This window comes from Streptomyces sulphureus DSM 40104 (genome assembly GCF_000381025.1).
GTDB classification, from domain to species: Bacteria; Actinomycetota; Actinomycetes; order Streptomycetales; family Streptomycetaceae; genus Streptomyces; species Streptomyces sulphureus.
Map to the genome: position 1 here is coordinate 284070 of NZ_KB905815.1, position 56890 is coordinate 340959.

Here is a 56890-nt window from a genome sequence, read left to right on the forward strand (position 1 = left end):
CGCTCTCGCGGTACCGCGTGTCCCAGACTTCCTCTGCGGTCTCGGGCCCTGTCGTCTCGTCCGTCATCGCTGCCTCCCAAGCGTCGGGTCCCGGCGGCGCCGTACCGCTCGGGTCAGGTGTGCGCCATCGTCGGACCGGTCTCCGGCGTTTGACAAACCTTCTTGCCGAAGCGGCAATTGGACCCATGAGCGACGACGAACTCACCGGCTTCCTCGCCGGTGTCGGCCCCCGCCTGCGCGAGGTCCGCAAGGCGCAACGGACGACGCTGTCCCAGCTCAGCGAGGCCACGGGGATCTCGCAGAGCACGCTGTCGCGCCTGGAGGCGGGGAAGCGGAAGCCCACCCTCGAACTGCTGCTGCCTCTCGCGCGGGCGCACGGCGTCCCCCTCGACGAACTCGTCGGCGCCCCGGAGACGGGGGACCCCCGCATCCGCCCCCGTCCCTTCACCCGCGACGGCCGCACGTACATCCCGCTCACCCGGCACCTCGGCGGGCTCCACGCCTACAAGCAGATCCTTCCGCCCGAGGAGCCGCACCGCCGCCAACTGCCGCTGGAGCAGCGCACGCACGAAGGGTACGAGTGGCTCTACGTCCTCTCCGGGCGCCTCCGCCTCGCGCTGGGCGAGCACGACCTCGTCCTCGGCCCCGGCGAGGCGGCCGAGTTCGACACCCGCACCCCGCACGGCTTCGGCAACGGCGGCAGCCGGCCGACGGAGTTCCTTGCGCTCTTCGGCCCGCAGGGCGAGCGCATCCACGTACGTGCGCGGCCTGCGAAGTCCTGAGGGCTCCGGCGCTGCCCGTCAGGAGTCGCCGTCGAGCGCGTCCGCGAAGACCGGCACCACCTCGTCGAGGGCGTAGACGACCGAGAGCACCGAGTCGGTGGCGAACGCCTTGCCGAGCATGTCACCGTCCTTGAACACCACCGAGCGCCCGTCCTTCACGGAGGGCACGGCGCGGTAGAGCGGATCGTCGCTGATCTTCTTCGGGGGTATCCCGATCGGCGCCATCACCGTGAGGTCGGCGTCGAGGAGGTCGAGGTTCTCCCGGGACACGGTGATCGAGAAGTCCTTGCCCGCCTTCTTCTCCACCGCGGGGCTGTTCTTGAAGCCGAGCCGCTCGACGAAGTCGACGCGTCCCGCGCCCCTGACGTAGGCGCCGTACCCCTCGCTGGTGCGGGAGCCCACGGTGATGGTCTTGTCCTTGAACTCGGGGTGCTTCTTCGCGGCGGCGTCGAACTTCTTCTCGGTGTCGGCGACGAGCTCGGCGCCCTTCTCCTTCACACCGAGCGCCTTCGCGATCATCTCGGTCTGCTTCTCCCACGGGGTGAGGTACTGGTCGCTCCCCTTGGGGACGCCGACGGTCGGCGCGATCTTGCTGAGCGTGTCGTACCGCTTGCGGTCGCCGCTCGACTTGGTGTCGAGGATCACGTCCGGCTGGAGCTCGGCGATCTTTTCGTACTCCGGCTCCAACGTCCCGATGAGCTGCGGGCTCTTGTCGTACTCGCCCTTCGCCCACGGCCCGACGCCGTCGCCGCCGAACTCCAGCCAGTCGCTGGCGCCGACGGGCTGGACGCCGAGGGCGAGCGCCGTCTCGGCGTCGCCCCACCCGAGCGCCACCACACGCTTCGGCTTCTTCTCGACGGTGACCTCGCCGAACTTGGTGGCGACCTTCGCGGGGAAGGCACCCCCCGATTCGCCGCCCCCGCCGGAGCCGGCGTCTGCGTCCTCGCCCGCGCAGGCGGTGAGCCCGGCGAGGAGGGCGGCGGAGACGGCGACCGCCGAGCCGGTGCGGAGGCCGCGGATGCGGCGGTTGGTGTGGCGTGTGTTCATGACCTTGCCTTGTCTGAAGAGTTGCGTGGAAGGGAAGCCGCCGCCTCGACGACCGGTGCGCACCGGTGCCTGCCGATCGGCACGATCATCGGGGTGCCGGAGGCCGGATCGTCAACGACGGTGCACCGCATCGCGAAGACCTCGCTGACGAGCTCCCCCGTCACCACCTCGGTCGGGCTCCCCTCCGTGACGATCCGCCCGTCGCGCATCGCCACCAGGTGGTCGGCGTACCGGCAGGCGAGGTTGAGGTCGTGGAGCACCGCCACCACGGTCGTGCCGCGGTCCCGGTTGAGGTCGGTGAGCAGGTCGAGGACGTCGAGCTGGTGGCTGACGTCGAGGTAGGTCGTCGGCTCGTCGAGGAGGAGGACGTCGGTGCGCTGCGCGAGCGCCATCGCGATCCAGACGCGCTGCCGCTGCCCTCCGGAGAGGGAGTCGACGGGCCGGTCGGCGAGCTCCAGCACGTCGGTCGCGGTGAGCGCCTCGGCGACGGCGCGGTCGTCCTCCGGCGTCCAGCGGCGGAACCAGCCCTGGTGCGGGTAACGGCCGCGCCCCACGAGGTCGTTGACGGTGATGCCGTCTGGCGCAGCCGGGCTCTGCGGCAGCAGACCGAGGAGCGAGGCGACCCGCCGCGTGGGCAGCGCGTGGATGCTCTCCCCGTCGAGGAGGACGGAGCCGGACGCGGGGGTGAGCAGCCGTGCCATGGTGTGCAGCAGCGTCGACTTCCCGCAGGCGTTGGGGCCGACGATCATCGTCACGCGGCCCGGCGGCACCGCGAGGTCGAGGCCCTTGACGACGTCGTGCCCGTCGTAGCCGACCCGTACGTCTTTCGCCGTGAGCGAGTGTTCGGCGCTCATCCGCGTACCTTTCCGTTCCGCAGGGGGCAGGCACCCCGGTTCTGCTCCGTCATCCGCCGTGCCCCGTCCTGTTCGCGCGGGCGAGCAGTATCAGCAGGTACGGCGCCCCGATGAGGCTGGTGACGACGCCGGCGGGGAACTGGTCGGACCACAGCAGGTGTTGGGCGACGAAGTCCGCGACGAGCACCAGCACTCCCCCGACGAGCGCCGACGGCACCAGCGCGGCGCCCTGCCCGGGGGTGAGCCGCCTGGCCACGGGCCCCGAGACGAAAGCGACGAACCCGAGCGGCCCGGACGCGGCCGTCGCGACGCCCGCGAGCCCGACGGCGCAGCCGAGCAGCATGAGGCGGCTCCGCTCGACGCGGGCACCGAGGCCGGCCGCCGACTCGTCGCCGAGCTGCAGCGGCCCCATCGCCCGCGCCGCCGCCGCGGTGAGCGGCAGCAGCACCGCCAACGCGGCGACGAGCGGCCACAGTTGCGCGTCCGAGCTGCCGTTGAGGCTGCCGGTGAGCCACACCAGGGCCTCCTGCGCCTCGGTCACCCGGGAGCTGGTCATCAGGTAGGAGGTGATGCTGGAGAGCCCCGCGCCGAGCCCGATCCCGATGAGTGCGAACCGGTAGCCGGAGACCCCGCGCCGCCACGCGAGGGCGTAGATGGCGACGGCGGCGACAACGGCGCCGCCGAGCGCGGCGAGCGACAGCCCGAGTCCGCTCACCGCGAAGCCGATCGAGGCGAGCACCGCGGCCGCGCTGGCGCCCTGGCTGACGCCGATGACGTCGGGGCTCGCGAGCGGATTCCGCAACAGCGCCTGGAAGACGGCGCCCGCGAGCCCGAAGGCGACACCGACGAGCAGCCCCACGAGGGCCCGTGGCAGTCGCAGTTCGACGACGATGAAGTGCGCTCCCCCCGCGTCGGCGCCGAAGAGGGCACCCACCACGTCGGCGAGCGGCACCACGGCGTCCCCGTACGCGAGCGCGGCGCAGAAGGCGGCGACGGCGGCGGCCCCCAGAGTGAGGGAGACGCCGGCCCAGCGCGCCCTGCCCGCACGCCTCACCGAGGCGACGCGGCGCACCGCCTCCGCCGTCGGAGCGCGCTCGGGCGCGCGGACGCCGCTCACAGCTCCGCCAGCCTGCGGCGCCGCACGAGCACCACGAACGGGATCGCACCGACGGCCGCCGTCACGACGCCCACCTGCACCTCGCCGGCGCCGGAGACGAGCCGCCCCACGATGTCGGAACCGAGCACGAGGAGGGGCGCGAGCAGCGCGCTGTACGGCAGCACCCACCGGTAGTCGGGCCCGGTGAGCAGCCGCGCCGCGTGCGGAACGACGAGGCCGACGAAGCTGATGGGCCCGGCGACGACGGTCGCGGAGCCGCAGAGCAGCACGACCGCCGCGGCCGCCCCCGAGCGGGCGAGCCCGACCCGCTGGCCGAGGCCGCGGGCGAGGTTGTCGCCGAGCGCGAGGGCGTTGAGCTGCGGGCCGAGCCCGAACGCGAGGAGAGTGCCGAGCACGATGAACGGCAGCGCCTGCCACAGGACTTCGGGGTCCCTGCTGGTGAGCGATCCCACCTGCCAGAAGCGGTACTGGTCGAAGGTGCGGCTGTCGGTGAGGAGCAGCGCGGTGGTGAGCGAGCCGAGCGCCGCCGTGGTCGCCGCACCGGCGAGCGCCAGCTTCAGCGGCGTCGCACCGTCCCTGCCGAGCGAGCCGATGCCGTAGACGAGGACGGAGGCGAGGAGCGCCCCGAGGAAGCCGAACCAGATGTACTGCGAGGAGCCGCCGAGGCCGAGCACCCCGAGCGCGAAGACCACGGCGAGCGAGGCGCCGGCGTTGACACCGAGGATGCCGGGATCGGCGAGCGGGTTGCGGGCGACGCCCTGCATGACGGCCCCGGCGAGACCGAGCGCGACGCCGGCGAGGAGTCCGGCCACGGTCCGCGGTATCCGCACCTCGTGCACGACGAGTTGGGCGCGGTCGGCCGCGTCGGGCGAGAAGAAGGTGCGGAACACGTCGTCCATGCCCGCCTGGCCTGAACCGATCGCCAGGCTGAGCGACACCATCACGACGAGCGCTGCCACGAGGAGCGGGAGACCGGCAAACCGGGCCGACCGCCCCGGGCCGCGCGGACCGGCGGCGAGGCCACCGGAGGAGGCGGCGGAGTCCAACGTCTCGCCCTGTGCGGGTATTTCGGAACGGGCGGCGGAGACGGAACGGGACTCAAGCGGCAACTCGACCACCACCGTCCCCATCTCCGCACGGCGATGCCGTCCGGAAGCTGCTTCATCCCGACAAGTAAGGTGAGCCTAACATCAGTACCGGGTAGGGCGGCTTCAGGCCATCGCTCGTCGCCCCTTCCCCGCCGACCCACGGAGCGCCCATGCCCCACGCCCCGACGACCGCCCCCGCGACGCACCTCGGCGAGGGATACGCGGAGCTCCGCTCCGAGGAGGAGTTGACCGAGCTGCTCGGCACCCCGCACCCCATCGTCATCGAGAAGGTGCAGCCCCGTCTCGGCACCGCAGACACGGAGTTCCTCGGGCGCTCCCCGTTCTGCCTGCTCTCCACCGCCGACGCCGCCGGCAACTGCGACGCGTCGCCCCGCGGCGGCGACCCCGGCTTCGTCCACGTCCTCGACCCCGCGACGCTCGCCCTGCCGGACCGCCCGGGCAACCGCAGGGGCGACAGCTTCCGCAACATCCTGGAGAACCCGCACGTGGGCCTTCTCCATCTGGTGCCGGGCGAGAAGGAGATCCTGCGGGTCAACGGCCGGGCACGCCTCCTCACGGACGCGCCGTTCTTCGAGGCCATGGCCGTCCGCGGGACGCGCCCGAAGCTGGCGCTGCTCGTCGAGATCGAGGAGGCGTACCGGCACTGCCCGCAGTCGCTGAACCGCGCGGGCCTCTGGTAAAGGGACGGACTCAGCGCACCGTGTGGCCGGACTCCCGCAGGGTGCGCTTCACCTCGCAGAGCCGCAGGTCCCCGAAGTGGAAGACGGAGGCGGCGAGTACGGCGTCGGCGCCCGCGTCGATCGCCTCGGGGAAGTCGGCGAGGCGTCCGGCGCCGCCCGAGGCGATCACCGGGATCGCGACCCGGGCGCGGACGGCTTCGATCATCGGCCCGTCGTAGCCGTCCTTGGTGCCGTCCGCGTCCATCGAGTTGAGCAGGATCTCCCCGGCGCCCAACTCGGCGGCCCGCGCGGCCCATTCGACGGCGTCGAGGCCGGTGCCGCGGCGGCCGCCGTGCGTGGTGACCTCGAAGCCCGAGGGCGTCTGCGCGCCCTCCCGCGTGCGGCGCGCGTCGGCGGAGAGGACGAGCACCTGGCGGCCGAACCGCTCGGCGATCTCCCTGATCAGCTCGGGACGCGCCAGCGCAGCCGTGTTCACCCCGACCTTGTCGGCACCGGCGCGCAGCAGCCGGTCCACGTCCTCGGGCGTGCGCACCCCGCCTCCGACGGTGAGGGGGATGAAGACCTGCTCGGCGGTGCGGCGGACGACGTCGTACGTGGTCTCGCGGTCGCCGGAGGAGGCGGTGATGTCGAGGAACGTCAACTCGTCGGCGCCTTCGGCGTCGTAGACCTTCGCCATCTCCACCGGGTCGCCGGCGTCGCGCAGGTTCTTGAAGTTGACGCCCTTGACGACCCGACCGCCGTCGACGTCGAGGCAGGGGATGACGCGGACCGCCAGGGACATGAGGTACAGGCTCCTTGCAGGTTCTCGGAGTTGGGACGGGACAGGTGCTCAGCTTCCGCGGTACGCCTCCAGCTCGACCTCGACGAGCGCCCGAGTGTCCGCGAGCCCGGCGACCACCAGCGCCGTCGCTGCGGGACGTACGCCCGCGAAGAGCTCGCGGTGCGCCCGCGCGGCCTCGTCGAGGTCGCGCTCGTGGACGAGGTGGATGCGGGTGCGCACGACCGCATCGGTGCCGAGGCCGTACGCGCGGAGCGCCGAGAGCGCCTGCGCGAAGGCCGCCCTGGTCTGCTCGTACGGATCGCCCTCGCCGAGGAGGACGCCCTCCTCGACCGGCAGCGTCCCGCCGACGAGGACCCGGTCCCCGGCCGCGACGGCGCGCGCGGCGCCGAACCGCTCCGCGAAGGAGTCGGCGGGGGAGGTCATCCGGCCTCAGCGACGGCGGCCAGTGCCTCCTCCAGCGTGAACGCCCCGGCATAGAGCGCCTTTCCGACGATCGCGCCCTCGACGCCCTCGGGGACGAGCGAGGCGATCGCCCGCAGGTCGTCGAGGGAGGAGACGCCGCCCGAGGCGACGACCGGGCGGTCGGTTGCGGCGCAGACGTTGCGGAGCAGCTCCAGGTTGGGGCCTTTGAGGGTGCCGTCCTTGGCAATGTCGGTGACGACGTACCGTGCGCAGCCCTCGGAGTCGAGGCGCGCCAGCGTCTCGTAGAGGTCGCCGCCGTCCCGCGTCCAGCCGCGTCCGCGGAGCGTCGTTCCGCGGACGTCGAGGCCGACCGCGATCCGGTCGCCGTGCTCGGCGATCACCTTCGCGACCCATTCGGGCGACTCCAGCGCCGCCGTCCCGAGGTTGACCCGGCGGCAGCCGGTGGCGAGCGCGGCGGCGAGCGAATCGTCGTCGCGGATGCCGCCCGAGAGCTCCACCTTGATCTCCATCGCATGCGCCACCTCGGAGATCGCGGCGCGGTTGTCGCCCGTGCCGAACGCGGCGTCGAGGTCGACGAGATGGAGCCACTCGGCACCCGAGCGCTGCCAGGCGAGCGCGGCAGAGAGCGGGTCGCCGTAGGAGGTCTCGGAGCCGGACTCGCCGTGGACGAGACGGACGGCCTGGCCTTCCCTGACGTCGACGGCGGGGAGGAGTTCGAGCTTGCTCATCGGGGGCTGGTCCTCACGGTGCTGATCGGTTCGGAATGGCGGCTCAGAGAGTGGCGACCCAGTTCGCCAGCAGCCGGGCGCCCGCGTCGCCGGACTTCTCCGGGTGGAACTGGGTCGCCCACAGCGGGCCGTTCTCGACGGCGGAGACGAAGGGCGCGCCGTGCGTCGTCCAACTGACCTTGGGTGCGGCCAGCGCCGGGTTCGCCGTCTCCAACTCCCACTCGTGGACGGCGTAGGAGTGGACGAAGTAGTACCGCTCGTCGGCGGGAAGCCCGGCGAAGAGGCGCGAGTCCTCGGGCACGGTGACGGTGTTCCACCCCATGTGCGGCACCGTCTCCGCTTTCAGCGGGCCCACGGTGCCCGGCCATTCGTCGAGCCCCTCGGCCTCCTCGCCGTGCTCGATCCCGCGCGAGAAGAGCACCTGCATCCCCACGCAGATCCCGAGGACGGGCCGGCCGCCCGCGAGCCGCCGCCCGACGACCCAGTCGCCCCTCGCGGCACGCAGCCCGGCGATGCAGGAGGCGAAGGCGCCGACGCCGGGGACGAGGAGGCCGTCGGCCGCCATCGCCGCGTCGTACTCCTTGGTGATCTCGACCTCGGCGCCCGTCCGCGCCACGGCACGCTCGGCCGAACGCACGTTGCCGAAGCCGTAGTCGAAGACGACCACACGCTTGCCGTTGCTCATTCCCACACGTCCAACCGCAGCACACCGGCGAGGAGCGCCATCGCCGAGCAGATGCCGAGCAGCACCACCACGCCGGTGGGCAGCTTCTGCTTCCAGAAGGAGACCGCACCGCCGGCGAGGAAGAGGCCGACGAAGATCAGCAGGGTGGAGAGGCCGTTCACCGCCCCACCGGCTTCCGTATCGCGCACGCCACGGCTACAGCGCCCCCTTCGTCGAGGGGATGACCCCTGGCTGCCTCGTGTCGAGTTCACTGGCGTACCGCAGGGCGCGGGCCAGCGCCTTGAACTGGCACTCCACGATGTGGTGCGCGTTGCGCCCGTACGGGACCTCCACGTGGAGCGCGACCTGCGCCTGGGCCACGAAGGACTCCAGGATGTGCCGCGTCATCGTCGTGTCGTAGGAGCCGATCATGGGCGCCATGCCCTCCGGCTCGACGTGGACGAGGTACGGGCGGCCCGAGAGGTCGACCGTCACGCGGGCGAGCGACTCGTCGAGCGGCACCGCCGAGTTGGCGAAGCGCACGATGCCGCGCTTGTCGCCGAGCGCCTCCTTGAAGGCGGCGCCGAGCGCCAGCGAGGTGTCCTCGATGGTGTGGTGGGTGTCGATGTGCAGGTCGCCGTCGGTCTTGACCGTGAGGTCGAAGAGGCCGTGCCTGGCGAGCTGGTCGAGCATGTGGTCGTAGAAGCCCACGCCCGTCGATATATCGGCCTGCCCGGTCCCGTCGAGGTCGATCTCGACGAGGACCGAGGTCTCCTTGGTGTTGCGCTGCACGCGTCCCGTGCGGCTCATTGTGCGTTCTCCTTCATCACTGCGCGCACCGCATCGAGGAACGCGTCGTTCTCCTCCGGGGTCCCTGCGGTGACCCTCAGCCGGCCCGGGACGCCGTTGTCCCTGACGAGGACGCCGTGCGCGAGGAGCGCCTCCCAGACGGCGTGTGCGCCGCCGGGCCCGTCGAACCTGCCGAACTGGACGAAGTTGGCGTCCGAGGCGGTCACCTCGCAGCCGGCGTCGCGGAGTTCGGCGACGATGCGGTCCCGTTCGCTCTTGAGCTGCTCGACGTATCCGAGCAGGGTATCGGTGTGCTCCAGCGCGGCGAGCGCGGTGGCCTGGGTGACGGCCGAGAGGTGGTACGGCAGCCGCACCAGTTGCACCGCTTCCACGACGGCGGGGTCGGCGGCGAGGTAGCCGAGCCGCAGCCCCGCGGCGCCGAACGCCTTCGACATCGTCCGCGAGACCACCAGCGTCGGCCGGCCCTCCAGCAGCGGCAGCAGCGAAGGCCGGTGTGAGAACTCGCCGTACGCCTCGTCGACGACGACGAGCGCGCCGTGTTCGGGCCGCGCGCGCTGCGCCGCCTCGTGGAGCGCGACGACCGTCTCCTCCTCCACCGCCGTCCCCGTCGGGTTGTTCGGCGAGCAGACGAAGACGACGTCCGGGCGGTGGGCCTCGATCGTCCGCACGGCCGCTGCGACGTCGATGGTGAAGTCGTCGTTGCGCGGCCCGGAGAGCCAGCCGGTGCCGGTGCCGCGGGCGAGGAGCCCGTGCATCGAGTACGAGGGCTCGAAGCCGAGCGCGGTACGGCCGGGGCCGCCGAAGGTCTGGAGGAGCTGCTGGAGCACCTCGTTGGAGCCGTTCGCGGCCCAGACGTTCGCCTCGGTGACGGCGTGGCCCGTCATCCGCCGCAGGTAGCAGGCGAGTTCGGTGCGCAGCTCCACCGCGTCCCGGTCCGGATAGCGGTTGAGGGTGCGCGCCGCCTCGGTGACGCGCTCGCCGATCCGCTGCACCAGCGGCTCGGGGAGCGGGTAGGGGTTCTCGTTGGTGTTGAGCCGGACGGGGACGTCCAACTGCGGGGCCCCGTAAGGGGACTTGCCGCGGAGTTCGTCCCTGATCGGCAGTTCTTCTGTGGCTGTCACGTGCTCTCGGGTGCCTTTCCGACGGCGCCCTCAGGCGCCCTGCTGCTCGGGGAAGCGCGCGGTGACCGCGCTGCCGTGCGCCGGCAGGTCCTCTGCCTCGGCGAGCGCCACCACATGGTGGGCGACGTCGGCGAGGGCCTCGCGGGTGTAGTCGACGACGTGGATGCCGCGCAGGAAGGACTGGACCGACAGGCCCGAGGAATGGCAGGCGCAACCGCCGGTCGGCAGCACGTGGTTGGAGCCCGCGCAGTAGTCGCCGAGCGAGACGGGAGCCCAGGGCCCGACGAAGACGGCGCCGGCGTTGCGGACCCGCGACGCCCAGTGCGCCGCGTCCTCCGTCTGGATCTCCAGGTGCTCGGCCGCGTAGCCGTCGACCACGGCGAGGCCGTCCTCCAGCGAGTCGACGAGGACGATGCCGGACTGCCGGCCGCCGAGCGCCTCGGTGATCCGCTCCCGGTGCTTCGCCGCGGAGGTCTGCACCTTCAACTCGGCCTCCACCGCGTCGGCGAGCCGCTCGGAGGGGACGACGAGGACCGCGGCGGCGACCGGGTCGTGCTCGGCCTGGCTGATGAGGTCGGCGGCGAGGTGCGCCGGTTCCGCCGTCTCGTCGGCGAGGATCGCGATCTCGGTCGGGCCCGCCTCCGAGTCGATGCCGATACGGCCCTTGAGGAGCCGCTTGGCGGCGGCGACGTAGATGTTGCCGGGGCCCGTGACGAGCTGCGCGGGCCTGCACTCCTCGGTGCCGTAGGCGAACATGGCGACGGCCTGGGCGCCGCCGGCCGCGTGGACCTCGTCGACGCCGAGGAGGGCGCAGGCGGCGAGGGTCGTCGGGTGCGGGAGGCCGCCGAACTCGGCCTGCGGCGGCGAGCTGACGGCGAGCGACTCGACCCCCGCCTCCTGCGCGGGGACGACGTTCATGACGACGGAGCTCGGATAGACGGCCCGACCGCCCGGGACGTACAGGCCGACGCGCTCGACGGGCACCCACCGCTCGGTGACGGTGCCGCCGGGGACGACCCGGACCGTGGAGTCGGTGCGCCGCTGGTCGCGGTGGACGGTGCGGGCCCGCTCGATCGACTCCTCCAGGGCTGCGCGGACCCTCGGGTCGAGCTGCTCCAGCGCCTCGTCGAGAGCGGCCTGCGGCACGCGGACGCTGCTCTGCGTGACGCCGTCGAACCGCTGCGCGTACTCGCGGAGCGCCGCGGTGCCGCGATGGCGCACGTCGTCGCAGATCGGCCGCACCTTCTCCAGGGCGGCCTCGACGTCGAGTTCGGCACGGGGCAGCAGCTCGCGCGCGCGGGCGTCGGAGCCCGGCGCGGAGCCGCGCAGATCGATTCGGGAGATCACGACTCCAGTCTCTCAGACACCGCGCGAGTCCCGGACATCGTTCCATCCTTCGGTACACCTTCGTGTACACCCCGTGCACAGGCGGGCGCCGACCGCTGCGCGAGGCGTCCCGCGGACCCCCACCGTTCCCGCCGTTCACGCCAACCGGTCGCCGGCGCAGGCCACTTGGGGACACGGGGCGGCTAACGTAGCGCAACGAACCGTCCGTCACCGGGTGCTGCGGTGTGTAGCCGGGAGTGGCGGGCGGAATCACCAGAGGAGAGCGGGGTCACTCGGAGCGACCCCGGCAGAGGCTAAGGGGTTGCGCTACGTGACCGATCCGCAGAGTGCAGGGGACCCGCCCGCGGGGCTGTCGCTCTCGACGGCCGAGTGGGCGCTGTGGCAGGCGTTCCGCAACGGCAGCACGCTCGACCTCCGCAGCGGACGCGCGGAGCACGACGATCCCAACGGCGACGCCGAGTGGGGCCCGGAGCGCACCGTGCGCGCCCGCGTCGTCGCGCTGCTCCTGCTCCACGGCCCCGCCGCGCTGCTGGGCCGTGTGACCTCGCTCCACCTCGTCGGCGCCCAGGTCAGCGGGTGCCTCGACCTCTCGGGCGGCAGCGTCGACCCGTTCTTCGAGTTCCGCCACTGCCGCTTCCAGGACGAGGTGCGGATGCCCGAAGCGCACGTGCGCACCGGCAGGTTCGTCGACTGCTACCTGCCGAGGCTGGAGGCCGCCCGCCTCACCACCGAGGGCGACCTCCACCTGCCGCGGTGCAGCATCCCCTCCGGTATCCGCCTCACCGACGCGGTGATCGGCACCGATCTGCTCCTCAACCAGGCCACGATCGGCAGCGCTCCGAGGGACGGCGCCCTCCCCGCCCCCTCCCCCGCCGACGCCGTGCACCGGCCGACGCGGCTGCCGGCCCGCGCCCGGGCCATCGCTGCCGACGGCATCAGCGTGGGCCAGGAGCTCCAGGCGAGCCTGTTACGCACCGACGGCGAGGTGAGCCTCCGCGGCGCGACGATCGGCTCCTCGCTGGAGATGCTCGGCACGGTGCTGCGCAACCGGCACGGCCGACACGCGCTCTACGCACCGCAGTTGACGGTCGAGCAGACGGCGAGCTTCGCCGACGCGCACCGCAGCCAGGCCGCGCACCTCCAGGGCACACCGACGAGCGCCATGCCGGTTGCGACCGGCGGGCGCGTCGTGCCGCGGGACGCGCGCTGGCGCACCAAGCGGTTCGAGTGCACGGGCGGGATGGTCCTCGACGACGGCAGGTTCGGCTCCGCGCTGATGATCGAGAACGCCCGCTTCGTCCTCCAGCGCGACCAGGAGCTCTCGCTGCGTCGCATCACGGCGCCCGAACTCGCGTTCACCCCGCAGCCTCCGGAGCGCGGCCTCGTCGTCCTCTCCGGCGCCACCGTCGAGAAGCTGCTGGACCGGGTGGGCAGTTGGCCGGACGGGCAGCGGCTGTGGATGGCCGGCTTCAGCTACCGGCACGCGATACCGAAGGAGGGGCACTTCAACGTCCGGGAGCGCCTCGCCTGGGTCGCCTCCGCCACCCCCGAGTACAGCCCGGAGCCGTACGAGCAACTCGCCACCGTCTACCGGCAGAGCGGCGAGGACACCAACGCGCGCACCGTCCTCCTCGCAAAGCAGCGGCGCAGGCGCGAGACGCTGCCGCTCGTCGGCAAGGTCTGGGGCTACCTCCAGGACTGGACGGTCGCCTACGGCTACCGTCCTGCGCAGGCCGCCGTGTGGATGGCGGTGCTGTGGGCGTCGGGGGCCCTCTACTTCGCCGGCCATCCGCCCACCGAGGTCGTACCCGAGGAGTCTCCGCAGTGGAACGCACCGCTCTACGCGCTCGACCTGCTGCTGCCCGTGATCAGCTTCGGGCAGGACACCGCCTGGGACCCTCCGGGGAACGGGCAGTGGGTCGCGGCCCTGATGATCGTGCTCGGCTGGACGCTCGCCACCACGGTCGCCGCCGGCGCCACCCGCTTGCTGCGCAGGCAGTGACGCCGAGCCGGCCGCCTGTCGGGCAGCAGGCTGCCGGCACGGTCGCCACAGCCGCCCCGTAAGGCTTTAGGCTTACCGGTCGTGACCACCGCGCTTCCGCTCTTCCCGCTCAACTCGGTACTCTTCCCCGGCCTCGTGCTGCCGCTGAGCGTCTTCGAGCCCCGGTACCGCGCGCTCGTAGGCGACTTGCAGGCGCTTCCCGAGGGGCAGCCGAGACTCTTCGGCGTCGTCGCCATCAAGGACGGGTACGAGGTGGCACCGACCGCCGTCGGCCTTCCCGACTCGGCACCGCCCACCGGCACGGAACCGGCCGCCGGCTTCGGCGAGGACCCGATCCGCGCCTTCCACGAGATCGGCTGCATCGCCGACGCCTCGACGATCCGCGAGACCGCCGGCGCCCTCGAGGAGGAGGAAGCCGAGACCCCGGCCGAGCGGTTCGAGGTCCTCGCCACCGGCACCACGCGCTTCCGGCTCCACTCGGTCGACGCGAGCGGCCCCTACCTCACCGGCGAGATCGAGGAGCTTCCCGAGGAGGAGGGCGACGGTGCCGGCGCGCTCGCCTCCGGGGTGCTGCGGGCCTTCCGCTCGTACCAGAAGCGGCTCGCGGGCGCGCGCGAGCGGACCCTCGCCGAGGATCAGGAACTCCCGGACGAGCCGTCCGTCGTCTCCTACCTCGTCGCCGCCGCCACGATCCTCGACGTCCCCACGAAGCAGCGGCTCCTCCAGGCGCCCGACACCGCGACGAGACTCGCGGACGAGCTGCGCCTCCTGCGCCGCGAGACCTCGACGATCGCCAAGCTCCCCTCGGTCCCCGCCGTGGACCTGACCAAGTCGCCGACCAGCCCCAACTGACCCGCCGCCGACGCGAGTCGACCGCAGGAGAACCGTCCATGGCGAAGAAGAAGCAGGCCGCCGCGCCGACCCCCGCGGTGGCCGCGGCCACCGCCGCAGGCGTCGCCTTCACCACCCACGCGTACGCGCACGACCCGGCAGCACCCTCCTACGGCGGCGAGGCGGCCGAGGCGCTCGGCGTCCCGCCCGCGCAGGTCTTCAAGACGCTCCTCGCCGAGGCCGGAGGGGAGTTGACGGTCGCCGTCGTGCCCGTCTCCGCCTCGCTCGACCTCAAGGCGCTCGCCTCGGCGGCCGGTGCCAAGCGCGCCGTCATGGCAGAACCCGACGCCGCCGAGCGCGCCACGGGGTACGTCCTCGGGGGCATCTCCCCGCTCGGCCAGCGCCGCCGGCTGCGCACGGTCCTCGACTCCTCGGCGGCCGCACTCCCCACCGTGCACGTCTCGGCGGGCCGCCGCGGCCTGGAGATCGAGCTGGCCCCCGACGACCTGGCACGTCTCACCGACGCCGTTTTCGCACCGATCGCCCGGTTCTGAACCCACAGCCGATCGGCGTGCGGGGCACGGGAGTTCGGGCGCCTCAGGCGGACGGCTGCGGCTGTCCGTGCGCCTCGCCGCCCGGCTCGTCCTCGCGCTCGACGAAGACCGCGGTGAGCAGGAGATGGACGAGGACGGCCGCGAACGGCCAGGCGAGCAGTGCGCCCTTCGCCTGGAGGCGGAGCGGCGCTTCGAAGGTGGCGTTCTTCCCCGCCTCGGCTGCCGCCTTCGCGAGATCCTGCTCGGGCCCGAGGACGGTGCCGACGCCCCAGGCGAGCAGCGAGGCGAGCAACCCGCCGACGGCGAGCCCGACGGCGAGCCCCATCCCCCCGCGCCTGCGGACGAGGAAGAGGACGACGCCGCTGACGGCACCGAAGGCGAGCCCCACGAGCGTGAACACTCCGTCGGCGCCCACGGCTTCCTCGCCCTCGGGGTCCTTGAGGTAGACCGCTCCGCCGTCCGTGAGGAGCGGGACGCGCGGGGCGAGCCAGAGCCAGAGGAGGCCCAGCAGCACGCCCGTGACGCCGACGGCGAGCGCGCAGAGCGCCCCGTCGCGCAGTTCCCTGCGGACGTCCACCGGCTCGGGCGGCGGGGCCGCCGCACCCCAGGCCGAGTGCGTGGCGCCCTGGTCGGCCGGGGAGGGAGGCGGTGTGGCGGGGCCGTAACCCCACGCGGGCTGCGGAGGGCTGGAAGAGTCGGGGCGGTGGGGCTCAGGCGTCGGTGCGGTCACGGACGCCATCGTGCCAGGCCCGACGGCGGGCGCGTGGGGCGACCCGGAAGCGGATGGCCGGCACAACCGTCGGCGCGCGGCCGTCGGCGCACAACCGTCAGCGCGCGGCCGCCCAGCGGTACGCCCGCGTCGCGACGGCGAGCGAGACGAACCCGACCGCCGCGCACACGCCGAGGTCCACGAGGATCGCCCCCCAGGCCGGGCTCGGCGTGAAGGTGGCCGCGAGCGCCTCGACCCCGTAGGTCGACGGCAGCAGGTCGCGCAGCCACTGCACGGGGAGCGGCAGCCGCTCCGGCGGCAGCACCCCGAGCAGCAGCGCCGCCGACATGCCCAACTGTCCGCAGAGCGTCGCGAGTTCGGGACGCGGCGCGAGGAGCCCCAGTGCGGCTCCGAGACCGGCCAGCGCCGCACCCGCGAGCGGGATGACGGCCGCGAGAATCCACAGCCCGGCGAGCGGGAGCTGGAAGAGGACGCTTCCGGCCACGGCGGTGAAGACGACGCCCGGCACCGTGAAGGACGCGTACGCCCCCGCCGTCCCGAGGACGACGGACGCGGGCGGGGCCGGCAGCGTCGCGTAGTGGTCGAGGCCGCCGCCCGCGCGCAGCCGGCCGAAGTACTGCGCCAGCAGGTTGAGTCCGACGAACGCCACCACGAGCACGCTCGCGCCCGAGACGACCGCCCGCGCCTCGTCGCCGCCGTCGACGACCCCGCGCATCAGGACCATGATGCCGAGCGACTGGAAGGTCGCGACGAAGAGCAGCGGAATCCGCGAGACCCTCGCCCGCGACAGTTGTGCCCGATAGACGGCGGCGAGCGCGGGGACGAACCCCGCGCCGGGCGCGAGCACGGCCTGTTCCGGCTCGGCTCGCCGCGGTCCTGCGGTGGTTGCGGCTTTCTCCGTCGCGGTGGTGCTCACACCCTGCCCCTCGTCGTCGGCCGGCTCGCCCACTCGTCGCACACGGCGCCGCGCTCCGGCCTGCTCACGCCTTCACCAGGCCCTCGCCGCTCCCGCCGAGCGCCAGGTAGACGTCCTCCAGGCTCGGCGTCGCCAGCGTGAAGTCGTCGAGCGCGGCGAACGCCTCCCCTCCCGTGACGGCGGTGACCGCCGAGCGCGCCTGCTCGGGCGGCAGCCGCAACGTCCACCTGCGCCCCGACACGGCGGCGCTGCCGTGGAGTTCGGCGACCTCGGGGACGTCGAGCGGCGCGCGTTCGCGCCACACGAGCTCGAGCCGCACGTCGTCCCCGACGAGCGCCTTGAGCCCGCCGGGGGTGTCGCAGGCGATCACCCTGCCCGTGTCCATCACGGCCACCCGGTCGAGCACCGTCTCCGCCTCGATCACGTTGTGCGTCACCAGCACCACGGTGGTGCCCCGCGCCCTGCGCCGGTCGACGGCGGCCCACACGGCGCGGCGGGCGTGCGGGTCCATGCCCGTCGTCGGCTCGTCGAGGACGAGGAGCGGGCGGTCGCCGACGAGCGCGGCGGCGCAGCAGGCGAGCCGGCGTTGGCCGCCGGAGAGGCGGTTGAGCGGGCGGTCCCGGAGCACGGTGAGGCCCAGCTCGTCGAGGACGGCGTCGGACTCCGCGACGGCCGCGGCGGCGTCGAGGCCGCGGAGCCTCGCCGTGGTCTCCGCCGCGAGGCGGACGGTGAGTTCGTCGAGTGCCGTGGACTCCTGACCGAGGTAGGCGAGGAGCCGGGCCGCCCGCGCGGGGTGGCGTACGAGGTCGTGGCCGAGGACGCGGATCGTGCCGCTGTCGGGCCGCAGCAGACCGGTGAGCTGGCGCACGAGTGTGGACTTGCCCGCGCCGTTCGGACCGAGGAGGCCGAAGATCTCACCGCGGTGCACACGGAGGCTGACGCCGTCGCTCGCCCGCACCTGCGGCACGGCGGGGGCGCCCCGGCGGACGCGTCCCTGCCGGTACGTCTTGACCAGCTCCCCCAGCTCCACGGCGACCTGCGCGGGTGCCGACTCCACGCTCTCCACCGCCTGCCGAGTGCCCGATTCCACGAACCACGAGGGTACGCGCCGCCGCCGCGCGCACGGCCGTCAGCCCCCCGCCGGGGTCACTCGCCGGCGGGGGCGTGCTCGGAACGGGCTCCGGTGAGGTCGTCGACCTGGCGCCAGAAGCCTGCCCGGATCGCGTAGCGGTCGTGCTCGTCGATCTGGTCGTCCTTGTGCGCGAGCAGGCCGAACCGTGCGGCGTAGCGCAGGAGTTCACCGTCGATGCGGTGCGGGATGCGGGGGTACTCGGTGGAGAGGCGCTGCACGTCGCTCCGGTTGGTGAGGCGTTTGAGCCAGCGGCGCGCGAAGACCTGCCCGACCTCGAAAGGGTCGCCGCTCACCTCGGTGATGTCCTCCTCGCGGTCGGCCCACCGCTGCTCGGCCGAGGTGAGTTGGGCGAGCATCGGCAGCCCCGCGGTCTCGGACGACTCGCCCGGGGTGCGGTCGACCATGCCCTTGTCCGACGACCAGCGCAGGGTGGCGCTGGGGAGGACGCCGTTCGCCGCCGCGGCGCGGCTCAGTCCTGCGAGGTCCTTGGGCGTGGGCACGCCCTGGTTCTCGGCACGGGGCGCGGGGGCCTGGCCCGCCTCCGCCGCCGGCTCCGCGCTGCCGTGCTCGGATCGGGGCGCCTCGTCGGCGAGTTCGGCCCTGCGGTTGCCGGGGGCGCTGCCGTTCTTCGACGTCTCGGGGAGCGGCGCGGAGAGGATAGCGGCGATCTCGGGGCGCGGCTCCTGCGGTGCGCAGGGCGCGACCGGTTCCTTGGCGCGGGCGACGCCTGTGAGCCAGGTGCGGTCGAGGACGCGGCGCTCGTCCGCCTCCGCGACGAGGTCCTCCGACTGGTTGTAGTCGCCGTCGGCGGCCTGCACCGCCCACAGGTGGACGGCGACTCCGTGCTCCTTCGCCGACATCAGCCCGGGCAGCAGGTCGCCGTCGCCCGTCACCAGCACGATGTCGGAACAGGCCCGGTTGCGGGCGAGTTCGGTGAGCTCGGCGTGCATCGCCGCGTCGACGCCCTTCTGCGCCCAGCGCCCGTCGGTGCGGGTGAGCGCGCCGAGCCGGACGGTGACGCGGGGCATCACGCGCAGCCGGCGGTGCTCGGGTTGGGGGACGCGGTCCGGGGCGCCGTCGAACCAGTAGATGCGGAGCAGGGAGCAGCCGGTGTCGCGTTCGGCGCGCTCGCGGAGGCCGGCGACGAGCGCCGCGTGGTCGACGCTGATCCGGGAGCGCACCGGCTCGCCGGCGAGGAGGCTCGCCGCAGCTCCCAACAGGTACCCGGCGTCCACCAGGACAACGCAGCGGTTCACGATCCACCCACTCCCGTCGGCATGTCCCACCTGGGCTGCCTGCTTCGAGGTCTCCCAAAGCTTTCTTCGGGTTCTTCGAGTCTGCCCGAGCGTACGGGTGTTAGCAGCCCGCATCGAACGTCGGCGTGGCGTTGTGGCCACCGGTTCCGGCCTCCCGATCGCCCCAAGTGCCGCCGTGCCGGCCCCGCGAGGGCACGACAGGGCAACCCACGCAGCCCTCGAGCGCGCACTTCGCCGCAGCCCACCCGCCGCAGAGAAGCAGACTTTGCCCGCTTTACCCAGAAACCATCCGACATGCAGACTTTCATCCCTCGTGCAACGCTTGCCGTGGTCGACCGGTTCGAGGTCCCCAGGAGGCGAACGGACATGGCCAAGCACAACAAGCAGCGCAAGCAGGCCGCGCAGAAGCAGGGACGCAGCAGCGCGGAGGAGGACCAGGAGCGGATGCAGGGCTCGACCGACGAGCAGCCGCAGTCGAAGGCGCAAGGCAGCCCGGCCGACGTGGCGCGGAAGCACCAGCGACGGTTCGGCCACAACTGACCGCCGGCGCGGCGGCAACGAGGCGGGCGGGCGCACCCGGTGGGGATGCGCCCGCCCGTCGTGCCGTTACCGAGCGCCCTCAGCCGGCCACGCAGGACTGGCCGAGGAGCGCCTTGAGGTCGCCGTAGAGCGCGGTGTCCGCGGTGACGCGGTGGCGGTCGAGCCGCAGCACCGTCGTCTTGCGGGCGCCCTGGAGCTTCAGCCGCACCTCGCTGGAGCCGCGGTGCTGCGCGAGCACCTCGTCGAGCTTCTCGACGAGCGGGGGCGTGACCCGCAGCGAGGGGATGGTGATGGTCACGGGGGCCGAGGCGCCGACGTCGGTGAGGTCGGGGATCATCAGCTCCATCCCGACGAGCCGCGGGATGTCCTCGCGCTTGTCGAGACGGCCCTTGACGAACACGACCGCGTCCTCCACGAGTTGGGTGGAGACGAGCTGGTAGCTCGCGGGGAAGAACATGCAGTCGATGGAGCCCGCGAGATCCTCGACGGTGGCGATCGCCCAGGCGTTGCCCTGCTTCGTCATCTTCCGCTGGAGGCCGGAGATGATGCCGCCGATGGTCACGATCGAGCCGTCGGCGTAGTCGCCGCCCGTGAGTTGGGAGATGGCGGCGTCGGCCTTGTCGTTGAGGACGTGCTCCAGGCCGAAGAGCGGGTGGTCGGAGACGTAGAGACCGAGCATCTCCCGCTCCTGCGCGAGGAGGTAGGTCTTCTCCCACTCCTCGTCGGTGAACTCGACGTCGAGGCCGAAACCGGGGCCGCTCTCCGTCTCGCCCCCCATGTCTCCGAAGAGGTCGAACTGGCCCTCCGCCTCCTTCCGCTTGACCTGCACCACGTTGTCGATCATCGGCTCGAAATGTGCGGTGAGGCCCTTGCGGGTGTGGCCCATCTCATCGAAGGCACCCGCCTTGATGAGGGACTCCACCGTCCGCTTGTTGCAGACGACGGCCTCGACCTTGTCGAGGAAGTCCGGGAAGGAGGAGTACTTCCCCTTCGACTTGCGGGACTTGACGATGGAGTCGACGACGTTCTGGCCGACGTTGCGCACCGCGGTGAGGCCGAAAACGATCGTGGAGTCGTCCCGCGAGGTGAAGTTGGCCTCGGACTCGTTGACGTTCGGCGGCAGCACCTGGATGCCCATCTTCCGGCACTCGTTGAGGTAGACCGCCGACTTGTCCTTGTCGTCGCGGACCGAGGTGAGCAGCGCGGACATGTACTCGGCGGGGTAGTTGGCCTTCAGGTAGGCCGTCCAGTAGGTGACGAGCCCGTACGCCGAGGAGTGGGCCTTGTTGAACGCGTATCCGGCGAACGGCACGAGGACGTCCCAGACGGCCTGGATCGCCTCGTCCGAGTAGCCGTTGTCCCGCATGCCCTTCTGGAAGTTCACGAACTCCTTGTCGAGAACCTCCTTCTTCTTCTTGCCCATCGCACGGCGGAGGAGGTCGGCCTGACCCAGGCTGTACCCGGCGAGCACCTGCGCGGCCTTCTGCACCTGCTCCTGGTAGACGATGAGGCCGTGGGTGATGTCGAGGATCTCCTTGAGCGGCTCCTCGAGCTCCGGGTGGATCGGAGTGGTCTCCTGCTGACCGGTCTTGCGCAGGGCGTAGTTGATGTGCGAATTCATGCCCATCGGGCCCGGGCGGTAGAGGGCCGAGACGGCGGAGATGTCCTCGAAGTGGTCGGGCCTCATCATCCGCAGCAGCGAGCGCATCGGCCCGCCGTCGAACTGGAAGACGCCCAATGTGTCGCCGCGCTGGAGGAGTTCGAAGGTCTTCGGGTCGTCGAGCGGGAGGTCGAGGAGCTTGAGGTCGACGTCCTTGTTCTTCCTGATCATCTTGACGGCGTCGTCCATGATGGTCAGGTTGCGGAGGCCGAGGAAGTCCATCTTCAGCAGGCCGAGCGACTCGCAGCTCGGGTAGTCCCACTGCGTCACCACGGTCCCGTCGTTCTTCGGGGAGAAGACCGGCGCGTGGTCGATGACGGGCTCGCTCGACATGATGACGCCCGCGGCGTGCACGCCCATCTGCCGCACGAGGCCCTCGATGCCCATCGCCGAGTCGATGACCTTCTTGACGTCGGGTTCGTTCTCGTACATCCCGCGGACCTCGCCTGCCTCGCTGTACCGCGGGTGCTCGGGGTCGGTGATGCCGGAGAGCGGGATGCCCTTGCCGAGGACGTCGGCCGGCATCGCCTTGGTGATGCGGTCGCCCATCGCGTACGGGTAACCCAGCACGCGGGAGGCGTCCTTGATGGCGGCCTTCGCCTTAATGGTGCCGTAGGTGCCGATCATGGCGACCTTGTCGGCGCCGTACTTCTCCGTGACGTAGCGGATGACGTCGCCGCGCCTGCGCTCGTCGAAGTCGATGTCGACGTCGGGCATGGTGACGCGCTCGGGGTTGAGGAACCGCTCGAAGATGAGGCCGTGGATCACCGGGTCGAGGTCGGTGATGCCCAACGCGTAGCTGACGATGGAACCGGCCGCCGAGCCGCGGCCGGGGCCGACCGCGATGCCGTTCTCCTTCGCCCACATGATGAAGTCGGCGACGACGAGGAAGTACCCGGGGAACCCCATCGAGATGATGACGTCCATCTCGTACTCGGCGAGCTTCTGGCGGTCCTCGGGGACGCCCGCCGGGTAGCGGCGGTGCATCCCGCGCTTGACCTCCTCGCGGAACCAGGAGACCTCGTCGTACCCCTCGGGGACGTCGAACTGCGGCATCAGGTTCTTCGGCTCGAACATGCCCGACGTGTCGATGCGCTCCGCGACGAGTAGCTGGGTGTTGCGGCAACCCTGCTGCCATGCCTCGGAGTTGTCGATCGCGTACATCTCCTCGGCGGACTTGAGGTAGTAGCCGGCGCCGTCGAAGCTGAAGCGGTCGGGGTCGGAGAGGTTGCTGCCGGTCTGGATGCACAGCAGGGTGTCGTGGGCTACGGATTCCCTCTCGTACGTGTAGTGCGAGTCGTTGGTCACGACGAAGGGGGCGCCGATCTTGCGGGCGATCTCCTCCAGACCGGCGCGCGCCCGCTTGTCGATGTCGATGCCGTGGTCCATCAGCTCGACGAAGTAGTTCTCCTTGCCGAAGATGTCCTGGAACTCCCCGGCAGCCTTCACCGCCTCGTCCATCTGCCCGAGCCGGATCTTCGCGGAGACCTCGCCCGAGGGGCAGCCCGTGGTGCCCATGAGGCCTTCCGCGTACTCGGAGAGGAGTTCGCGGTCCACGCGCGGCTTGCGGAAGAAGCCCTCCAGGCTCGCGCGGGACTGAGCGCGGAAGAGGTTGTGGAGTCCTGTGGCGTCCCTCGCCCACATCGTCATGTGCGTGTAGGCGCCGTTGCCCGCGACGTCGTCCCGCTTCTGGTGCGGGGTGCCCCACTTGACCGGGCGGGTGTTCTTGCGGTGGTCAGGCGCGACGTACGCCTCGATGCCCATGATCGGCGTCACACCGGCGTCCTTGGCCTGGTGGAAGAAGTCGTAGGCGCCGTGCAGGTTGCCGTGGTCCGTCATCGCGATGTGGGACATGTTCATCTCGTTGCAGGCGTTGAACATGTCCTTGAGCCGTGCCGCTCCGTCCAGCAGCGAGTACTGGGTGTGCACGTGCAGGTGTGTGAACGGCTGCTGGGTCACGTGAGGGGCACCTCCGGGCGCGGATGGGCTGCGGCGGTTGTGGAGTCTACGACCCGGCGCCGACACCGCAGGCGCACCCACCACGGTCGTGCGCCGGCCCCGCGCCACCCGACCGTAACCGAGCTCGTGCGCTCCTCTCACGCCCCTTTTACGCTTCCCCGTGGCAGACTCGGGTGGCGATGGACATCGGATCGGCGGGCGGACAGGCAGGGTCCGCAGGGAGCCCGGGCATACCCTCCGCGGGGAGTCCCGGCATCCGTGCTGCGCGCGCCGGGATCTTCACCGCACTCTGCGTCACGCTCTCAGCCGGCGGGCACGTCCTCCTCTCCGGCGCCCCGGTCCCCGCTGCGACGCTCGCCGCTGTAGCGGTCGGTGTCTTCCTCATCGCCTTCGCGTTCGCTCCGCGCGAGTGCGGGTACGGCCGGATCGCCGGCGTACTCGTCCCGTTGGAGCTCCTCGCCGACGCCGTCTTCACCACGGGGCAGCACGCGTGTTACGGCCAGGGCGGCGGCCCCGTGACGGGCCCGCTGCGCGCCGTCGGCCTCGACCTCCTCTGCGGCGGCGGCAGCCTCGGCACCCCGCTCGCCCGCGTCGCCGCGCAGAACGGGAGCGCGGCGCCGGAGACGCTCCCCTGGCTGCTGCTCGCCTGCCACGTCGGCGTCGGGCTCCTCGCCGCCGCGTGGCTGCGCCGCGGCGAGGACGCGCTCGCGCGGCTGCTGCGCGCGGCCGCCGCCACCGCATTCCGGCCGTTCCGACCGGAGTTGGCACCGGTGCCCGCGCCCGCTCCGCTCCAGGTGCGCGCCGCCCGTACCGCCCGGGCCGCGCGGCTGCCCCGCGCGGTCCCCCTGCTCACCCACTCCGTACACCGCCGAGGTCCGCCGCGCTGCCTCCTGGCGGCCTGAAGAGGCCACGCGCCGCGCACGCGCCGGCGCACGCAGCCGTGCGTACACACCACCTCGAAGACGAGCGGGATCAAGAGATTCCGAAACGGAGCAGAAGAGACATGAGCAAGCGCAATTCCCAGGAGTCCAAGCGCGCCGCACGCGAGCGGCTGCGGATCGAGCGGGAGAAGCAGGCGAAGAAGGCGAAGATACGCCGGCAGTTGGTGATCGGCGTCTCCGTGGTCGCCGTGCTGGCGCTGGCGACGGGCGTCGGCGTCGCCGTGAAGAAGATGAACGAGCCCTCGGGCTGGGACGCGGCGAAGGACGCCAAGCTCGTCACCCCTGCCAACGCCGAAGGGGCGAAGGGCACCCGGGTCGTCGTCGGCGGTGAGGACGCGAAGAACCGCATCGACGTCTACGAGGATCTGCGCTGCCCCGCCTGCGCCAGCTTCGAGCAGAGCGCGGGCAAGCTGCTGCAGAAGGGCGCCGACGACGGCAAGTACAAGCTCCAGCTCCACCTCGGCTCGATCATCGACAACAACCTCGGCGGCGAGGGCTCGAAGAACGCGATCAGCGCCCTGGGCGCCGCGCTCGACGTCAGCAACGACGCCTTCCGCGAGTACCACGAGGCGCTGTACTCGAAGAAGCACCACCCGGAGGAGGCGAAGGACGAGTTCGCCGACGACGCGTACCTCCTCGACATCGCCGATTCCGTCAAGGAGTTGAAGGGCAACAAGAGCTTCCAGCAGAACGTCGAGAAGGGCACCTTCGACAAGTGGGCCCTCGGCATGGTCGGCGACTTCGAGAAGGGGAAGGTTGACGCCACGCCGACGGTCAAGGTCGACGGCAAGAAGGTCGAGACCGAACAGCTCCCCGCCCAGCTCCAGAAGCTCGGTGTCGACCTCGGCGGCTCCGGCAAGGAGTGACCTCCGCGCAGTCGTGGCCGCCCTCCCGCCGGGGAGGGCGGCCGCGCCCGTAACTCCCGGTGCCTGCACAGCCGTTGCCCCCGGCCACGTACCCTGACGTCCATGACTGGGGGCACACGGGGACAGTTGGTGGACGACCGCTTCGAGCTGTTGGAGAAGCTGGGCAGCGGCGGCATGGGCACCGTGTGGCGCGCCAGGGACACGGCACTCCACCGTGAGGTCGCCCTGAAGGAAGTACGCCCGCTCACCGCCGAGTTGACCCCCGACGGGTCCGACACGCCCGCGGGCTCCGAGGGCGTGCAGCGCCTCCGCGAGCGCGTCCTGCGCGAGGCGCGCGCCCTCGCCCGGCTCAACCACCCGAACGTGGTGACGATCCACCACATCGTCGACGCGCCCGACCAGCCGCCGTGGCTCGTCATGGAGCTCCTCCCCGGCGAGACCCTCCAGGACCGCCTCGCGCAGAACCCGTTGGCCCCCGCGGACGCCGCACGGCTCGGGCGGCAGATGCTCGCCGCGCTCCGCACGGCCCACCGCGCCGGCATTCACCACCGCGACGTCAAGCCCGGCAACGTCCTGCTGCGCGAGGACGGTTCGGCCGTCCTCACCGACTTCGGCATCGCCGCCCTCCAGGGCGCCACCTCGCTCACCGCACCCGGTGAGTTCCTCGGCTCCCCCGAGTACGTCGCACCCGAGCGCATCCGCGGCACCGACGCCCCCGAGGGCGACCTGTGGTCGCTCGGCATCACGCTCTACGTCGCCACCGAGGGCCGCAGCCCCCTCCGCCGCGCGACGACGCTCGCCACCCTCGCCGCCGTCCTCGACGACCCGCTGCCTCCCGCGCAGCGCAGCGGCCCGCTCGCCCCCGTGCTCGACGCGCTGCTCGTCCGCGACCCGGCCGCCCGTCCGAGCCCCGAGCGCCTCGACGCGATGCTCGCCGAGGTCGCCGAGAACCGCTCCCCCGCGCCCCAGCCGCCCCCCGGCGCGTTCGCCGCACCGCACGCCGCCCCGCCGGGCCCTCCGACTCCCCCGCACTCCGCCCCGCCGTACGGCGCCTTCGGGCCCCCGCCCGCCGCGTCTCCGGAACCCCAACAGCAGCCGCCGGGCGGCCGGTTCCGACTGCGGGACGCGATGATCATCGGCGGTGCGCTCGTCGCCGCCACGCTCATCGCCCTCGGCGCCTATTTGCTCGTCGACACCGAGGACGAGCGGACCGCCCCCTCCCCCACACCGTCGGGCGGCTCCGCCTCCCCCGGCGGCGCACACCCCGAGGGCGGCGTCTCCCCGGCGCCCACGCCGAGCGCGAACGCAGAGGACGAGCGCGAGGCCGACGCGACCACGAGCCCCCCGCGCACCTCCGGGGCGTCCACGCCCGAGGGCCCGCGCGGCGCGGAGCACCGCGACTCCTGGGTGGCGCAGCTCGCCTCCGTGCCGAAGTCGGAGGGCGTCGCGGAACGCGAACGGCACGAGACAGCACTGGCGGGCCGAACCGACGGCGTCCGCTGGGTCGACAGCGACGACTACGCCTCGCTCCGCTCCGGCTACTGGATGCTCTACCGCCCGGGCCCGAGCGAGGGCGGCGGCAGCAGCTTCGAGAGCGGCCAGGCCGCGGCCGACTGGTGCGCGAGCTCGGGGCTCAGCACCTCGAACCAGTGCGTGGGCCGCTACCTCAGCGACGACGCCGCCGACCGCGTCTACGTCTGCTCGCCCGACAACTCCCGCGGCACCGGTCGCTGTTCACGCGAGTGAGGCGGCACGGTCAGAGCGTCTCCAGGAACCCGAGCGCAGTGCGCCAGGTCTGCTCGGCGGCCTCCGCGTCGTAGTGGTCCAGGTCCTCGTCCGTGTAGAGGTGCCCGGCGCCCGCGTAGCGGAAGACCTCGACGTCGGCGCCTGCCCTGCGCATCCGCAGGTACCACGCGCTCAGCCAGTCGTCGGGCTCGAACGGGTCCGGTTCCGCGACGTGGAGTTGGACGGGGAGGTCGTCGGCCGTGGCGTCGTCCGCGAGGTCAGAGGTGCCGTGGAGGAGGAGCAGCCCGCGTGCGTTGACGTCGGCGAGCGCGAGGTTCTGCGCCAGCGCGGCGCCGAGCGAGAACCCCGCGTAGACGACGCCGCGTTCGGAGACCGGCGCCGCCGCCGCGACCGCACGCCGCAGCAGCTCGTCGCTGCCGATCTCCTCCTTGAGCGCCATGCCCTCCTCCACCGAGTCGGTGGTGCGCCCGGCGAACAGGTCGGGTGTGAGCACCTCGTGACCGGCCGCGCCGAGGCGCTCGGCGGCGCGGTGCACGGCGGGCCGCAGCCCGTGGACGGAGTGGAGCAGTACGACGGTGGCCACGGTGTCACATCCTTCACAATCTCTTCCCGCAGCGACCACCGCGGCGGGGGTCACTCATGGTCCCAGGTACCGTCGACGGTGACCTTTCGACCCCGAGGAGACGGAGACCATGGAGGACGTGCTGCGCCCGCTCGTCGTGTTCGGCGGTGCACTGGTACTGGCATGGCTGATCGCCTGGGCCGCCGACCGTGCGCTCCACAGGCTCGACGCGAGGCACCCCGAAACCCCCATGTGGGAGCTGCTGCGGCGCGGGCGGGTGCCGTTGCAGGCCGTGCTCTTCGTCACGCTCGTCCGCGGCTTCTTCGGCAGCACCCGCCTGGCGAAGAACGACCGCGAGACCGTCGACCTCTGGCTGACGGTCATCATCATCGGTGCCTCGGCCTGGCTGATCCTCCGCATCCTCGCGGCGATAACGGAGACGGTCGCCTCGCGCTACGCGGGCGTCGCGCTGGACCCGGCCCGCGCGCGGCGGGTGCGTACCCAACTGACGTTGATCCAGCGCCTGGTGACCGCCGTGGTCTCGGTGATCGCGGCCGCCGCCGTGCTGCTCCAGTTCCCCGGCATGGAGACCTTCGGCTCCTCGATGCTGGCCTCGGCCGGTGTGCTCGGCATCGTCGCCGGTGTCGCGGCGCAGTCGACGCTCGGCAACCTCTTCGCCGGCCTCTCGATCGCCTTCGGCGACATGGTGCGGATAGGCGACACCGTGATCGTCGACGATGAGTACGGCACCGTCGACGAGATCGCCATCTCCTACCTCGTGGTCCGCACCTGGGACGAGCGGCGGATCACCATGCCCGTCTCGTACTTCACGAGCAAGCCGTTCGAGAACTGGTCCCGCGGCGGCTCGCAGCTCACCGGCACCGTCTACTTCCACCTGGACCACCTGGCCCCCATCGAGGAGATCCGCAGCAAGACGGAAGAGCTGGTGCGCGCCAACGACCACTGGGACGGCCGCAGTTGGAGCCTGTGGGTCACCGACACCACGCCCACCACGATCGAGGTACGCGCGGCCGCGACCGCCCGCACGGCCGACGACGTCTGGACGCTCCGCTGCGACCTGCGCGAGCAGCTCCTCATCTGGCTCAGGACCGAGCACCCCTACGCGCTCCCCGGCATCCGGCTCGCCCAGGACGCGCAGACCGGCCCCGACCGCGTGACGACCGCTGACCTCAGCAAGTCGGAGGTCTGAGGCGCCGCTCAGCCGTGCCGGTAGCTGTGCACGTCGAGTTGGTGCAGCACCCGGTCGACGACCTCGGGGTCGACGCCGCTCTCGCCGCGCGCCGCGACGGCCTCGTGCCGCGCGGCGGAGAGCAGCTCCCCCTGGACGCGTCGGAGCGTCTTCATCCGCTCCACATGCTCCAGTTGCGAGGCGCGCCGCTCCTCGTCCGCTATGTCGGGCGAGATCCGCGCCCCGACGTCCCAGGCCCGCCGCACGAGGACCTCGGCAAGCTCCTCCGGCAGCTCCTCGACCTCCTCGATCTCCCGCAGCCGCTGCCGCGCCGCCTTCGCGCACCGCAGCGCCAGCTCCCGCTCGACGCTCCGCTCGGCCGCCGTGTCCGCCTTCACCCGCAGCAGCCTCACCAGCCAAGGCAGCGTGAGCCCCTGGAAGACGAGCGTCACCACGACGACGCAGAAGGCGAGGAAGAGGATCGCGTCCCGCCCGGGGAAGGGCTCACCGCCCTCGACGGTGAGGGGCACGGCGAGCGCGAGCGCGACGGAGGCCACCCCGCGCATCCCCGACCACCAGATCACCACGGTCTCGCGCCAGTTGGCGGGGATGTCCTCGTCGAGATCCTTGTTGCGGTGCAGCCGCATCGCGAGCCAGGCCGCCGGCAGCAGCCACGCGAGCCGCACGACGACCACCACGGCGACGACCGCGAGCGCGGCCGGCAGCAGGTCCTCCCACTGCTCGCGGCCGGTCTCGATGACGGTGTGCAGTTCGAGTCCGATCAGCCCGAAGGCGATCCCGGTCACGAGTGTGTCGACGATCGACCAGAAGGTGTTGCCGGCGAGCCGTCCCTGCACGTCGTCGGCGTCGACGGCCCGCCCCGAGGAGAGGTAGAGCGCGGTGGTGAGCACCGCGAGCACGCCCGAACCCATGAGCTCTTCGGCGAGCACGTACGAGGCGAAGGGCACCAGCAGCGTCAACCCGGTCTGGAGGGTGGCGTCGCCGAGGAACCCCATCACCTTCCCGGTGAGCCATGCGAGCGCCAACCCGACCGCCACCGCGACGACGCCGGAGAGGACCAACTCCCCGGCGGCGAGGGGCATCGAGAACGTCCCGGTCACCGCAGCAGCGATCGCCACGTGGTAGAGGGTGATCGCGGTGACGTCGTTGAAGAGCCCCTCACCCTCCAGGATCGAGACGAGCCGGCGCGGCAGCCCGAGCTTCCCCGCGACGGTCGTCGCCGCCACCGGGTCGGGCGGCGCGACGAGCGCGCCGAGCGCGACGGCGCCTGCCACGCCGAGCCCCGGCACCAGCGCGTTGGCCACCGCCGCGACGGCCGCCGTCGTCACGAAGACCAGCGCGACCGCCATGAGGAAGATCGGCCGCTTGTTGGCGGCGAACTGCCGCCACGAGGTGTGCTGCGCCGCCGCGTAGATCAGCGGCGGAAGCACCAGCGGGAGGATGAACTCCGGCGGGAGGTCGATGTTGGGCACGAACGGGAGCAGTGCCAGCGCCCCGCCGAGGAGCGTCATCAGCACCGGAGGCGGAAGCCCGATCCGGTCGCCGACCGGGACCATCACCACCGAGGAGAGGAGCAGGACGAAGAGCAGGGCGAGCTGTTCCACGTGTCAGGCACTCTCCGCTCTCACCCGGTCCAGGGCCCGTCGGAGGTCCTCGGGGTAGTCGCTTTCGTAGGTGACCCAGCGGCCGTCCGCCGGGTGCTCGAAGCCGAGTTGCACCGCATGGAGCCACTGCCGCTGGAGCTTCAGCCGGGCGGCGAGCTTCGGATCGGCGCCGTAGGTGAGGTCGCCGACGCACGGGTGCCGGTGCGCCGACATGTGCACGCGGATCTGGTGCGTACGCCCCGTCTCCAACTTGACGTCGAGGAGGCTGGCGGCGCGGAACGCCTCGATCAGGTCGTAGTGCGTCACCGAGGGCTTCCCGTCGGCGGTGACGGCCCACTTGTAGTCGTGCTGCGGATGCCGGCCGACCGGTGCGTCGATGGTGCCGCTGAGCGGGTCGGGGTGCCCCTGCACCAGGGCGTGGTACCGCTTGTCGACGGTCCGCTCGCGGAACTGCTGCTTCAACAGGGTGTACGCGCGCTCCGACTTGGCGACCGCCATCAGCCCCGAGGTGCCGACGTCGAGCCGGTGGACGATGCCCTGCCGCTCCGCCGCCCCCGAGGTGCTGATGGTGTACCCGGCGGCCGCAAGCCCGCCGATCACCGTCGGCCCGCTCCACCCCGGACTCGGATGCGCCGCGACCCCGACCGGCTTGAGGACGACGACCACGTCCGCGTCGTCGTGGACGATCTCCATCCCCTCGACGGGCTCGGCGACGATCCGCACCGGCTGCGCCGGCTCCGGCATCGTCACCTCGAGCCAGGCCCCGCCGGGGACGCGGTCGGACTTGCCCACCGCCGAACCGTCGAGGAGCACCTTCCCCTCGCCGGCCAACTCGGCCGCCTTCGTACGTGAGAACCCGAACATCCTGGCCAGAGCAGCGTCGACGCGCTCCCCCTCGAGTCCCTCGGGTACGGGCAAAGTGCGGACTTCTGCTGGCATGCTCACCTGATCGAGTATGCCGGACGGACGGCACGTCCCTGCGCCGGGAGGCCCCAACTGCCGCGCCGTGCACCGCTCACCCGCGCAGCCCGCCCCGGGGTGCACCCGCCACCGTCCGCACCGACGGTGTCACTACGCCCGCACGCCACCGCTCCCCCGTGGCCGTGCGCTGCGAGGAAGCGCCCGACGGAAGGAGCCGGCCATGACGGCAGCCCGGAGGCCGCGCGCACGGATACCGGGCCGCCGGGCCCTCGTCCTCGCCGCCACCCTCGTCACCGCCGGCGTCGGCCTCGCCCCCGGTGAGGCGGCGGCCGCCGGCATCGCAGGCCCCTGCGCGATATCCGCCCGCCCCGGCACGGGGGAGGGACCGCAGAACGGCGAGCACATCAACCCGCTCGGCCACCGCCGGGCCACCATGCTCATGGTCGACTTCGCCGATCGCCCCGCCCGCAACCGCGCGGAGTCCCGCGCGAAGTTCTTCTCCGGGTACGGCGACGAGTACATCGAGCGCGCCTCGTACGGGAAGTACCGGCTCCGCCTCGACCACACCGGGTGGATACGGATGCCCCACCGCTGGTCGTCGTACGGCATCGACCGCGGCGTCCCCGAGCGGCTGATGCGCCGCTACGTCCGCGACGCGCTGGAGGCCGCCCGCGAGCGCGGCGCCGACCTCGGCGGCACCGACCTCGTCTTCGTCGTCGCAGACGACAACGTCCCGGCCCCGCCCACCGTTTCGCAGGCGAGCACCTTCGACGAGCTGCGCGCCGGCGGCACCTCGGTGCGCGGCGCGGCGCTCGTCTTCGGCCGCCGCGCGGACTCGGCGCTGTGGCAGCGCGGCAACTTCGTCCATGAGGCGAACCACCTCTACGGGCTGCCCGACCTCTACAACGTGGAGCGGAACGCCTCGGTCGAGTACGCGGGCGGCTGGGACACGATGAGCATGGCCGGCATCTCCGACCTCCTCGGCTGGCACAAGTGGAAGTTCGGCTGGATCGACGGCGACCGCGTGCACTGCACGCCTCCCGGCGCCACCGAGGAGGTCCGGCTCGATCCCGTCGGCTCCCGCGGCGCCAAGATCGCCGTGGTGCGCACCGGGCCGCACCGTGCGCTCGTCGCCGAGGCACGCAGCCGGACCGGACTCGATGCACCGATCTGCCGCGAGGGCGTCCTCCTTTACACCGTCGACTCGCGCACGGCGACGGGACGCGGTCCCGTCCGCGTCGTGGACTCCCGTCCCGACAGCCGAGGGGGCACGCACTGCGGCAACCGCGCCCCGGCCGAGCTCGCCGAACTCGCGGACGCGCCCTTCGCACCGGGCGAGCGCCACACCTTCGGCAACGGGGCCCGGGTCGAGGTGCTCGGCAAGGAGGACTCGGGTTACCGCGTGCGGATGCAGGCCCCGGAGCGCTGACCTCAGTCGCGGTGGACAGTGCCGTCGGGGTCGAGGCCGCGGAAGGAGAGCAGCACGATCAGCACGCCGCCGCAGACGATCGCCGAGTCCGCGAGGTTGAAGACGGCGAAGTGCGTCGGCGCGATGAAGTCGACGACGGCGCCGCGGAAGACGCCCGGCGAACGGAAGATCCGGTCGGTGAGGTTGCCGCAGGCACCCCCGAGGAGCAGCCCGAGCGCGATCGCCCACGGCGTGCTGTACAGCTTCCGCGCGATACGCGCGATCACCACCACGACGATGGCGGCGATCAGCGAGAGGCCGATCGTCAGCGCCTCCCCGATGCCGAAGGCGGCGCCCGGGTTCCGGATCACGTCGAGCCGCAGCAGCGAGCCGACGATCTCGATCGGCTCGTGGTGCTCCAACTCCTCCACGACGACGATCTTGGTCACGAGGTCGAGTGCGTACGCCAGGGCCGCCACGACGAGGAGCACCGCGATCCGCCGCCGCCCCTTCGGCGCGGCCACCGGGGCCTCCGCGGGCTCGCCCTCCGCCGGCTCCGCTGCCTCGGCGTCCGCCGCGTCGGCAGGCTCGCGAGGCGCCTCGCCGCCGTCCGGTTCCGGGTCTTCCGGAGCGTCGCGTTCCGCCTCGCTCACGCTCGGAACCTCCGCCGAACCGCCGTCCCGCTCCGCGCGGTCGGCTTGCCGAGAACCGTCCGCGCCCTCGGGCGCGGACGGGGTGTCCGGGGTCTCGATGGGCCGCTCCACCTCTGTCACGTGTTGAGGGTACGACACGGCCCGAACCGCATCTTCAGCGGCGCTCCTGCTTCTGCTTGCAGTCGACGCAGAGCGTGGCACGGGGGAAAGCCTGCATCCGCGCCTTCCCGATCGGGTTGCCGCAGTTCTCGCAGACGCCGTACGTCCCGGCGTCGAGCCGCTCCAGGGCGCGCTCGTTTTGGTAAAGCATCTCGCGTGCGTTGGCGGCGAGCGCCATCTCGTGCTCGCGTGTGATGTTCTTGCTGCCCGTGTCGGCGTCGTCGTCCCCCGCGCCGTCGCCGGAGTCGCGCATCAGGCCGTTGAGCGCCTCCTGCGAGGCGTCGATCTCCTCGCGCAGCCGGGCCACTTCGCCGTGCAGCCCCTCGCGCGCCTCCTCCACCTCGGCCTCGGTCCACGGGTCCTCGCCGGAGCGCACGGCGAGGTCGCCGGCGGCTGCCGGGCCCGTCGTCGCGGTACGTGCCGTCGGCACCGGACCGGCCTGAGTGGATGCAGAACTCTTCTTCGCAGGCACCGTCTCGGCTCCCGTCGTTTCGGCTGCGCCGGCTCCGGCGGTCTCGGAGCTCTCCGACGGTTCCGCCCCCGCCGCAGCTACTGTCGTCTCGATGCCGGCGGACGGCTCCGCTGCCGCCGCCTTCTTCGCCGCACCCTTCTTGGCCGGCGCCTTCTTGGCGGACTTTTTCGCCGCCGCCTTCTTGGCTGCCGTCTTCTTCGCCGCCTTCTTCGCCGGCGCCTTCTTGGCCGGCGCCTTCTTCGCTCCGGCCGCCCCCTTGGACGTCGATTCACCGCCGTCTGGTTGCTCTGCTTCCTCCGCAGCCCCGGAGCCGCCGGACGGCTGGGCTGCCGGCTCCCCTTCGGGAGCCCGATCGGCTGCCGTCCTCTGCACGGCGGTCTTTCTCGCCACCATGGCCGCGGCCCCTTCACATATTGTGATCTTGCTCGCGAAACGTGACCGGAACGATAAATCGACTTGGACTGCACGGCAACGGGGCACGCCGGTCTCATCCGTTGTGCCCAGGCAGCCGGTGCGAAAACCGTGTCACCGCTCCCGCAGGGGAGCCGTACACTGGGGTCGGCGCAAGCGATGAAGGGGACGAGTAGCGTCCGCAAGCAGCCAGGAGCGACCCGGGGACGGTGCGAGCCCGGGGGCCCGCCCGGCGCGAAGATCACCCCGGAGCCGCCGGAGGAAAACCCGCAGCGCGGGCGAGTAGAACCGGCAGCGCTGCCCCAACGAGGGGGCGGTGGGCGGCTGCCCGCCGCCAAGGAGGGTGGTACCGCGGGACCGCACGGCGATCTCGTCCCTCCGACGGACACGCTCGTACTCTCCGCCGGAGGAAGCCCCGACGATGCAATACCACCAGGTACCAGCCCAGGTGGACCTGCCCGCCATGGAGCGCGCGGTCCTCGACTTCTGGCGCGAGAACAAGATCTTCGACCGGACCCTGGAGATGTCCGAGGGCCGTCCCGAGTGGGTCTTCTACGAGGGTCCGCCGACCGCCAACGGCATGCCGGGCGCCCACCACATCGAGGCCCGCGTCTTCAAGGACGTCTTCCCTCGGTTCCGCACGATGCGCGGCTACCACGTCGGCCGCAAGGCGGGCTGGGACTGCCACGGGCTCCCCGTCGAACTCGCCGTCGAGAAGGAGCTCGGCTTCAACGGCAAGCAGGACATCGAGAACTACGGCATCGCCGAGTTCAACGCCAGGTGCCGCGAGTCGGTCACCCGGCACACCGACGCCTTCGCCGACCTCACGACCCGCATGGGGTACTGGGTCGACCTCGACGACGCGTACCGCACCATGGACCCCGAGTACATCGAGTCCGTCTGGTGGTCGCTGAAGGAGATCTTCAACAAGGGCCTCCTCGTCGAGGACTACCGCGTCGCGCCCTGGTGCCCGCGCTGCGGCACCGGCCTCTCCGACCACGAGTTGGCACAGGGGTACGAGACGATCGTCGATCCCTCGGTGTACGTCCGGATGCCGCTCACCTCGGGGCCGCTCGCCGGTGAGGCGTCGCTGCTGATCTGGACGACGACGCCGTGGACGCTCGTCTCCAACTGCCTCGTCGCGGCCCACCCCGAGGTGGAGTACGTGGTCGCCACGGACGGGCAGGAGAAGGTCGTCGTCGCCGAGCCGCTCGTGGAGAAGGCGCTCGGCGAGGGGTGGAGCACCACGGGTCAGCGGTTCACCGGCAAGGAGTTGGAGGGCTGGAAGTACGAGCGGCCCTTCGACCTCTTCGACGCCGCCGAGGGTGCGCACTTCGTCGCCAACGCCGACTACGTCACCACCGAGGACGGCACGGGGCTCGTCCACCTCGCGCCCTTCGGCGACGACGACTTCAAGGTGATGCGCGAGTACGGCGTCCAACCCGCCATCCCGGTACGACCCGACGGCACCTTCGCACCCGAAATCGGGCTCGTCGGCGGCGAGTTCTTCAAGAAGGCCGACGAGGACCTCGTCGCCGACCTCGACGCGCGCGGCAAGCTCCTGCGCCACGTCGCCTACGAGCACAGCTACCCGCACTGCTGGCGCTGCCACACGGCGCTGATCTACTACCCCCAGCCCTCCTGGTACATCCGCACCACGCAGGTCAAGGACGCGCTGCTCCGCGAGAACGAACGCACCAACTGGTACCCGGACTCCGTCAAGCACGGACGCTTCGGCGACTGGCTCGACAACAACGTCGACTGGGCGCTCAGCCGCAACCGCTACTGGGGCACGCCCCTGCCGATCTGGCGCTGCGCCGACGAGCACCTCACCTGCGTCGGCTCCCTCGCCGAACTCGGCGAGCTCACCGGGACCGACCAGAGCGGCCTCGATCCGCACCGCCCGTACATCGACGAGATCGTCTTCGCCTGCCCCCACGAGGGCTGCGCCCTGGAGGCGACGCGCGTTCCCGAGGTCATCGACGCCTGGTACGACTCCGGTGCGATGCCGTTCGCGCAGTGGGGATACCCGTACAAGAACAAGGACCTCTTCGAGAAGCGGTACCCGGCACAGTTCATCTCCGAGGCGATCGACCAGACCCGCGGCTGGTTCTACACACTCATGGCCGTCGGCACGCTCGTCTTCGACAGGTCCTCCTACGAGAACGTCGTCTGCCTCGGCCACATCCTCGCCGAGGACGGCCGGAAGATGTCCAAGCACCTCGGCAACATCCTGGAGCCGATCCCGCTCATGGACCGGCACGGCGCCGACGCCGTCCGGTGGTTCATGGCGGCCGGCGGCTCCCCCTGGGCGGCCCGCCGGGTCGGGCACGGCACCATCCAAGAGGTCGTCCGCAAGGTGCTGTTGACCTACTGGAACACCGTCGCGTTCCAGGCCCTGTACGCCCGCACGGCCGGCTGGGCGCCGAGCGAGGCCGACCCGGCACCGGAGCGCCGCCCGCTCCTCGATCGCTGGCTCCTCAGCGAACTCCACGCGCTCATCGACCAGACGACGCTGGCGATGGAGAACTACGACACCCAGCGCGCGGGCAAGCTCCTCTCCACCTTCGTCGACGACCTCTCCAACTGGTACGTGCGGCGCTCGCGTCGCCGCTTCTGGCAGGGCGACCCGGCGGCGCTGCGCACCCTGCACGACGTCGTCGAGACGGTGACCCGTCTCATGGCGCCGTTCGTGCCGTTCATCACGGAGCGGGTCTGGCAGGACCTCGTCGTGCCGGTGGCGCCCGAAGGGCCCGCCTCGGTGCATCTGGCGCCCTGGCCCGAGGCCGACCTCGGCCGGATCGATCCCGAACTGTCGCAGGACGTCCTGCTCGTGCGGCGCCTCGTCGAACTGGGACGCGCCACCCGCGCCGGCTCGGGCGTGAAGACGAGGCAGCCGCTCTCGCGCGCGCTCATCGCGGCGCAGGGCTTCGAGACGCTCTCGCCCGACCTGCGCGCCCAGATCACCGAGGAGCTGAACGTCGCGCAACTCGCCTCCCTCTCCGAGGTCGGCGGCTCGCTCGTGGACACCTCGGCGAAGGGCAACTTCCGTGCGCTCGGGCGCCGTTTCGGCAAGCGCACCCAGACCGTCGCCGACGCCATCGCCGCCGCGGACGCCGCCGCGCTTTCGGCCGCGCTGCGTGAGGGGAACGCCTCGGTCGAGGTCGAGGGCGAGACGATCGCCCTCGATCCGGAAGAGGTGATCATCACGGAGACGCCGCGCGAGGGCTGGTCCGTCGCCTCCGACTCCGGTGCCACCGTCGCCCTCGACCTGGAGATCTCCCCCGAGCTCCGCCGCGCCGGACTCGCGCGCGACGCAATCCGGTTGATCCAGGAGGCGCGGAAGAACTCGGGGCTCGACGTCGCCGACCGGATCGCGCTGCGCTGGCAGTCGGCCGACGAGGAGGTCTCCCTCGCGCTCGCCGAGCACGCCGACCTCATCGCCGAGGAGGTCCTCGCCGTCGACTACTCAGACGGCGAGGGCGACGCCTCCTACGGGGAGCCGTTCGTGGACGAGGCACTTCCGCTCACCTTCCGCCTGCGCGTCGCCGACGGCTCCTGACGGTCCCGGGGGCGGCTTCCGGCCGCCCCCGACTCCCGCCGCGCGCAAGGGCGTTCGTTTTTTCGCAGGGTGACACGACGAAGGGCCCGGCCCGGAAGCATCGCTTCCGGGCCGGGCCCTTCTCGGTTGCGCTCAGCCGCTTTAGCTGTCGTCCTCGTCGATGAGGAAGCCGCGCATCGGCGAAGGCGCCTGCTGCGAGGGCTGCGGACCGCCCTGCGGGCGAACCGGCGCCATCGGCTGGGTCATCGCGGGCGCCATCTGCTGCTGGTTGCCGTACGACTGCGGGCCGCCCTGGTTGTGGCCGCCCGGACCGCCGGGACCACCAGGACCGGCGGGGCCGCCCGGACCACCAGGACCGGCGGGGCCGCCGGGTCCACCCGGACCGGCGCCGGGACCGCCCTGACTGCCGCCCATGGGCCCGTGGTTGCCGCCCATGGGTTGGTGGCCGCCCGCCGGGCCGCTGCCGTTGGCGGCGCCACCGCCCGGCCCTGCGGGAGCGCCCGCGGGAGCCATCGACGGCGGAGCCGGCAGCGATGCCGTCGCAGGCGTCCGCGGCGGGGCGAGCGAATCGTCGGCCTGGTTCTCCAACTGCCTGAGCTGGCTCTCCAGGTAGGACTTGAGCCGGGTGCGGTACTCGCGCTCGAAGCCGCGCAGGTCCTCGACCTTGCGCTCCAACGTGGCGCGCGCGGACTCCAACGAGCCCATCGCCACGCGGTGCTTCTCCTGCGCGTCCCGCTCCAACGCGTCGGCCTTGGCGCGGGCGTCGCGCTCCAGGCCCTCAGCACGGCTGCGCGCCTCGCCCACGATCTTGTTCGCCTCGGAACGCGCCTCGGCGATCGCCTGGTCCGCGGTCTGCTGCGCCAACGACAGGACGCGCGCGGCGCTGTCGTTGTTCTGGCCACCGCCGCCCGGCATCTGCGGCGCACCGCCGCCCTGCGGACCGCCGGGCACCATCGGGCCGCCCTGCTGCTGCGGACCGCCGGGACCGCCAGGCCCGCCGTGGCCGGGACCGCCGGGACCACCGGGGCCGCCGGGACCCATGGGGCCGCCCTGCTGCTGCGGGCCACCGGGACCGCCAGGCCCGCCCGGTCCACCGGGACCGCCAGGCCCGCCGTGGCCGGGGCCACCGGGCGCGGAGGGCAACTGCGGCTGCCCGCCCGGAAGCTGGGGCGGGCCGCCCATGCCCTGCTGCTGCCCGGGCGGACCCGGCTGCGGTCCGGATATGGCCGGCGGCACGGGTCCCTGGCCTTGGCCCTGCTGGCCCTGCTGTTGGGGCTGCCGGTCCTGAGGGGGCTCGGGTTTCCGCATCCCGCCCTGCTGCTGGTTCTGCGCAGCGGCACGCGTCGCGGCGGCCAACTTCGCGCGCAGATCCTCGTTTTCGCGCAGCAGGCGCGTCAGCTCTGCTTCAACCTCGTCGAGGAAGGCATCGACCTCGTCCTCGTCATAGCCTTCACGGAGGCGGACGGTCGTGAACTGCTTGTTCCGCACGTCCTCGGGGGTCAGTGGCATCTCTTCACCTCAACGTATGTCGTCGGCATTCGGCAAGACCAACTCGATCGTTCACAGCCAGGCCACGACTTGGATCAGGAGGTAGACAATGATCATGAGTACGAAGAAGGACAGGTCGAGCGCCACGCCCCCGAAGCGCAGCGGCGGAATGAACCGCCGCAGAAGCTTGAGTGGCGGATCAGTGACAGTGTAGGTGGCCTCCAGAACGACCACCATCGCCTTGCCTGGTTGCCATGAGCGGGCGAACTGGAAGACGTAGTCCATCACCAGCCGGAAGATCAGCACGAGCAGGAAGCAATACAGCGCGACTTGGACCACGTCGAGTGCGGTTCTCATCTGCGCTGCCCTCTCCCCTGGGGTGCTCGTGCGGCCTTGCGGCCCGTTCGCTTGATCCTGCTTCTCAGCTCTGGTTGAAGAACCCGCCCTCTGCGATGCGGGCCTTGTCCTCCGCCGTGACATCGACGTTAGCAGGAGACAGCAGGAACACCTTCTGCGTCACCCGCTCGATACTTCCGTGCAGACCGAAGACCAAACCTGCCGCAAAGTCGACAAGTCGCTTGGCGTCGATGTCGTCCATCTCCGTCAGATTCATGATCACCGGGGTGCCCTCACGGAAGTGTTCCCCGATGGTACGGGCCTCGTTGTAGGTCCGCGGGTGCAGTGTGGTGATCCGGTACGGCTCCCGCTCGGACACGACCTTGGGCATGATCACCGGTGCGCTCTTCTCCAGGTTCTGGCGTTCAGGTGTGATGGATGACACCGGAGCAATCCTCCCGGCTCGTCCACTTTCGGCAATCGCCGATGCGGGTGGCGTCTGCTCCCGCTCGCGCTGAGCCGGGGGTTGGACCGCCCGCAGCGACTCCTCCTCGGGCTCCGCCTTCTCAACTTCCCTGTTCTCGGAAGCCTGGTGGCGACGACGGTCCCGTTCCGGTTCGGGCTCTGGCTCGAACTCGTCGTCGGGGTCGTACCCCGGGCCGTCGTACCCATCGTCCTCCACGAGGCCGAGGTAGACCGCCATCTTGCGCATCGCGCCGGCCATTCTCTGCGTCCTCCGCTCTGTGGTGGATCGGCTCCGTCGCCGGTGGCCCTGGATCAGATCCACACGGTCTCTCCACCCGCCTTTTACCGGCGGAAATGACCATATTTTCTACCGTGATCCGACTTGCTTGGCGACGTTACCCGAGCCGGGGTCGGTCTCCGAGTACCGCACTGCCGACGCGTACATGTGTCGCCCCGGCTCTCACCGCCTCCTCCAGGTCCGAGCTCATCCCGGCGGAGACCATGCTCGCAGCAGGATGCCCTGCTTGCAGGCCCGTTGAGATTTCCCGCAGCCGCTCGAATGCGGCCTCGGGGCGCCCCGCGTACGATCCCGCGAGCGGAGCGACCGTCATCACACCTGCCAACCGCACACCTTGAGCCGCCGTCACGGCCTCGGCCAACTCCGGTACCAGATCGGGTGCACAGCCTCCGCGGCTGCCCACCGAACCGGACTCCGCGTCAAGGGCCACCTGTACCAGACAGTTGAGTGGACGGCCGGTACGCTCAGCCGCGTGCGAAAGGGCGGTGACGAGTCGCAACCGGTCGACGGAGTGCACGAAATCGGCGTAACCGGCAACGGAACGGGCCTTGTTGGTCTGTAGCTGACCGACGAAGTGCCAGGAGAGGTCGAGGTCGGCGCACTCGGCGGCCTTCGCCGAAGCGTCCTGGTCCTTGTTCTCCGCGACGTCGCGGACGCCGAACTCGGCGAGCAACCGCACGTCGCTCGCCGGGTAGGTCTTGGTGACGACGATCAGCCCGACCTCGTCCCTGTCCCGCCCCGCGGCCGCGCACGCCGCGGCGATGCGCTCCTCGACCCGCTCCAGGTTGGCGGCGAGTTCGGCACGTCGATCCGCCGGCTGCTCGGACGGGCGGGACGCCTCGGGACCGGCGTCCCGTCGAGGAAGGGCGCTGGCCATCCTCAACTCCCCTCGATCCAGACGTAACTCGCGAGCCGCCCCGACGTCCCGTCGCGCCGGTACGAGTAATGGTCGGACGACTCCCTCGTGCAGACCGAAGACTGTTCCAGAGTTGTGACGCCGGCCGAGCGGAGCTGCGCCCGCACCCCCGCGGCCATGTCGACCGACGGTGTTCCCCAGCGCGTCGTCGCCGCGACCGCGGGGACGCGCGCGGCGACCTCCTCGCGGACCGATGCCGGCACCTCGTAGCAGCCGCCGCAGATGGCGGGGCCCGTGCGTGCCACGAGCCGCCCCGGCTCAGCGCCCAACTCGACCATCCTGCGGACGGTTTCGGCCACCACGCCGTTCTGGACGCCCAACCGTCCGGCGTGCGCGGCGCCCGCGACGCCCGCCTCCGTGTCCGCGAGGAGCACGGGGGTGCAGTCGGCCGTCTGGACGGCGAGCGCGAGGTCACGGCGGGCCGTGACGACGCCGTCGACAGCGGGGGCATCGGGACCGAACGGAGCGTTCGCGAGGGCGACTTCGGCGCTGTGGACCTGGTTCATCCAGACGACGTCCGCCGGGTCGAGGCCGAGTTCCTTGGCGGCGAGGGCGCGGTTCTCCGCGATCGCCGGATCGCCCGTGCCGCCGAGGTTGAGCTCCGCATACGGAGCGGCGCTCACCCCTCCCCACCTGTCGGTGAAGGCGAAGTGCGCGCCGCTCGCTGTGCTGTGTCGCGTTATCACTTCAGGAAGTCCGGCACGTCCAACTCCTCGGCCTGGCTGTCCTGGTAGGGACGGGCCGGCGGGACCTGGGGAGCAGCGTGCGGGGTCGCGTCGGCGACGGGAGCGGGCTCCACCGGCTCCGGCTCCTCCTCGCGCGGGGTGACGGCACCGAGCCCGCCGAAGGCGGGGCGCTCCGGCTCCGCCTGCTCGCTCGCCGCCGGTGCCGACTCCTCCTTGCCGTAGGAGGAACCCAGCGCCTTCTCGCGGGTCTTCGACGGGGGCTGACCGCCGTCGAATCCGGCGGCGATGACGGTGACGCGGACCTCGTCGCCGAGAGCGTCGTCGATGACGGCGCCGAAGATGATGTTCGCCTCGGGATGGGCCGCCTCGCTGACGAGTTGGGCGGCCTCGTTGATCTCGAAGAGGCCGAGGTCGCTGCCGCCGGAGATGGAGAGCAGGACGCCGCGGGCGCCGTCGATGGAGGCTTCGAGGAGCGGCGAGGAGATCGCCATCTCCGCCGCGGCGACGGCCCGGTCGTCCCCGCGGGCCGAGCCGATCCCCATCAGCGCCGAACCTGCCTCCGACATCACGGACTTGACGTCGGCGAAGTCGAGGTTGATCAGTCCGGGGGTGGTGATGAGGTCGGTGATGCCCTGGACGCCGGAGAGGAGGACCTGGTCCGCCGACTTGAACGCGTCGAGGACGCTGACCTGGCGGTCGGAGATGGAGAGCAGGCGGTCGTTGGGGATGACGATGAGGGTGTCGACCTCGTCCCGCAGCCCCGCGATGCCGTCCTCGGCCTGGTTGGCGCGACGGCGTCCCTCGAAGGTGAACGGCCGGGTGACCACACCGATCGTCAAAGCACCGAGCGAGCGAGCGATGTTGGCGACGACCGGCGCACCGCCGGTGCCCGTGCCGCCTCCCTCGCCCGCGGTGACGAAGACCATGTCGGCGCCCTTGAGGACCTCCTCGATCTCCTCCCGGTGGTCCTCGGCCGCCTTGCGGCCGACGTCCGGATTGGCGCCGGCTCCCAGGCCGCGGGTGAGCTCACGGCCCACGTCTAGCTTGACGTCGGCGTCGCTCATCAACAGGGCCTGCGCATCGGTGTTGATCGCGATGAACTCGACGCCCTTGAGACCGACCTCGATCATCCGGTTGATGGCGTTCACGCCACCGCCGCCAATGCCGACGACCTTGATGACTGCGAGGTAGTTCTGCGGTGCTGCCACGTCGAAGGCCTCTCGCCTCGAGTTACGTATCCCTGTGGGGCGGTCCGAACGCCGACCCGACCCTAAGTGTGAGTTTAGGGTTCGCAGTGCCCGTCTTCCCTGGACTCTCGAGAACGGACACTAAGTCGACACGTGGTCAGTGTTCAACGAACACGCCGAACCTCCCGTTTTTCCATTCACCCTATGTGATCAGGTCCAGCGGTAGCCATCCAGGGTGCTGGCCTGCGCAGATGTGCGTCAACTCCCCGACGCCGCAGGGGCGCTGGGGACTCGGACGTCGAAGTGCTCGGCACCGTCCGCCGCTTTCATCAGCGAGGTCAGCGTCCTCGCCTTCGCACTGCCATGCTCGCCGCTGCCCCACATCACCGTACGCCCCTTGGTCAACTCAAGAGTGACGGAGTCGTAGGAACGGACTCGGACGGTGCGGGTGTCCTTGCGAACCTGTGGCGAAACGTCTCCGAGGACGCGCGCCGCCTCTGCGCGGAGTCGGGCACGACCGAAGTGGCGGAGACTCGCGTTCTTCTCCGGTTCGAGGACGAGGTGGGGCACGCCCTTCGGAGGTTGTCGGACTGTGGCGAATCGCACGCCCTCACCGTCGACTTCGACATAATCGTCGGCCCTTTCCATGACGAGTTCTGGCCGACGTTCCGTCACTTTCAGACTGATTCCGTTCGGCCAAGAACGCACCACTTCGACCTCCCCCACCCGCGGTAGACGTTCGGTGAGACGGGAGCGCACGGCGGACGCGTCGACGGAAGCGAGCGGCGCCCCCTCGGGCACCGCCGCCGCACGCTTCAACTCGCCGTCGGTGAGCACTCCGTTCCCGCTCACCGTGACCTTCTCGACCCGCAGCCACGGCGACCCGTAGAGCAGCCACGCCCCCGCACCCGCAAGAAGCGCGAGCACGAGAGCGGCCACGAGGAGGAGGCGCAGCCGCCGGGTCGAGCCGAGCAGCCGTGCCGGGCCGCGCGGGCGCGGGGCGGCGGGCGGGCCGGAGCCGGGGGCGCGGCGCTCGCCGGGTTCCGGGCGCTTGCGGCGAGCGTCGGTCTTGATCGGTCCGGCCACTGTCCCTGCCTTCCGTCACGCCTGGCGGCCGGCCCCGTCACCCCTGACGGTGTTCGGCCACCGCCTGGTGGACCATGCCGACGAGGAGCTCGTCGGCTTCCGGCCGTCCGAACTCCGCGGCGGCGCGGGCCATCGAGTGCAACCGGTGCGGGTCGGCGAGCACCGGGAGCACACTGCTCTGAATCCACTCCGGCGTCAGCTCCGCGTCGTCGACGAGGAGTCCGCCGCCTGCCTTCACGACCGGCTGGGCGTTGAGCCGCTGTTCGCCGTTGCCGATGGGCAGCGGGACGTAGGCGGCGGGGAGCCCGACGGCCGAGAGCTCCGCCACGGTCATCGCGCCCGCACGGCAGAGCATCATGTCCGCCGCCGCGTAAGCGAGGTCCATGCGGTCCACGTACGGTACCGGGACGTATGGCGGCATCCCCGGCATGTTGTCCACGTGCGGCAGTTCGTTCTTCGGGCCGACGGCGTGGAGTACCTGGATGCCGGCGCGCTGGAGGTGCGGGACCGCCTGCTGCACCACCTCGTTGAGCCGCCTCGCGCCCTGCGAGCCGCCGGAGACGAGCAGCGTGGGGAGCTGCTGGTCGAGGCCGAAGGCGGCGCGCGCCTCGGGGCGCGCGGCGCCGCGGTCGAGCGTGGCGATTGCGCGGCGCAGCGGGATGCCGATGTACTGCGCGTTCCGCAGCTTGCTGTCGGGCGAGGAGACGGCGACGAACCGCGCGTACCTCGAACCGATCTTGTTGGCCAGCCCCGGGCGTGCGTTGGCCTCGTGGACGACGATCGGGATGCCGAGGCGCTTGGCCGCGAGGTACGCGGGCAGCGCGACGTAACCGCCGAAGCCGATCACGCACTCCGCCTTGTTCCGCTCCATGACCTGCTCGGCCGCCTTGATGGTGCCGCGCAACCGGCCCGGGACCGTGATCAGTTCCGGGGTCGGCTTGCGCGGCAGCGGGACGGCGGGGATCAACTCCAGGTCGTACCCGCGCTCGGGTACCAGCCGGGTCTCCAGTCCGCGCTCCGTGCCGAGCGCCGTGACGCCCACTGTCGGGTCCTGCCTGCGCAGGGCATCCGCAAGGGCGAGCGCGGGCTCGATATGGCCGGCGGTCCCCCCACCGGCGAGTACGACGTGCACCACTCATTCACCGCTCTCTGGACGGCGGCTTCGCGGCACGCCGTCTTCTCGTCTTCCAACTCACCCCGGTCAGCCCCCTGCGGGCAGTGCGCTGCCCGGGAGCGGGCCGTCGCATGGCCAGGGCGGCCTTCGCCGCCGGGTCGCTGCGCGCGAAGGCGATCAGCAACCCCACGGCGAACATCGTCGGCAGCAGGGCCGACCCCCCGTAGGAGAACAGCGGAAGGGGTACGCCGGCGATCGGCAGCAGGCCGAGCACCGCACCGATGTTGATCACGGCCTGGACCGTGAGCCACGTCGTCACACCTCCCGCGGCATACCTGACGAAGGGGTCCTCCGTGCGTCCGGCCACGCGGATACCCGCATAGCCTAGAGCCGCGAAGAGAGCGAGCACCGACAGCGTCCCCGCGAGACCGAGTTCCTCCCCCGTCACGGCGAAGATGAAGTCGGTGTGAGGTTCGGGGAGTTGGCCCCATTTTTCCACACTGGCCCCGAGGCCGGAACCGAACCATCCGCCGGAGGCGAGGGCGTAGATGCCGTGGACGGCCTGCCAGCACTGGTCGGCGGGGCCCGGATCGGTCGCGCCGATGCAGCCGAGCCGGGACATCCGGTGGGGACTCGCCACTATCAGGAAAGCGCTCACCGAGGCGGCGGCGGCGAGGACGGCGACGAAGAGCCGGGTCGGGGCGCCGGCGAGCCACAGCAACCCGAAGAGGACGGCGGTGAGAATGATCGCGGTCCCCATGTCGCCGCCGAGCATGATGAGTCCGAGCAGCAGCAGCGTCATCGGGACGAGCGGGACGAGCAGGTGCTTCCACTGGCTGAGGAGCTTTTTCTCACCCTTGCGCGCCAGCAGGTCGGCGGCCCAGAGCGCGAGCGCGAGCTTGGCGAACTCGCTCGGCTGGACCTGGAACGGGCCGCCGAAGTAGATCCAGTTCTGATTGCCGTTCACCTCGTGCCCCAGCCCCGGCACTTGGACGAGGCAGAGCAGGAAGATGGAGACGGCGAGCAGCGGATACGCGAGCGAGCGGTGCAGGCCGATCGGCATCCGGGCGGCGACGAGGAGCAGCACGGTGCCCAGCACGGCGGCGATGAGCTGCTTGCGGAAGAAGTGGGTGGAGGCGAGGCCCGAGTTGAGCGCCTGGATCTGCGAGGCGGAGAAGACCATGACGAGGCCGAGCACCGTGAGCAGCAGACCGGCGCCGAAGATGAGGTAGTACGCCGTCAGCGGACGGTCCCACGCACGGCGTACGCGCAACTGGAGGCGGGCCAACGCACCGCCGCCACCGGGCTGCTGACGCGGCGGTCGGCGCGGCGGACGGCCCGGAACGGGCTGTTTGACCTGCCGCCGCTCGGCGGACTTGGCGGGTCGCGCCGTCATCCTGCTTCCCCTCCTGCTCGCCCGCGCCCGGTCCGCGGGGACCAGCGGGGCTAGTGCTCGTTGCCCGCGGGCGCGGTCTCCCACTCCCGTACGGCGGCGGCGAACGCGTCGCCGCGTGCGTGGTAGTTGACGAACATGTCCATCGAGGCGCACGCCGGGGCGAGTAGTACGGTATCGCCCGGGCGGGCATGCGAGCGCGCGGCGTCCACCGCCGCAGCCATGGCCCCAGTGTCGGTCCGCTCGACGTCCACCACCGGGACCTCGGGTGCGTGTCGCGCGAGGGCTTCGGCGATCAGCGCGCGGTCGGCGCCGAGCAGGACGACGGCCCGCAGCCGCTCCGCCGAGCGCTGCACGAGCCCGTCGAAGGTGGCGCCCTTGGCGAGGCCGCCGGCGATCCAGACGAGCGGGCCGTAGGCGGCGAGCGACGCCTCGGCGGCGTGGGTGTTGGTGGCCTTGGAGTCGTCGACGTACTCGACGCCGTCGATCTCGGCGACGGTCGCGATGCGGTGCGCGTCCGGGCGGAACGCGCGCAGGCCGTCGCGGACCGCGGTCGGCGGGACGCCGTGGGCGCGCGCGAGGGCGGCCGCCGCAAGGGCGTTGGCGACGTTGTGCGGGGCCGCGGGTGTGACGTCGGAGACCTCGGCGAGCTCCTGGGCGTTGCGCTGCCGGTCGGCGACGAAGGCGCGGTCGACGAGGAGCCCCTCCACGACGCCGAGTTGGGAGGGCCCGGGGCTGCCGAGCGTGAAGCCGATCGCGCGGCAGCCCTCGGCGACGTCGGCGCCGCGCACCAGTTCCTCGGTGGCCGGGTCGGCGGCGTTGTAGACGCAGGCGACCTCGTTGCCCTCGTAGATGCGGCCCTTGTCGGCGGCGTACGCCTCCATGGAGCCGTGCCAGTCGAGGTGGTCGGGGGCGAGGTTGAGGACGGCGGCGGAGTGCGGGCGGAGGCTCGGCGCCCAGTGGAGCTGGTAGCTGGAGAGCTCGACGGCGAGGACGTCGAGGTCGTCGAAGGGCGGCGTGCCGAGGACGACGTCGATGAGGGAGACGCCGATGTTGCCGACGGGCGCCGTCTTCAGGCCGGCCGCGCCGAGGATCTCGGCGAGCATCTGCACCGTCGTCGTCTTGCCGTTGGTGCCCGTGACGGCGAGCCAGGGCACGGCGGGCGCCGCGACGCCGCGCAGCCGCCAGGCGAGTTCGACGTCTCCCCAGACGGGGACGCCTGCCTTCGCGGCCGCTGCGAACAGCGGACTGTCCGGCCTGAACCCGGGTGTGGTGACGACGAGCCGGGCGTCCTCGGGGAGGGTGCGGTCGTCGCCGAGGCGCACCTCGACGCCGAGTGCGTCGAGCTCAGCCGCCTGGCGGCGCGGTCCTTCGCCGTCGCCGCCGTTGACCGCGGTGACGCGGGCGCCGAAGCGGTGGAGCGCCTTCGCCGCCGGGAGTCCGCTGACGCCGAGCCCCGCGACGACGACGGGGAGCCCTTCGAGGTCCTCGGGGACGCGGATGCTCTCGGCCGGTGCCGTCGGGGAGGTCAATTCGCCGCCGCCCATCCTGCGTAGAAGATTCCGACACCGACGATCGCGCACATGCCCTGGATGATCCAGAACCGCACCACGACGAGCACTTCGGACCAGCCCTTCAGCTCGAAGTGGTGCTGGAGCGGGGCCATTTTGAGGATGCGCTTGCCGGTGAGGCGGAAGGAGCCGACCTGGAGCACCACGGACATGGTGATGAGGACGAAGAGGCCACCGAGGACGGCGAGGAGCAGCTCGGTCCGGGAGAGGATCGCGAGGCCGGCGAGGGCACCGCCGAGCGCGAGGGAGCCGGTGTCGCCCATGAAGATCTTCGCCGGCGAGGTGTTCCACCAGAGGAAGCCGAAGCACGCGCCCATCAGCGCCGCCGCGACGACGGCGAGGTCGAGCGGATCTCGTACCTCGTAGCAACCGGGCCCCGCGGTGAGGGCGTTGGCGCAGGACTCCTGGTACTCCCAGATGCAGATGAAGACGTAGGCGCCGAAGACCATCACGGAGGCGCCGGTGGCGAGTCCGTCGAGGCCGTCGGTGAGGTTCACGCCGTTGGACATCGCCAGGATCATGAAGAGCGCCCAGATGACGAAGAGCACCGGGCCGATCGACCAGCCGAAGTCCTGTGTGAAGGAGAGCTTCGTCGAAGCGGGGGTGAGCCCCCTGCTGTTGGCGAAGTTGAGCGAGAGCACGGCGAAGGCGATGCCGACGATGAGCTGTCCCGCCATCTTCGCCTTGGCTCTCAGACCGAGGCTGCGCTGCTTGACGATCTTGATGTAGTCGTCGAGGAAGCCGACGAGCCCCATGCCCGCGAAGAGGAAGAGGACCAGCAGCCCGGAGAAGCTCGGCTCACTGCCGTTGATCAGCTTGGTGAGCGCGTAGGCGAGCAGCGTCGCGAGGATGAACGCGATACCGCCCATGGTGGGGGTGCCGCGCTTGCTGTGGTGGTTCTGTGGGCCGTCGTCCCGGATGAACTGCCCGTAGCCCTTGGAGGCGAGCAGTTTGATCAGGAGCGGGGTGCCGACGAGGGACAGGAAGAGTCCGATCACCCCGGAGAAGAGGATCTGCCTCATCGGGCCCCGCCTCCGGTCGCCTCGCCCGGGCGACCGCCCGGTTCCTCCGCGAGCAGCGCTTCGGCCACACGCTCCAGACCGACCGAACGGGACGCCTTCACCAGTACGACATCCCCTGGCCGCAGTTGACTGCGCAACAGGTCGACGGCCGCCTCAGCGTCGGACACGTGCACCGACTCCTCACCCCACGAACCCTCGTTCTTGGCGCCCATGTCGAGCCAGCCGGCCTCCCGGCCTCCGACCGCCACGAGCTTGCTGACGTTGAGCCGGACGGCGAGCCGTCCGATCGCGTCGTGCTCGGCGAGCGCCTCGTCGCCCAGCTCCGCCATCTCGCCGAGCACCGCCCAGGTACGTCCCCCCTCGGCGGTCCCTTCTCCCGGGCCCTGCGCCCTGCCGCCCATGGCGACGAGGGTGCGGAGTGCGGCCCTGGTGGAGTCGGGGTTGGCGTTGTAGGCGTCGTTGACGACTGTGACACCGTCCGCGCGCTCGGTGACCTCCATCCGCCACTTGGAGAGCGTGCCGGCCTCCGAGAGCGCCTGCGCGATCTCCCTTGCGGGCATGCCAAGTTCGTGGGCGACGGCCGCCGCCGCGAGCGCGTTCGACACGTGGTGCTCACCGTACAGCCGCATGCGCACCTCGCCGCACCCGGTGGGGGTGTGGAGCGTGAAGGCGGGGGTGCCGGCGGAGGTGAGGTGGACGTCGGCCGCGCGGACGTCTGCTTCCTCGGCCTCGCCGAAGAGGAGGACGGCGGCCCGGGTGCGGGAGGCCATCGCGCGTACGTACGGGTCGTCGGCGTTGAGGACGGCCGTGCCGCCCTCGGCCGCCGGCGGCAGCGACTCCACCAACTCGCCCTTGGCGAGGGCGATCTGCTCCCGGCCGCCGAACTCCCCGAGGTGCGCCGTGCCGACGTTGAGGACGACGCCGATGCCCGGCGGTGTCAGCTCGGTCAGGTAGCGGATGTGGCCGACGCCGCGCGCGCCCATCTCCAGCACGAGGTGGCGGGTGCCGCGGTCCGCGCGGAGGGCGGTGAGCGGCAGCCCGATCTCGTTGTTCTGGCTGCCCTCGGGCCAGACGGTCGGCCCGAGGCGTTGGAGCAACTGTGCGAGCAGGTCCTTGGTGCTCGTCTTGCCGCTGGAGCCGGTGAGGGCGACGACGCGCGTGCCGAGCTCGGCGACGGTGTGCCGGGCGAGCGCACCCAGCGCGCGTACGACGTCGTCGACGACGATCGCGGGGCCGCCCGGCGGACGGGTCGCCAACACCCCGGCGGCGCCGGCCTGTCGGGCGCTCTCCGCGAATTCGTGGCCGTCGACGTGCTCGCCGACGAAGGCGGCGAAGAGGCTGCCGGGGCCTGCCTGACGGGAGTCGATCACGACCGGGCCCGTGACCTCGCGGCCGGACTCCGTTATGTCGTGCTGCCGTCCGCCGGTGAGGGCGGCGATCTCAGCGAGGGAGAGGGGAATCATCGTTCCGTTTTGTCTGTCCGGGGCGGGGTGGGGGCGGCTTCCTCCGGCGCCGCCTCGGCGGGCCGGGACTGCGCTGGGGCGGGGGTCCGCCCGGCGGGGGCGGGGGAGGCGTCGACGTGCGCACGGATTGCGGTGCGGAGGACGTCCCGGTCGTCGAAGGGGCGCACGACGCCGGCGATGTCCTGGCCCTGCTCGTGGCCCTTGCCGAGCACCAGCACGGTGTCCCCCGCCTCGGCGCGGGCCACCGCAGCGTCGACGGCGGCGGCCCTCTCCTCCTCCAGGAGCACGGTGCCGCGTTCGTGGGCGGGCACCTCGGCCGCACCGCCGAGCATGGCGGCGAGGATGGCGAGCGGGTCCTCGGAGCGCGGGTTGTCCGAGGTGAGCACCGCGGTGTCGGCGAGGCGGGCGAGGGCCGCGCCCATCGCGGGACGTTTGTGCGGGTCGCGGTCGCCGCCGCAGCCGAGCACCGCGTGCACCCGCCCCTCGGTGACCTTGCGGATCGCGTAGAGGACGGACTCGACGGCGTCGGGCTTGTGCGCGTAGTCGACGACGGCGAGGTACGGCTGGCCTGCGTCGACGCGCTCCAACCGGCCGGGTACACCGGGGACTTCGGCGATGCCGTCGGCCGCCGTCTGCGGGTCGATGCCCGCGGTGGCGAGCGCCGTGAGCGCGGCGAGCGCGTTGGCGACGTTGAAGGGCCCGGGGATCGGCGAAGCGGCGGCGACCTTCTCGCCCTTCGGGCCGACCGCGGTGAACGTCGAGCCGAGCGGGCCGACGCGGACTTCCTCCGCGTGCCAGTCGGCGTCGGGGTGGCCCTCGGCCGAGAACGTCGTGACCGGCACCTCCGACTCCCTGATCAGGCGGAAGCCGTACTCGTCGTCGAAGTTGACGACGCCGGCACGGGAGCGTGCCTTGGTGAAAAGCTGACGCTTCGCGCGGAAGTAGTCCTCCATGTCCGGGTGGAAATCGAGGTGTTCGGGGCTGAGGTTGTTGAAGACGGCGATGTCGAAGACGCTGCCGTCGACGCGTCCGAGCACCAGCGCGTGCGAGGAGACCTCCATGGCGACCGAGGTCACCCCGCGCTCGCGCATCACGGCGAAGAGCGCCTGGAGTTCGGTGGCCTCGGGGGTGGTGCGCTCCGACTTGATGCGCTCGTCCCCGATCCGCGACTCCACGGTGCCGATGAGCCCCGTCAGCCCCGTGCCGCCCGGGCGCACGGCGCCGTCGGGCAGTTCGGCCGTGCGCGCCTCGCCGGCTGCGCGCCGCAGGCCGCCCTCGACGAGGTACGCCGTCGTGGTCTTGCCCGACGTCCCCGTGATGCCGATCTGCAGGAGGTCGGCGCCGGGCTCGCCGTAGAGGGCCGCGGCGAGCGCGCCCATCCGGCCGCGCGGGTCGGGGACGACGAGGACGGGCAGCCCCGTCTCGGCTGCGCGCTCGCGGCCGGCCGGGTCGGTGAGGACCGCGACGGCGCCGAGCCGTTGGGCCTGCGGCGCGAAGTCGGCGCCGTGGAACCGCGCTCCGGGGAGCGCCGCGTAGACGTCGCCGGGGCGTACCGCGCGGGAGTCGTGGGTGATGCCGGTGGCCTGCGCCTCCTCGTCGGCTGCCGAGGGGATCTCGGCCGTGAGGAGACGGGCCAGCTCGGCGAGGGGGACGGGGGTGACCCGCGTCGGGCGGGGCGGGCCCGGGAAGGCGTCGCCTGCCGAGGGGGCGGCGGAACCTGCAGCAGGCCCCTTCGCCGCGGGCGCGGGGGAGGTCTGATCAGCTTGTGGCACGGCGGTGAGCGTACCGGGCGCACGGGCCCCGCCGCGAAGCGAGGGGCGCGACTCCCCCGCGTCGGCAGGGCGGTTGTACGCGCCGCCGGTGATCTCTCTCACGTGGCGGGCTCCCATCAGTCGGTGCTGCCGGACCCCGGGTTGGCGAAGACCGGCATCTGGGCCGGCTTGTCACCGGTCGGAGGGATCTGCAGGGATTTCAGCGCGAAGTTCATGACCTTTTTGTAGACGGGGCCGCATACGTCGCTGCCGAAGTAGCTGCCCTTCTTGGGGTTCTGGACCGCGCAGTAGACCGTCACCCGCGGCTTGTCCGCCGGCGCGAAGCCGGCGAAGGACGCCGTATACCCGTCGTAGCGCCCGGTCTTCGGGTCCACCCGGTTGGCCGTACCCGTCTTCCCCGCGACGCGGTAGCCGGGGATCTTCGCCGTCGTCCCCGTGCCCTCCATGTCGTCGACGACGGACTCCAGCATCCGCGAGAGCGTGCGCGCCGTCTTCTCGCTGACGACCCGGCGCTCCTTCGGCTCGGGGGCGCGCACGTACCTGCCGTCCTCCTGGGTGGTGCCGCGGACGAGCGTCGGCTCCTTGCGCACACCGCCGTTGGCGATGGTGGAGTAGATCGATGCCGCTTGCACGGCGTTGAGCGAGAGGCCCTGGCCGAAGGGGATCGTGTACTGCTGCGAGGAGCTCCACTTCCCCGGCTTCGGGAGGATGCCCTCGGTCTCGCCCGGCAGGCCGAGGCCCGTGGGCCTGCCGATGCCGAACCGTCGGAGGTAGTCGTGGAGGACGCGGTTCGCCTTCGCCTGCGTGCCACCGAGCTGCTCGGTGGCGAGGATGGTGCCGATGTTGCTCGACTTGGCGAGGACGCCGTTGAGGGTGAGCTGCCAGGTCGGGTGGTCGACGTCGTCGGCGAAGAAGCGGTCGGCGCGCTTGAGCCTGTTGGGGACGGTGACCTGCGTGGACGGCGTGGCCTTGCCCTCCTCCAGCACCGCGGCCATCGACATCAACTTGCTTGTGGAACCCGGCTCGTAGACGTCCTGCACGGTCGGGTTGCCGAGCGACTCGGCGGAGGCGCCGCTCAGGTCGTTGGGGTCGAAGCCGGGCGCGTTCGCCATCGCGAGGAGCTGCCCCGACCGCGTGTCCTGGACGACGACGTACCCGCTGTCCGCGTCCGACGACTCGACGCGGTCGGCCAGGGCCCGCTGCGCCGCGAACTGGATGTCCCGGTCGAGGGTGAGCTCCATGTCCGAACCGGGCGTCGCCGACTCCTCGTTGACGCCGGCCGTCGGCACCTGCCGGCCGCCGGACTGCGCGTAGGTGATCCTCCCGTCCTCGCCCGCCAGCTTCTTGTCGAGCTTCGCCTCGAGCCCCGCGCCGCCCTCGCCCTCGGAGTTGACGAAGCCGAGGACGCCGGAGGCGAGGTCCTTGTTGGGGTAGATCCGCTTGGCGTGCTCCTGCTGGAAGACCCCGGCGAGGACGTTGGCGCCCTTCTTCTCCGACGCCTTCGCCGCCTGCTCCGACTTGAGCTCTTTGATCTTCCGCCACTCCTGCGGCGTCCGCTGCCGCGCGAGGAGCACGTAGCGGGTGTCGGTGCGGCTCAACTGCTCGGCGATCTTCTGCCGGTTGCCGTCGATCACCGGCGCCAGGAGGGCGGCGGCGCGCTCGGGCGCGTCGGCGACGCCGGTCTGCTTGCGGGTGAAGAGGTAGGGGTCGGCGGTGATGTCGTACGCGTCGACCGTGCTGGCGAACGGGGTCCCGTCGCGCGCGGTGATCGCTCCGCGCTCGGCCGCGAGCGGCACCTTGACATACCGGTTCAGGGCTGCCTTCTCGGCGAACGCGCTGGCGTCGACGGCCTGCACCTGGAGCAGCCGTACCGAGAAGACGGCGACGATCAACGTCAGCCCCACACCGACGAGGCGCAGTCGCGGGCGGTAGGAGGCGAGCCGGAGTCCGCTTCCGCCGCGACCGCCGCCCGACGGGCGCTGCCTGGCCGGCGGCTTGCGCGCGGCGCGCGGCGGTTCGCCCCGCGCCCGCTGCGGACGCGCGGGCCCGGGGACCTTCCGTCGCGGGTCGGGGCGCTGGCTCACTCCGTGACCTCCGCTGACTCGGCATCGCCGCGGACGCTGCCGTCGGGTGCGAGGAAGACGGGGACGCCGCCGGGCACGAGCCCGAGTCCCCTGGCCCTGCGTTCCAGCACGGCGGGGGCCGAGTAGCCGTCGACCTGCTGCTGGAGCGCCTGCTGCTGGTCGGTGAGGCGCTCCGTCTCCTGCTCCAGCTTGCTCAGCCTGAACGACCCTTTGTTGAGCGAGGCGTTGAGGAGGAGCAGCGTCAGGAGTCCGGAACCGAGGAGGACGACGACGAGCAGGACGAAGGGTGTGCGCCGCGCGTGGGAGGCGCCCGCCGGAACCATCCGCGCCAGGCGCGCGATCCTGCCCTGCGCGCTCACCGGCACACCACCGTTGCCCCGCACCGGCGCATCGGCGCACCGGTTCCGCTCCCCCGCCTCGCTCCGCTGACGCTCACCGGTTCGCCTCCCTGATGCGCTCGGCGCCGCGCAGCCTCGCCGGTGCCGCACGGCGGTTGGTCGCCACCTCTTCGTCGTCCGGCAGTTCGGCGCCGCGGGTGAGCAGCCGCAGCCGTGGCTGGTACTGCTCGGGGACGACGGGCAGGTCGGCGGGCGCGGTGCTCGTCGCGCCGGCGCCGAGGACCCGCTTCGCCATGCGGTCCTCAAGCGAGTGGTAGGCGAGGACCACGACCCTGCCGCCGACGGCGAGCGCGTCGACGGCGCTCGGCAGCGCGCGCTCCAGCACCGCCAACTCCCCGTTCACCTCGATCCGCAGAGCCTGGAAGGTCCGCTTCGCCGGGTTCCCTCCGGTGCGCTTCACCGCCTGCGGCAGCGCGTCCCTGATCACCTCGACGAGCCGCGCACTGGTACGGAACGGCTCCACGGCACGCTCCCGCACGACGGCCTCGACGATCCGCTTCGCCTGCTTCTCCTCGCCGTAGCTCCGCAGGATGCGCACCAGGTCGCCCGGCGGGTAGGTGTTGAGCACATCGGCGGCGCTCGGGCCCGTGCTCTGGTCCATGCGCATGTCGAGCGGTGCGTCCTGCGCGTAGGCGAAGCCGCGCTCCGCCTCGTCCAACTGCATCGAGGAGACGCCGAGATCGAAGAGCACGCCCTGCACCCGGGGGGTGCCGAGCCGGTCCAGGACGTCGGGGAGTTCGTCGTAGACGGCGTGCACGAGAGTGGCCCGCTCGCCGTACGGCGCCAGCCGGGCGCGGGCGAAGCGGAGCGCCTCGGTGTCGCGGTCGAGGCCGACGAGGCGGGCTTCGGGGAAGGTCTTCAGGAGCTCCTCGCTGTGACCGCCGAGCCCCAGGGTGCAGTCGACGACGACGGCGCCGGGCTCCCGGAGCGCCGGAGCGAGCAGCTCGAGGGAGCGCCGGAGCATGACGGGGTCGTGCCTGCCGAAGGCCGGGCGCTCGTCGGTGGTCATGTGCCCTCTCAACTCTGGCGGGCAGCTATGCACATGCTCCTTGGTCCCCGCCCGCTCGAAGGGGATACGGCGCGAGACCCCCGGGTCACGGGAGGCTGCGGGCCGGGAGCGGGAGGAGGCCGAGCCGCACGTACGCGCCCGCGCACGCGAGGGGATTCGGGGGTCCTTGGGGAGGTTCGCCTCCCACTGCGCGTCACTCTAGTCCACTGCACGCGGCGGTCAACTACGGGCCAAAGGCGCGTCCCTCCCCTGCATCGAGCCCCCGCTACGCACGGGGAACCACTGTGGGTTACCTCACATCGACGCCGCGCGGTCCCTTTCGCCCCCACCTGCGCGAGCCGGAGGGCGGCAGGGCGTCTACCGTCGTAGACATGTCGAAATCCGCCTCCCCGCAATCCGGAGCAGCGCCGCAGGCGACCGTCACCGACCGCCTCGTGGCCGCCAACCACCGCTACTCCGAAGGGTTCACCGACCCGGGCATGGATGCCAGGCCGGTGCAGCGGGTCGCCGTCGTGGCCTGCATGGACGCCCGGCTCGACCTGCACGAGGCACTCGGCCTCGACCTCGGCGACTGCCACACCATCCGCAACGCGGGCGGCGTCGTCACCGACGACGCGATCCGCTCCCTGACGATCAGCCAGCGGGCGCTCGGCACCCGCTCGGTTGTTCTCATCCACCACACGGACTGCGGACTCCTCAACCTCACCGAGGAGTTCAGGAACGACCTGGAGGCCGAGGTCGGCCAGCGCCCCTCGTGGGCCGTGGAGTCCTTCCGAGATCTCGACCAGGACGTCCGGCAGTCGATGGAACGCGTGCGGACCAACCCATTCCTGCTGCATCGGGACGATGTGCGCGGATTCGTCTTCGACGTCTCCACCGGCCTGCTCCGCGAGATCGACCCGGAGATCGCACGGTAACCGTGACGAAAGGCCCCGCGGGCGTGAAGAATACGCCGGTAGGGGCACGGGAGGTCGACTGCGGCAGCGGGATGCCCAGTCAGCGACTAGGACGAACAGCACGGGGCCGAGGAGGGCCGGGTGACGA

Annotated in this window: 53 protein-coding genes (2 of these 53 only partly in view); 14 read left to right on the forward strand and 39 right to left on the reverse strand. The window is 71.8% G+C overall.

What is annotated here, in order from left to right; genetic code table 11:
- Window positions 1-67, reverse strand: the beginning of a protein-coding gene (locus F603_RS0109330; protein ID WP_019545743.1) for an SAM-dependent methyltransferase. Its footprint begins 572 nt before the window's first position; 67 of the gene's 639 nt are visible here — the first part of the coding sequence; its start codon is at window positions 65-67; the stop codon falls past the left edge of the window.
- A gap of 118 nt (window positions 68-185) precedes the next feature.
- On the opposite strand from F603_RS0109330, the gene F603_RS0109335 reads away from it, so the two are divergent.
- Complete coding sequence (locus F603_RS0109335; protein ID WP_019545744.1) at window positions 186-782, forward strand: helix-turn-helix domain-containing protein; 597 nt, start codon at window positions 186-188, stop codon at window positions 780-782.
- An 18-nt stretch (window positions 783-800) separates the two neighbouring features.
- Here the strand turns inward: F603_RS0109335 and F603_RS0109340 are convergent, their stop codons facing one another.
- Genes F603_RS0109340 through F603_RS0109355 form a run of 4 tightly spaced genes read right to left on the reverse strand, consistent with a single transcriptional unit; the run spans window position 801 to window position 4930 of the window.
- Window positions 801-1829 (reverse strand): iron-siderophore ABC transporter substrate-binding protein, encoded by a 1029-nt coding sequence (locus F603_RS0109340; RefSeq protein WP_019545745.1) that lies wholly within the window; start codon window positions 1827-1829, stop codon window positions 801-803.
- Window positions 1826-2683, reverse strand: a complete 858-nt coding sequence (locus F603_RS0109345; RefSeq protein ID WP_019545746.1) for an ABC transporter ATP-binding protein — start codon at window positions 2681-2683, stop codon at window positions 1826-1828. The genes F603_RS0109340 and F603_RS0109345 overlap by 4 nt, the downstream gene beginning before the upstream one ends.
- A 49-nt stretch (window positions 2684-2732) precedes the next feature.
- Window positions 2733-3800: a FecCD family ABC transporter permease gene (locus F603_RS0109350; RefSeq protein ID WP_019545747.1), complete on the reverse strand. Its 1068-nt coding sequence runs from the start codon at window positions 3798-3800 to the stop codon at window positions 2733-2735.
- On the reverse strand, window positions 3797-4930 hold the full coding sequence (locus F603_RS0109355) for a FecCD family ABC transporter permease (protein WP_425426961.1): 1134 nt from the start codon (window positions 4928-4930) through the stop codon (window positions 3797-3799). Before F603_RS0109355 ends, F603_RS0109350 begins: the two co-directional genes overlap by 4 nt.
- Before the next feature lie 128 nt (window positions 4931-5058).
- Between F603_RS0109355 and F603_RS0109360 the strand changes: the two genes are divergently transcribed.
- Complete coding sequence (locus F603_RS0109360; RefSeq protein ID WP_019545749.1) at window positions 5059-5589, forward strand: MSMEG_1061 family FMN-dependent PPOX-type flavoprotein; 531 nt, start codon at window positions 5059-5061, stop codon at window positions 5587-5589.
- Window positions 5590-5599: 10 nt separating this feature from the next.
- Here F603_RS0109360 and hisF read toward each other — a convergent pair whose 3' ends face one another.
- Genes hisF through hisD form a run of 8 tightly spaced genes read right to left on the reverse strand, consistent with a single transcriptional unit; the run spans window position 5600 to window position 11463 of the window.
- On the reverse strand, window positions 5600-6370 hold the full coding sequence (gene hisF / locus F603_RS0109365; protein ID WP_019545750.1) for an imidazole glycerol phosphate synthase subunit HisF: 771 nt from the start codon (window positions 6368-6370) through the stop codon (window positions 5600-5602).
- A 48-nt stretch (window positions 6371-6418) separates the two neighbouring features.
- On the reverse strand, window positions 6419-6793 hold the full coding sequence (locus F603_RS0109370) for a Rid family hydrolase (protein ID WP_019545751.1): 375 nt from the start codon (window positions 6791-6793) through the stop codon (window positions 6419-6421).
- Window positions 6790-7521 carry a bifunctional 1-(5-phosphoribosyl)-5-((5-phosphoribosylamino)methylideneamino)imidazole-4-carboxamide isomerase/phosphoribosylanthranilate isomerase PriA gene (gene priA / locus F603_RS0109375; protein WP_019545752.1) on the reverse strand — a complete coding sequence of 244 codons (732 nt, stop codon included), beginning with the start codon at window positions 7519-7521 and terminating at the stop codon, window positions 6790-6792. The genes F603_RS0109370 and priA overlap by 4 nt, the downstream gene beginning before the upstream one ends.
- 43 nt (window positions 7522-7564) lie before the next feature.
- Window positions 7565-8206 carry an imidazole glycerol phosphate synthase subunit HisH gene (hisH, locus tag F603_RS0109380; protein WP_019545753.1) on the reverse strand — a complete coding sequence of 214 codons (642 nt, stop codon included), beginning with the start codon at window positions 8204-8206 and terminating at the stop codon, window positions 7565-7567.
- A complete protein-coding gene (locus F603_RS35070; RefSeq protein ID WP_158678631.1) occupies window positions 8203-8394 on the reverse strand; it encodes a hypothetical protein in 192 nt (63 codons plus the stop codon). The genes hisH and F603_RS35070 overlap by 4 nt, the downstream gene beginning before the upstream one ends.
- Before the next feature lie 7 nt (window positions 8395-8401).
- Window positions 8402-8995 (reverse strand): imidazoleglycerol-phosphate dehydratase HisB, encoded by a 594-nt coding sequence (gene hisB, locus F603_RS0109390; protein ID WP_019545754.1) that lies wholly within the window; start codon window positions 8993-8995, stop codon window positions 8402-8404.
- A complete protein-coding gene (locus F603_RS0109395; RefSeq protein WP_019545755.1) occupies window positions 8992-10116 on the reverse strand; it encodes a histidinol-phosphate transaminase in 1125 nt (374 codons plus the stop codon). Before F603_RS0109395 ends, hisB begins: the two co-directional genes overlap by 4 nt.
- A gap of 30 nt (window positions 10117-10146) precedes the next feature.
- Window positions 10147-11463: a histidinol dehydrogenase gene (hisD, locus tag F603_RS0109400; RefSeq protein ID WP_019545756.1), complete on the reverse strand. Its 1317-nt coding sequence runs from the start codon at window positions 11461-11463 to the stop codon at window positions 10147-10149.
- Between the two features lie 310 nt (window positions 11464-11773).
- Here hisD and F603_RS0109405 point away from each other — a divergent pair, with 310 nt between their 5' ends.
- The 3 genes from F603_RS0109405 to ybaK all read left to right on the forward strand — a co-directional run bounded on the left by F603_RS0109405 (window position 11774) and on the right by ybaK (window position 14850).
- On the forward strand, window positions 11774-13465 hold the full coding sequence (locus tag F603_RS0109405) for a hypothetical protein (RefSeq protein ID WP_026328267.1): 1692 nt from the start codon (window positions 11774-11776) through the stop codon (window positions 13463-13465).
- An 81-nt stretch (window positions 13466-13546) separates the two neighbouring features.
- Window positions 13547-14317, forward strand: coding sequence for an LON peptidase substrate-binding domain-containing protein (locus F603_RS0109410; RefSeq protein ID WP_019545758.1), 771 nt, complete (start codon window positions 13547-13549; stop codon window positions 14315-14317).
- 38 nt (window positions 14318-14355) lie between these two features.
- On the forward strand, window positions 14356-14850 hold the full coding sequence (ybaK, locus tag F603_RS0109415) for a Cys-tRNA(Pro) deacylase (protein WP_019545759.1): 495 nt from the start codon (window positions 14356-14358) through the stop codon (window positions 14848-14850).
- Window positions 14851-14893: 43 nt separating this feature from the next.
- Here ybaK and F603_RS0109420 read toward each other — a convergent pair whose 3' ends face one another.
- The 4 genes from F603_RS0109420 to F603_RS0109435 form a co-directional block, all read right to left on the reverse strand.
- A complete protein-coding gene (locus F603_RS0109420) occupies window positions 14894-15580 on the reverse strand; it encodes a hypothetical protein (RefSeq protein WP_026328268.1) in 687 nt (228 codons plus the stop codon).
- Between the two features lie 97 nt (window positions 15581-15677).
- Entirely contained in the window at window positions 15678-16496 is an 819-nt protein-coding gene (locus tag F603_RS0109425) for an ABC transporter permease (RefSeq protein WP_026328269.1), read from the reverse strand.
- Between the two features lie 64 nt (window positions 16497-16560).
- Window positions 16561-17562: an ABC transporter ATP-binding protein gene (locus F603_RS0109430; RefSeq protein WP_019545762.1), complete on the reverse strand. Its 1002-nt coding sequence runs from the start codon at window positions 17560-17562 to the stop codon at window positions 16561-16563.
- An 80-nt stretch (window positions 17563-17642) separates the two neighbouring features.
- Window positions 17643-18884 carry an NYN domain-containing protein gene (locus F603_RS0109435; protein ID WP_019545763.1) on the reverse strand — a complete coding sequence of 414 codons (1242 nt, stop codon included), beginning with the start codon at window positions 18882-18884 and terminating at the stop codon, window positions 17643-17645.
- Between the two features lie 366 nt (window positions 18885-19250).
- On the opposite strand from F603_RS0109435, the gene F603_RS35350 reads away from it, so the two are divergent.
- Window positions 19251-19424, forward strand: a complete 174-nt coding sequence (locus tag F603_RS35350; RefSeq protein ID WP_019545764.1) for a hypothetical protein — start codon at window positions 19251-19253, stop codon at window positions 19422-19424.
- A 79-nt stretch (window positions 19425-19503) separates the two neighbouring features.
- On the opposite strand, the gene dnaE is transcribed toward F603_RS35350, so the two are convergent.
- Window positions 19504-23043, reverse strand: coding sequence for a DNA polymerase III subunit alpha (dnaE, locus tag F603_RS0109445; protein WP_019545765.1), 3540 nt, complete (start codon window positions 23041-23043; stop codon window positions 19504-19506).
- A gap of 179 nt (window positions 23044-23222) precedes the next feature.
- Between dnaE and F603_RS0109450 the strand changes: the two genes are divergently transcribed.
- The 3 genes from F603_RS0109450 to F603_RS0109460 all read left to right on the forward strand — a co-directional run bounded on the left by F603_RS0109450 (window position 23223) and on the right by F603_RS0109460 (window position 26596).
- Window positions 23223-23945 (forward strand): hypothetical protein, encoded by a 723-nt coding sequence (locus F603_RS0109450; protein WP_019545766.1) that lies wholly within the window; start codon window positions 23223-23225, stop codon window positions 23943-23945.
- Between the two features lie 101 nt (window positions 23946-24046).
- Window positions 24047-24850 carry a thioredoxin domain-containing protein gene (locus F603_RS0109455; protein WP_019545767.1) on the forward strand — a complete coding sequence of 268 codons (804 nt, stop codon included), beginning with the start codon at window positions 24047-24049 and terminating at the stop codon, window positions 24848-24850.
- A 102-nt stretch (window positions 24851-24952) separates the two neighbouring features.
- A complete protein-coding gene (locus F603_RS0109460; RefSeq protein WP_026328271.1) occupies window positions 24953-26596 on the forward strand; it encodes a serine/threonine-protein kinase in 1644 nt (547 codons plus the stop codon).
- 10 nt (window positions 26597-26606) lie between these two features.
- On the opposite strand, the gene F603_RS0109465 is transcribed toward F603_RS0109460, so the two are convergent.
- On the reverse strand, window positions 26607-27179 hold the full coding sequence (locus tag F603_RS0109465; RefSeq protein WP_019545768.1) for a dienelactone hydrolase family protein: 573 nt from the start codon (window positions 27177-27179) through the stop codon (window positions 26607-26609).
- A 109-nt stretch (window positions 27180-27288) separates the two neighbouring features.
- Between F603_RS0109465 and F603_RS0109470 the strand changes: the two genes are divergently transcribed.
- Window positions 27289-28368 (forward strand): mechanosensitive ion channel family protein, encoded by a 1080-nt coding sequence (locus tag F603_RS0109470; RefSeq protein WP_019545769.1) that lies wholly within the window; start codon window positions 27289-27291, stop codon window positions 28366-28368.
- An 8-nt stretch (window positions 28369-28376) separates the two neighbouring features.
- On the opposite strand, the gene F603_RS0109475 is transcribed toward F603_RS0109470, so the two are convergent.
- Both F603_RS0109475 and F603_RS0109480 read right to left on the reverse strand, forming a co-directional pair.
- Entirely contained in the window at window positions 28377-29972 is a 1596-nt protein-coding gene (locus F603_RS0109475) for a Na+/H+ antiporter (RefSeq protein ID WP_019545770.1), read from the reverse strand.
- 3 nt (window positions 29973-29975) lie between these two features.
- A complete protein-coding gene (locus F603_RS0109480) occupies window positions 29976-30911 on the reverse strand; it encodes an RluA family pseudouridine synthase (protein ID WP_425426965.1) in 936 nt (311 codons plus the stop codon).
- Window positions 30912-31113: 202 nt separating this feature from the next.
- On the opposite strand from F603_RS0109480, the gene F603_RS0109485 reads away from it, so the two are divergent.
- A complete protein-coding gene (locus F603_RS0109485) occupies window positions 31114-32322 on the forward strand; it encodes a metallopeptidase domain-containing protein (RefSeq protein ID WP_019545772.1) in 1209 nt (402 codons plus the stop codon).
- Between the two features lie 2 nt (window positions 32323-32324).
- Here the strand turns inward: F603_RS0109485 and lspA are convergent, their stop codons facing one another.
- On the reverse strand, window positions 32325-33074 hold the full coding sequence (lspA, locus tag F603_RS0109490) for a signal peptidase II (RefSeq protein WP_211231054.1): 750 nt from the start codon (window positions 33072-33074) through the stop codon (window positions 32325-32327).
- 34 nt (window positions 33075-33108) lie between these two features.
- Window positions 33109-33978 carry a TraR/DksA family transcriptional regulator gene (locus F603_RS0109495; protein WP_019545774.1) on the reverse strand — a complete coding sequence of 290 codons (870 nt, stop codon included), beginning with the start codon at window positions 33976-33978 and terminating at the stop codon, window positions 33109-33111.
- A gap of 439 nt (window positions 33979-34417) precedes the next feature.
- Between F603_RS0109495 and ileS the strand changes: the two genes are divergently transcribed.
- Complete coding sequence (gene ileS, locus F603_RS0109500) at window positions 34418-37558, forward strand: isoleucine--tRNA ligase (protein ID WP_026328274.1); 3141 nt, start codon at window positions 34418-34420, stop codon at window positions 37556-37558.
- Between the two features lie 141 nt (window positions 37559-37699).
- On the opposite strand, the gene F603_RS0109505 is transcribed toward ileS, so the two are convergent.
- The 16 genes from F603_RS0109505 to rsmH form a co-directional block, all read right to left on the reverse strand.
- Window positions 37700-39067 (reverse strand): DivIVA domain-containing protein, encoded by a 1368-nt coding sequence (locus F603_RS0109505; RefSeq protein WP_019545776.1) that lies wholly within the window; start codon window positions 39065-39067, stop codon window positions 37700-37702.
- 51 nt (window positions 39068-39118) lie between these two features.
- Complete coding sequence (locus F603_RS0109510) at window positions 39119-39403, reverse strand: YggT family protein (RefSeq protein ID WP_016906999.1); 285 nt, start codon at window positions 39401-39403, stop codon at window positions 39119-39121.
- A gap of 64 nt (window positions 39404-39467) precedes the next feature.
- Complete coding sequence (locus F603_RS0109515; protein WP_016906998.1) at window positions 39468-40106, reverse strand: cell division protein SepF; 639 nt, start codon at window positions 40104-40106, stop codon at window positions 39468-39470.
- A gap of 136 nt (window positions 40107-40242) precedes the next feature.
- A complete protein-coding gene (locus F603_RS0109520; protein ID WP_019545777.1) occupies window positions 40243-41022 on the reverse strand; it encodes a YggS family pyridoxal phosphate-dependent enzyme in 780 nt (259 codons plus the stop codon).
- Between the two features lie 2 nt (window positions 41023-41024).
- The gene (gene pgeF / locus F603_RS0109525; RefSeq protein ID WP_078503639.1) at window positions 41025-41744 is read right to left on the reverse strand and encodes a peptidoglycan editing factor PgeF; all 720 of its coding nucleotides are present in this window, start codon (window positions 41742-41744) and stop codon (window positions 41025-41027) included.
- On the reverse strand, window positions 41744-42955 hold the full coding sequence (gene ftsZ / locus F603_RS0109530) for a cell division protein FtsZ (RefSeq protein WP_019545779.1): 1212 nt from the start codon (window positions 42953-42955) through the stop codon (window positions 41744-41746). Before ftsZ ends, pgeF begins: the two co-directional genes overlap by 1 nt.
- A gap of 237 nt (window positions 42956-43192) precedes the next feature.
- Window positions 43193-44020 carry a cell division protein FtsQ/DivIB gene (locus F603_RS0109535; RefSeq protein ID WP_019545780.1) on the reverse strand — a complete coding sequence of 276 codons (828 nt, stop codon included), beginning with the start codon at window positions 44018-44020 and terminating at the stop codon, window positions 43193-43195.
- A gap of 37 nt (window positions 44021-44057) precedes the next feature.
- On the reverse strand, window positions 44058-45152 hold the full coding sequence (gene murG / locus F603_RS0109540; protein WP_026328277.1) for an undecaprenyldiphospho-muramoylpentapeptide beta-N-acetylglucosaminyltransferase: 1095 nt from the start codon (window positions 45150-45152) through the stop codon (window positions 44058-44060).
- Window positions 45153-45159: 7 nt separating this feature from the next.
- Entirely contained in the window at window positions 45160-46530 is a 1371-nt protein-coding gene (gene ftsW / locus F603_RS0109545; protein ID WP_019545782.1) for a putative lipid II flippase FtsW, read from the reverse strand.
- Window positions 46531-46580: 50 nt separating this feature from the next.
- Window positions 46581-48074 (reverse strand): UDP-N-acetylmuramoyl-L-alanine--D-glutamate ligase, encoded by a 1494-nt coding sequence (murD, locus tag F603_RS0109550; protein WP_019545783.1) that lies wholly within the window; start codon window positions 48072-48074, stop codon window positions 46581-46583.
- Window positions 48056-49120, reverse strand: coding sequence for a phospho-N-acetylmuramoyl-pentapeptide-transferase (mraY, locus tag F603_RS0109555; RefSeq protein ID WP_019545784.1), 1065 nt, complete (start codon window positions 49118-49120; stop codon window positions 48056-48058). Before mraY ends, murD begins: the two co-directional genes overlap by 19 nt.
- A complete protein-coding gene (locus tag F603_RS0109560) occupies window positions 49117-50583 on the reverse strand; it encodes a UDP-N-acetylmuramoyl-tripeptide--D-alanyl-D-alanine ligase (protein WP_019545785.1) in 1467 nt (488 codons plus the stop codon). The genes mraY and F603_RS0109560 overlap by 4 nt, the downstream gene beginning before the upstream one ends.
- A complete protein-coding gene (locus F603_RS0109565) occupies window positions 50580-52457 on the reverse strand; it encodes a UDP-N-acetylmuramoyl-L-alanyl-D-glutamate--2,6-diaminopimelate ligase (RefSeq protein ID WP_019545786.1) in 1878 nt (625 codons plus the stop codon). The genes F603_RS0109560 and F603_RS0109565 overlap by 4 nt, the downstream gene beginning before the upstream one ends.
- 14 nt (window positions 52458-52471) lie before the next feature.
- Window positions 52472-54439 (reverse strand): peptidoglycan D,D-transpeptidase FtsI family protein, encoded by a 1968-nt coding sequence (locus F603_RS0109570; protein ID WP_019545787.1) that lies wholly within the window; start codon window positions 54437-54439, stop codon window positions 52472-52474.
- Window positions 54436-54798 (reverse strand): cell division protein FtsL, encoded by a 363-nt coding sequence (ftsL, locus tag F603_RS35775; RefSeq protein WP_019545788.1) that lies wholly within the window; start codon window positions 54796-54798, stop codon window positions 54436-54438. Before ftsL ends, F603_RS0109570 begins: the two co-directional genes overlap by 4 nt.
- A gap of 73 nt (window positions 54799-54871) precedes the next feature.
- Window positions 54872-55846, reverse strand: a complete 975-nt coding sequence (gene rsmH, locus F603_RS0109580) for a 16S rRNA (cytosine(1402)-N(4))-methyltransferase RsmH (protein ID WP_019545789.1) — start codon at window positions 55844-55846, stop codon at window positions 54872-54874.
- 371 nt (window positions 55847-56217) lie between these two features.
- On the opposite strand from rsmH, the gene F603_RS0109585 reads away from it, so the two are divergent.
- Together F603_RS0109585 and F603_RS0109590 are read left to right on the forward strand one after the other, a co-directional pair.
- Entirely contained in the window at window positions 56218-56763 is a 546-nt protein-coding gene (locus F603_RS0109585) for a beta-class carbonic anhydrase (RefSeq protein WP_019545790.1), read from the forward strand.
- Between the two features lie 120 nt (window positions 56764-56883).
- Window positions 56884-56890: the 5' portion of an AAA family ATPase gene (locus F603_RS0109590; protein ID WP_019545791.1), read on the forward strand. 1193 nt of this gene lie beyond the right edge of the window; the window shows 7 of its 1200 coding nt (coding positions 1-7); it begins with the start codon at window positions 56884-56886; its stop codon lies beyond the right edge, outside the window.

Excerpts from the sequence above, each read along its gene's own strand:
- F603_RS0109335 (WP_019545744.1), top strand. The coding sequence starts at position 186 with ATGAGCGACGACGAACTCACCGGCTTCCTCGCCGGTGTCGGCCCCCGC.
- F603_RS0109340 (WP_019545745.1), bottom strand. The coding sequence starts at position 1,829 with ATGAACACACGCCACACCAACCGCCGCATCCGCGGCCTCCGCACCGGC.
- F603_RS0109345 (WP_019545746.1), bottom strand. The coding sequence starts at position 2,683 with ATGAGCGCCGAACACTCGCTCACGGCGAAAGACGTACGGGTCGGCTAC.
- F603_RS0109355 (WP_425426961.1), bottom strand. The coding sequence starts at position 4,930 with ATGGGGACGGTGGTGGTCGAGTTGCCGCTTGAGTCCCGTTCCGTCTCC.
- F603_RS0109360 (WP_019545749.1), top strand. The coding sequence starts at position 5,059 with ATGCCCCACGCCCCGACGACCGCCCCCGCGACGCACCTCGGCGAGGGA.
- hisF (WP_019545750.1), bottom strand. The coding sequence starts at position 6,370 with ATGTCCCTGGCGGTCCGCGTCATCCCCTGCCTCGACGTCGACGGCGGT.
- F603_RS0109370 (WP_019545751.1), bottom strand. The coding sequence starts at position 6,793 with ATGACCTCCCCCGCCGACTCCTTCGCGGAGCGGTTCGGCGCCGCGCGC.
- priA (WP_019545752.1), bottom strand. The coding sequence starts at position 7,521 with ATGAGCAAGCTCGAACTCCTCCCCGCCGTCGACGTCAGGGAAGGCCAG.
- hisH (WP_019545753.1), bottom strand. The coding sequence starts at position 8,206 with ATGAGCAACGGCAAGCGTGTGGTCGTCTTCGACTACGGCTTCGGCAAC.
- hisB (WP_019545754.1), bottom strand. The coding sequence starts at position 8,995 with ATGAGCCGCACGGGACGCGTGCAGCGCAACACCAAGGAGACCTCGGTC.
- ybaK (WP_019545759.1), top strand. The coding sequence starts at position 14,356 with ATGGCGAAGAAGAAGCAGGCCGCCGCGCCGACCCCCGCGGTGGCCGCG.
- F603_RS35350 (WP_019545764.1), top strand. The coding sequence starts at position 19,251 with ATGGCCAAGCACAACAAGCAGCGCAAGCAGGCCGCGCAGAAGCAGGGA.
- F603_RS0109450 (WP_019545766.1), top strand. The coding sequence starts at position 23,223 with ATGGACATCGGATCGGCGGGCGGACAGGCAGGGTCCGCAGGGAGCCCG.
- F603_RS0109455 (WP_019545767.1), top strand. The coding sequence starts at position 24,047 with ATGAGCAAGCGCAATTCCCAGGAGTCCAAGCGCGCCGCACGCGAGCGG.
- F603_RS0109460 (WP_026328271.1), top strand. The coding sequence starts at position 24,953 with ATGACTGGGGGCACACGGGGACAGTTGGTGGACGACCGCTTCGAGCTG.
- F603_RS0109470 (WP_019545769.1), top strand. The coding sequence starts at position 27,289 with ATGGAGGACGTGCTGCGCCCGCTCGTCGTGTTCGGCGGTGCACTGGTA.
- F603_RS0109480 (WP_425426965.1), bottom strand. The coding sequence starts at position 30,911 with ATGCCAGCAGAAGTCCGCACTTTGCCCGTACCCGAGGGACTCGAGGGG.
- F603_RS0109485 (WP_019545772.1), top strand. The coding sequence starts at position 31,114 with ATGACGGCAGCCCGGAGGCCGCGCGCACGGATACCGGGCCGCCGGGCC.
- F603_RS0109495 (WP_019545774.1), bottom strand. The coding sequence starts at position 33,978 with ATGGTGGCGAGAAAGACCGCCGTGCAGAGGACGGCAGCCGATCGGGCT.
- ileS (WP_026328274.1), top strand. The coding sequence starts at position 34,418 with ATGCAATACCACCAGGTACCAGCCCAGGTGGACCTGCCCGCCATGGAG.
- F603_RS0109505 (WP_019545776.1), bottom strand. The coding sequence starts at position 39,067 with ATGCCACTGACCCCCGAGGACGTGCGGAACAAGCAGTTCACGACCGTC.
- F603_RS0109510 (WP_016906999.1), bottom strand. The coding sequence starts at position 39,403 with ATGAGAACCGCACTCGACGTGGTCCAAGTCGCGCTGTATTGCTTCCTG.
- F603_RS0109515 (WP_016906998.1), bottom strand. The coding sequence starts at position 40,106 with ATGGCCGGCGCGATGCGCAAGATGGCGGTCTACCTCGGCCTCGTGGAG.
- F603_RS0109520 (WP_019545777.1), bottom strand. The coding sequence starts at position 41,022 with ATGGCCAGCGCCCTTCCTCGACGGGACGCCGGTCCCGAGGCGTCCCGC.
- ftsW (WP_019545782.1), bottom strand. The coding sequence starts at position 46,530 with ATGACGGCGCGACCCGCCAAGTCCGCCGAGCGGCGGCAGGTCAAACAG.
- murD (WP_019545783.1), bottom strand. The coding sequence starts at position 48,074 with ATGGGCGGCGGCGAATTGACCTCCCCGACGGCACCGGCCGAGAGCATC.
- mraY (WP_019545784.1), bottom strand. The coding sequence starts at position 49,120 with ATGAGGCAGATCCTCTTCTCCGGGGTGATCGGACTCTTCCTGTCCCTC.
- F603_RS0109560 (WP_019545785.1), bottom strand. The coding sequence starts at position 50,583 with ATGATTCCCCTCTCCCTCGCTGAGATCGCCGCCCTCACCGGCGGACGG.
- rsmH (WP_019545789.1), bottom strand. The coding sequence starts at position 55,846 with ATGACCACCGACGAGCGCCCGGCCTTCGGCAGGCACGACCCCGTCATG.
- F603_RS0109585 (WP_019545790.1), top strand. The coding sequence starts at position 56,218 with ATGTCGAAATCCGCCTCCCCGCAATCCGGAGCAGCGCCGCAGGCGACC.